Source organism: Campylobacter concisus (genome assembly GCF_003048905.1).
In the GTDB taxonomy this organism is placed as follows: domain Bacteria; phylum Campylobacterota; class Campylobacteria; order Campylobacterales; family Campylobacteraceae; genus Campylobacter_A; species Campylobacter_A concisus_V.
In genome coordinates this window covers 57,672-115,342 of the sequence record NZ_PIRO01000001.1, presented here as the reverse complement: position 1 = coordinate 115,342, position 57,671 = coordinate 57,672, and the positions used below count along the sequence as shown (strand labels likewise).

The window sequence follows — 57,671 nt, the reverse complement described above, 5'->3', positions numbered from 1 at the left end:
CTTAGCAAAAAAGAGGGTGCATTTGAGATAGAAAGCGTGCTAAATCAAAACACTATGCCAGTCATCTCAAATGTGAGATTTAGCGATGTGGCAGGCATTAGTGAGGTTAAAAGCGAGCTTAGCGAGATAGTTGATTTTCTAAAAAATCCACAAAAATATAGAAATTTTGGTATCAAAATGCCAAAAGGCGTGCTAATGATCGGCCCTCCAGGCGTTGGTAAGACGCTTGTAGCAAAGGCAGTTGCTGGCGAGGCAAATGTGCCATTTTTTTATCAAAACGGTGCAAGCTTTGTGCAAATTTATGTCGGCATGGGCGCAAAGAGAGTACGAGAGCTTTTTAGTAGAGCCAAGTCCTATGCGCCCTCAATCATCTTTATCGACGAGATAGACGCCGTTGGCAAGAGCAGGGGTGGGACTAGAAACGACGAGCGAGAAGCTACGCTAAATCAGTTGCTAACTGAGATGGATGGTTTTGAAGATAACTCAGGCGTCATCGTCATAGCTGCTACAAATAGGATTGAGATGATCGATGAGGCGCTACTTAGATCAGGGCGTTTTGATAGGAGAATTTTTCTTTCTATGCCTGATTTTAACGACAGAGTGGCGATCTTAAACACATATCTAAAAGATAAAAACTGCGAAGTGGCCGCTGAGGATATCGCCAAAATGAGCGTTGGCTTTTCAGGTGCAGCACTTAGTACGCTTGTAAATGAAGCTGCGATAAATGCCCTAAGAAACGGTGAGAGCGTGCTTAAGATAAGGGATTTTGAGGCTGTTTTAAACAAGGTCTTGCTCGGCAAGAAAAAGGTGCTAAGCTATAGCGAAAATGAGAAGAAAATTCAAGCTATCTATCAAGGAGCAAAGGCACTAAGTGCTTATTGGTTTGATGTGAAATTTGAAAAAATTTCTCTTATAGAAGATAGGTTTATGGCTACAGAGCAAGAGATCGAGTCAAAGTCACAGATGCTCTCTCGCGTCAAAGTGCTCATTGCTGGTATGTGCAAGCTTGAGATAGATGAAAATGATATCTTTTCAAACTCAAGCAGTGACCTAAATTTAGCCAAAGAGATCGCTTCAAAGATGGTTTATGAATATGGCATGGGAAGCTCTTTTGTGCCAAATCCAAACGATGTAGAAGAAATTTTAAAGCAAGCAAAAGAGGAGATCACATCCTTTTTAAAAGGCACAAATGAGCAAATCGCAAAGATAAGCTCATATCTGCTAGCATACGAGAGCGTAGATAAAGAGACGCTGGCAAAAATTTTAAACGAAAACTATTAAAGGAGAAAAAGTGAAAGCAAAAATAGGCATACTAACACTCTCAGACCGCGCAAGCGAGGGCACATACGAGGACAAGTCGGGTCCTGCGATCAAAGAGGTTCTTGATAGCTGGATCGTGAGTGAGCGAGAGTACTTTTACGAGGTTATACCAGATGAGTTTGAGCTGATAAAAGAGAGACTAGTTCACATGGTAGACGTGCTTGGCTGCGACCTTGTGCTAACTACCGGTGGTACAGGACCGGCGGTGAGAGACGTTACGCCAGAGGCTACTGAGGCGGTTTGCGAGAAGATGATGCCAGGCTTTGGCGAGCTAATGAGAGCTGCGAGCTTAAAATATGTCCCAACAGCGATCCTATCACGCCAAACAGCAGGCATTAGAGGCCACGCGCTTATCATAAATTTACCAGGTCAGCCAAAGGCGATAAAAGAGTGCTTGGAGCCGGTATTTCCAGCGGTGCCATACTGTATTGATCTTATAGAGGGTGCATTTATCGAGACTGATGAAAACGTGATGAAAGTTTTCCGCCCAAAACAAAAGAAAATCTCGTAAATGAGTTTGACAGATAGCCTAAATTTAAAAGCCACTGCCTTTGCAAATAGGTGGCGACTTGTTATTAAAATTTGGCTTGTTTTTTCTTTTTTATCCTATGCGCTGGCCTACTATCTTGGGTTAGAGGTTTTTGGCTTTATCTCTGCCATTTCTATCTTTGGCTGTGTTTGCCTGCTAGCCTTTAGCTCACTTCTTTGGTTTATCGCTAGCCTTGTATTTTTGCAACCCTTGGTATTTTTACTACTTGAAAAATTTGATGAAAGCATTACTGTTTATGCTTTAGCCTGCGCAATTTGGCTGCTTGGATGGATCACTTTGTCGCTTGTGGTCGATGATAAATTTGCAAGACTGGGAAATGACATCTTGCTAAAGGTCTCTCGCATAGTTCTTGTTGGCGACTTTGCCTTGCTATATTTTTTAAACTACAACAACAACCTTGACATAGAGACTTTAATAAAGTCAAATTTGACAAAGTCGCTGCTTTTAGTGCTAAATTCCTATATGCTGCCATCGCTTGTGACGCTACTTATATTTGATATAAAAACATATATCGCTAGCAAAAATGAGTAAAATTTTACGTATTATTTTATGTAATTTATACTAAATTTAGCCGTTTTTGCTCTCTACTATCTTTTTTATAAGCTCTATATCGCCGCTCATTGCTAGGCTCATGAAGCAAATGCCATTTGCGCCAGCTTTTATGGCCTCTTTGTAGTTCCCACTATCTAGTCCGCCAAGTGCGTAAATTTCTTTATCAAAGCTTTTTAGCTCGTTTATAAAATTTACCCCTTTTGGCTCTAGGCCTTCCTTGCAAGAGGTGGCAAATATATGAGAAGCAACGAGCACATCAGCGATAGAGGCTGAAATTTTAGCTTGCTCTAAATCGTGAGCTGGAGCGTAAATTTTTGCTGTTTTTCTAAATTCATCTAAAAAAATGCCATAATTTTTAAAAAAATCAAGTTGTGCTGAAGTGAGCCAAAAGTCACTTTTTAGCTTGCAAGCTACGTCAAAAAATTGGTTAATGATAAATTTCTTGCGGTAGTTTTCACAAATTTGAGCCACAACCCTAGCAAGGTCAAAAAATTGAGCCTCGCTTAGCATCTTTGCACGAAGCAAAATTTCATCCACGCCAGCCTTGCAAAGTAGCTGGATCCTTTTTAAAAAGTCATCGCCCTCATAGCTGTCAAAGTCGGAAATGCAGAGAATTTTAAACATAGACATATTCGCTCATTAAGGGCTCTAGGCCATTTGCTTTTATCATAGCTTTGATCTCGTCCACGCTTCTATCGTCGCTTATCTCAAACTGCTCGTCGCCTTTTTTTTCTTCGCCATGAGCGCCTATGCTTACTTTTACACCAGCGCTTATCTTGTTTGCGGCGATCTTTATGGCGTTATCGCGAAATTTAGCCTTTTCTCTGGTTGAAATGGTGATGCTAGCTGTTGGCATGAAAATTCTATAAGCGCAGATCACTTGCAAAAGCTCGCGCTCACCCACGTCACGCGGATTGATGCGGTCGTTATTTATGATAGGGCGAAGCCTTGGGCATGAAAATGCGATCTCGGCGTGCGGATACTTTTTTTGAACTAAGCTTGCATGAAGTGCCGTAGCAAAGGCATCAAGCCTAAAGTCATCTATGCCAAGAAGTGCTGCAAAGCCAACTCCTCTCATGCCTCCAAGAAGCGCTCGTTCTTGAGCATTTAAGCGGTATGGGAAAATTCTTTTATTGCCGCCAAGGTGGATTTTTTCGTATTTTGTAGGATTATAGGTCTCTTGAAAGACGGTCACGTAGTCTGCGCCGCTTTTGTGAAGTAGGGCGTAGTCCTCAGAGTTTAGCGGGTAAATTTCAACCCCAACAACTTTAAAAAATTTCTTTGCCAAAGCGCAGGCGTTTGCGATGTAAGCGACACTTGAGTTAGTCTCGCTCTCGCCAGTTAGGATCAAAATTTCTTCTAAACCGCTCTTTGAAATTTCTCTTAGCTCTCTTGTGATCTCCTCGTCACTTAGCTTTGCTCTTTTTATATTATTTTTAGCGTTAAAACCGCAATAAACGCAGAGATTATCACAATAATTTGCTATGTAAAGTGGCGTAAAAAGCGTGATGTTTGAGCCAAAATTTGCCCTTGTCTTTGCTTGGGCGAGCTGGGCGATTTGCTCTAAAAATGGCGCTGCTGCAGGCGAGAGTAGGGCTTTTAAATTTTCAAGTGAGCAGTGCTTTGCATTAAGAGCTGCTTTTACGTCCGCTTCGCTATAAATTTCTGGCTTGTAGCTAGCACGCTCTTTTAAAATTTCATCCATTATCTCACTGCCAACATCCTGCATGTGAGGCAATAGCTGCATGTGGTCGGTTCTAGTAAATTTCATCAGTCTAAAAACCCAGTGAGCGGAGATGAGGCGTTTGCGCTTTTGCTCTTTGCACCAAGGCCTGCTAGATAGGCGTTTCGACCAGCGATGATAGCCTCTTTGAAGGCTCTTGCCATGAGCGGGATATTTTTAGATGAGGCGATAGCTGTGTTTGCCATGATCGCAGCCGCTCCCATCTCCATCGCTTCGCACGCTTGTGATGGCCTGCCTATGCCTGCATCTACGATGATCTGCGCGTCAAGCTCGTTTATCAAAATTTCAATGATATCTTTAAAAACTAGTCCTTGGTTTGAGCCAATTGGCGCAGCTAGAGGCATTATGCAGCTAGCTCCTGCACTTAGCATCGCTCTTGCAGCATTTAGATCAGGAAACATATATGGCATCGGCACGAAGCCGTCATTTGCCAAGGCTTCGCACGCTTTTATCGTCTCAGCGTTGTCTGGAAAGAGAAATTTAGAGTCAGTAATGATCTCTATCTTAACAAGCTCGCCACATCCAAGCTCACGTGCGAGCTGGGCGATACGAATAGCCTCTTTGGCGTTTCTAGCGCCACTTGTGTTTGGCAAAAGCGTCACGCCTTTTGGGATAAAGTCAAGTATATTTCGCTCTTTACTTTCGTTTATGCGCCTAAGAGCAAGGGTTAAAATTTGCGCGCCAGCCTCGTTTATGGCTGAGTCGATGAGCTCGTGCGAGTACTTGCCAGAGCCAAGGATAAAGCGGCTTTGAAACTCCTTGCCGCCAAGGATCAAGCTATCACTTTGCACTTACGCCTCCAAGCCCATAAGCAGTCTAATGACCAAATTTGCTTCATGATTTGCACAGATTGCAACGCGTGGTGCCATGAGCCCTTGACCGATCTTCGCCTCGTTTGTGAGGTCGCCGCAAAGGTAGACATTTTTGGCAAATTTTATGGTTTTTATGAGATTTGAGCTAAAGTATCCTGCCATGCCAGAGGCGCCGATGATTTTTTTATCTTTTAGGCTAGCACCAGCTTCATTTAGTATCATCGCCTTGCCAGCAACGTTGTCAAAGGCTTCGCATAAAATTTCGCACTCGCCAAAGACGCTAGCCACGTTTTTTTCATCTAAAAATATATCGTGAGTTTCAACCTCGACAAATGGATTGACGTCATTTATCAGCTCTTTAAGCGCCTGCGTCTTTTTCATGCCGATGTGGCGGACGAAATACTGCTGGCGGTTTAGGTTGCTTGGCTCAACCACGTCAAAGTCGGCAAGCACTAGCTTTTTTACGCCAACTCTTGCAAGGCTTAGCGCGATATTTGAGCCAAGGCCGCCAAGTCCAGCCACGCCGATTACTGCCTTACTTAGGGCTAAATTTAGCTCAGGGCTGTTTCTTGAAGCGATCATCGCGCGTAAAACTTCACGCTCAGGCATCACGCCACGCCTTATAAATACGACATTTGAGCCATCTTTTAGCTCGCTATTTTCTTTTATAGCAAAGCCATCAACGATAAAAATGTCTGGCTTAGTTGCGTTAAATTTCTCTAAAAATTTATAAATTTCACTCTCTTTATCGCCAAGTGCAAGCTCTTTTAGCTCGCTAAGGCTTTTTACTGGCACCTTAAATTTTGTGCCGTTTAATACAATCTCTATCATTTTCTCCTCATCCACCGCCAACTAAAGTGACGATCTCATAAGCTTTGCCCTCGCTCATGAAGCGCTCACGCCAAAGCTTTTTTGGCAAAATTTCTCCGTCTCGCTCAAGGGCTATAAATTTAAGCTCATAGCCATTTTGAGCTAAAAAATCATAAACATTTATATCATTTTCAAGCTCGAAAATTTTGCCATTTACTCTAAATTTGATCATTAAATTTTGTAGCTTTTTACAAAATTTGCGATCCTCTCGATCGCTTTTTTTATGCTCTCGATGTCTGTCGCAAAAGAAATTCTAAAGTATCCCTCCATGCCAAAGCCCACTCCTGGCACCGTTGCTACGTTCGCCTCTTCAAGCATTCTTTGGCAAAATCTAAGTGAGTTGCCGTCTACTTCTTTACACTTCACAAATAGATAAAACGCGCCATCAGGCTTAACTACGCTTAATCCAGGGATAGCATTTATCATTTCAACTGCCACATCGCGTCTTTTTTCATACTCTTTTCTCATGTTTTCGATATCTTCGTCAGTTTCGCCAAGAAGTGACGGGATAGCGCCTATTTGCACGATCGAGCTGATGTTGCTTGTGCTTTGACTTTGAAGCTTTTTGATGCCAGCGATTAGCCAGTCCATTGAGCTTGCTATGTAGCCAAATCTCCAGCCAGGCATCGCTCCACACTTGCTTAGTCCATTTATCGTGACCGTTCTTTTGAAAAGATCCTCGCTAACTGAGGCCACTGCGTGAAATTCTTTGCCGTAGATCACTTTTTCATAAATTTCATCGCTTGTGATGATGATGTCAGTGCCCTTTACAACCTCGCCAAATGCCGCGATCTCCTCTTTTGTATATACAGCTCCAGTTGGGTTTGTCGGGTGATTTAGTGAAAAGACTTTTGTTTTTGGTGTGATCGCTTTTTTTAGCTGCTCGGCTGTGACTTTGAAATTTGTGCTCTCGTCTGCCTCGATAAAGACAGGCACACCACCGCAAAATTTAACGATCTCAGGGTAGCTCACCCAGTATGGAGATGGGATGATGACTTCATCACCTGGGTTTATAAGCGCTTGAAATACGTTAAAAAGTGAGTGTTTTGCGCCGATGTTTGTGACGATTTGGCTTGCTTTATAGTCAAGTCCGTTATCTCTTTTTAGCTTTGCTCTAATGGCGTCTATCACCTCAGGCAGGCCCGGTACCGGCGTATATTTGCCGCTTTTGCTATCGTTATCAAGTGCGTTTTTTACAGCATCTCTTATCTTTTTTGGAGTCATAAAGTCAGGCTCACCAGCTGAAAGCGAGATCACGTCGATGCCAGCAGCCTTCATCTCTTTGGCTTTTGTGCTGATCGCGATTGTGATTGACTCACTTAATGTTTGCATTCTGTTTGCTAGTTGCATTTTCGTCCTTTTTAGTTGATTGTCTTTAAGTAGCTATTATCATTTAAAAATAGATAAAGTTCGCCCAAAATTTGCTTCTTTTGCGTTTCGTTTATCAGAGTTGATTTCTCTAAGCGTTCATTTAAAGTGTCTTGGATCTCATAGATATCGTAGTCCATGTCCTCCATGATATCAAGGATCGACTGGCTCTCTAGTAAATTTGTGACCTTGTAGCCATCACTTGTTATCTCTACCGTAGCTTCTGTTGGATGAGTGAAGAGGTTGTGCTTCATGCCGATCACCTCTTGATATGCGCCAACTAGGAAAAATCCCAAGAAATAATCCTCCTTCTCCACATCCACGTCGTGCAAAAGCAGTGGGTTTTTCTCGTCATCATAGCTGATCTCGCCGTCGCTATCGCAGGTGATGTCCCAGATCGAAGCTGGCAGGGTAGGGCGCTCATCAAGCCTGTCAAGCGGCATGATAGGGAAATTTTGCTTTAGTCCCCAAAAGTCTGGCAAGCTTTGAAAGATCGAGAAATTTAGCAAGTATCTCTCTTGAACCTCTTTTTGAATTTTGGTTAGATCGCTTGAGTTGCTCTTGTTGCCAAGCATCACGACAGCTTTTTTGCTAATTAGCCTTAAAAGCACCTCTGCGTTTGATCTATCTTGCAGATCGACATAGCCTAGATCAAAGAGCGTGAGTATGCTCTCGGTGTGGTGGATGGCGTCATGCAGGTACTCTAGGGCGTTTGAAGGCTTGATTGATTTATAAAGATCAACTAGCTCGGTTATTAAATTTGGATTATTTTTCTTTAAATTTAGCTTCTCTTCGGTGTATTCTTGAGAAAATAGCTCAAGCACAGGAGCGACCAAAAGCGCGTGAGAAGCGGCAATATAGCGACCTGACTCTATAAAAATATCTGGTTCGATCTCCTTTTTTTGCTCACTTATGGTTTTAAGCATATAAACAACGTCGTTTGCGTATTCATTTAGCGTATAGTTTCTGCTGCTCTCCTCTTTAAACTGCGAGTATTCAATCGCTAGACCGCCGCCCAAATTTATCGCTTTTAAATTTGAGGCACCCATTTTTCTAAGCTCAGCGTAGATGTTGCCAGCCTCGATGAGTGCCTTTTTAAGAGGGTGGATCTCGCTTATTTGAGAGCCGATGTGAAAGTGTATCATCGTGAAATTTTCAAGCAAATTTGCCTTTTTTAGCATCTTTACAGCTTCTATCAGTTCAGTTGATGTTAGTCCAAATTTAGAGTGTATGCCACCACTTTTTGCCCAGAGTCCCGATCCTGTCGAGTGCAGTCTTACCCTAAGTCCGATCTTTGGTTTTGGTTTAAAGCGCTCTTTTGCGATGGCGATTATCGCTTCAAGCTCGTTTAAGCCCTCAATCGTTAGCGTGATGTTGTGCCCCATTTCAGCGGCGATAAAGCCTATATTTATCATCTCTTTATCTTTAAAGCCATTTACGGTTATGGGAGCTTTTTCGTTATTGTAAGCCATAGTTAAAAGTAGCTCAGCCTTACTGCCAGCTTCAAGGCCGTAGTTGTAGGGTTTGCCAAGGCGCACTAAATTTTTTACAAAGCCAGGATATTGATTGACTTTAAGTGGAAAAACGGCATTAAAGCTGCCTTTGTAGGCAAATTCTTTCTTTGCTTTTGCAAAGCTTGCGTGGATCTGCTCGATCTGCTTTTGGATAAGGTGCGGAAAGCGAAGCAGTAGTGGCCCTCTATATCCGTCGTCTCTTATCTCTTTTACGATGTCTATGATCGCTGGTTTGCTGGCTGCATTTATACAGACTTTGCCATCTTCTATAACAAAATTTGAATTGCCCCAAATGCTAAGTCCAAAATCATTCATCCCAGCTCCTTTTCAAGCTCATCTAAATTTATCGTTTTTTCATCTTTATTTTCTAAATTTTTATACCAAATTTTATTCTTTTTCATCTCGTTTTCGCCTACGCAAAGGAAAATTTTTACATTTTTATTGTCGGCATTTTGTAGATGTTTTTGAAGTTTTTTGGCTTCATAAGAAATTTCAACCTGATATTTTTTGCGAAGTTTTGAGCCAAGATTATAGATAAAATCAACATTCGCTGCATCAAGCGCGCAAAGATAAACTCCGTCTCGCTCATCCTCGGCCTCACCTAAAATTTCCATTATCCTCTCAACGCCCATCGCAAAGCCAACGCCATAACTTGCTCTACCGCCAAGATACTCAACAAGCCTATCGTATCTGCCTCCGCCTGCTACTGCACTTTGTGAGCCGATCTCATTGCTAATAAACTCAAACGCCGTCTTGCAGTAATAATCAAGCCCACGAACTAGCTTAGTGTCTATCTCAAATTTAACGCCATTTGCCGTTAAAATTTCTTGCAGTTTTTCAAAATCAGCCAGCGCCTCATCGCTTAAGCTATCAGTGATAACTGGGGCATTTTTATAAATTTCTTGGCAGCTCTCTACCTTGCAGTCAAGCACGCGGATAGGATTTAAAAGCTTTCGTCTTTTGCAGTCTTCGCAAATTTTATCGTCATTTTTATCTAAAAATTTGACAAGCTTTGCTTTGTAAGACTTCATCGAGCTCTCGTCGCCAAGGGAGTTTATTTTTAGGGTTGTTTTGATATTTAGCCTGTTAAAAATTTCGCTCACCATCAAGATAATGCTCGCATCCTCATAGACGCTGCCCTCACCAAAACACTCACAGCCAAACTGGTGAAACTCTCTTAAGCGGCCTTTTTGTGGGCGCTCGTAGCGAAACATTGAGCCGTGATAAAAGCAGCGTTTTGTCACATTTGCCCTGTCAAGTTTTGCCTCGATAAACGCTCTAACCACGCCAGCCGTGCCCTCAGGTCGCAAGCAAACGTCGTTACCGCCTTTGTCTTCAAACTGATACATCTCTTTGCCCACAATGTCGCTACTCTCGCCGACACTTCTTTTAAAAAGCGCCGTCTCCTCGAGATGCGGGGTCAAAATTTGCTCATATCCGTAGTTTTTTGCGACTTCCTCGCAGGTTTTTATTATCTGTGCGTAAAGTTTCGCGCGAGCTGGAAGTATATCTTTCATGCCACGAAGTGCCGTTATCATCGCATTATCCTTTTTTTATTTTTTGTGATTTTACTTAAAATTTATAAAATTTTCTATTTCTTTTGAAATTAGCTCTATGCTTTTAGATGCGTCTACAAAAAGCGTCTCAAAGCCATTTTTGATAAGAATTTGCTTCATCAGGCTTTGCACTTTTAAAAGATACTCTAGACCGCGAGCCTCTATCTTATCGCTTGTGCCTCTACTTTTTAGGCGCGAGCTTATAAGCTCATGGCTTGCTTCAAAAAAGATGATCTTGTCTGCAAATTTATCATTTAGTGCAAACTTATTAAGCTCTAAAAGCACGCTTTCATCTAAGTTTTCATCATTTGCCAAAGCGTAGGCGATGCCAGAGATAAAGCCTCTATCGCTAAGTATTAGCCTACTTAAATTTGGAGCGACTAGCTTTTCAAAATGCTCAGCCCTGTCAGCTAAAAAAAGCAAAATTTCAGCCCTTTTGCCGATTTTTATGCTCGAGCTTAGTAAAATTTCTCGTAAATTTTCACCAAGCTGCGTGCCGCCTGGCTCTTTTGTGACGATGGCATCACTAAATTTAGAAGCTAAAATTTCTATCTGTGTGCTCTTGCCAACGCCGTCAATGCCTTCAAACAAAACATACATTTTACGCCTTTAAATTTTTTAGAATTTTTGCTGGCACTAGGTTGCTCACATCGCCGTCGTGGCGCAAGACTGAGCGGACGATCGAGCTTGAGATGAAGGCGTTATTTAAGCTTGGCATAAGATAAACCGTCTCAAATTCATCCCAAAGTGCAGCGTTTGCATAGCCGATTTGTAGCTCGTACTCGAAGTCACTAACCGCGCGAAGCCCCCTGATGACGGTATTTATGCCGTGCGATTTAGCAAAATCAACAAGCAAGTTATCAAAGCCAAGAACGCTTACGTTTTTTAGCTCGCAAACTGCTTCTTTTGCCATTTCGATGCGTTTTTCGTGTGCAAACATCGGCTGTTTGCTGTCACTTTTTGCGACTGCGACGATCACTTTGTCAAAAATTTTCGTAGCTCTTATGATAACGTCCAAATGGCCGTTTGTAATGGGATCAAATGTACCTGGATAGATGCAAGATTTTTTCAAATTTGCCACCTTTTGTAAAGATTATTTTCAATTTTTAAGGCATCAAGCCACTTGCCGATGATGAAATTTTCCATATCAAGAAGGCTCTTTATACCTGTGTAGTAGCCTAAAACTGGGGGTGCGATGATGGCCCCAAGAGATGAGAGTAGCTGCATCTGAGAAAGTGCGATCGCAGAAAACGGCATCTCTCTAACTCCCAAAACTAGCCTTTGCCTCTCCTTTAGCGCGACACTTGCGGCCCTTGTGATGAGCGTGTCGCTTATGCCGTTTGCAACTTTTGCTAAAGTATTAGTAGAGCAGGGTGCTATGATCATGGCATCCGTGCCAAATGAGCCAGAAGCTGGGCCTGCGCTAAGATCTTGGTCGTCATAAATTTTTACGCCAAGATCATCTAAATTTAGCCTCAAATTCTCCTCAGCCTCCAAGACTTTCATGGCATTTTTACTAACTATGACGTGCGCCTCGCAACTATATTTGGCGGCATTTACTAGCTTTAGAAAAAGTCCAGCTCCGCTTGCTCCAGTGGCTGCAAATACTATCTTTTTCATCTTATCACTGCCTCGTCTTTACCTGAAACTGTGGCCTGTAAAATTTTATTATCTTTTGTTCTTATCTTTATCATATCACCTAAATTTCCATCCTCAAGTGCCTTTACTTCAGCTATTATCTTAACCCCATCCTCACTCAAGACTGCATTTAGCATTTGACCTTTTTTTACTAAATTTATGGCATTAAACTGACGCTTGGTTAAAATTTCGCCGCTTTTTATCTGCACTTTTGTTATAAGAGCTAAGCTATTTGAGTTAGAAAGTGCATCTTTTGGCCATTTGCCAAACTCGATCATCGTTGGCTGATAGTCAAGTAGGCTTAAAATATGGTTTGTATTCATTGAATTTATTGCTATGAAGGCTGGCATCTTAGCGTTAAAGCTAAATTTAAAATAGATGCTTTTTAGACTCAGGTCAACATCCTCAAATGATGCTCTAAATGTACCTTTTTGACTATTTTGATCACCTAAAAAGATATTTTTTAGAACGAGTTCTTTGAAATTTACTGGAAGCTTATTTTGTGGGCTAATACTAAGGTCACTTATGCTGATACCAGGATATTCATCGCTAATTGATCTTAAAAATCGCATTTGAATCTCATCCATAATAGAGCAGTTCTTTACAAAAGCAACGCTTCCGCCACTTTTGTCATTATATGTTTTAAAATTTGCTGTTAGAATTTCATAGAGTTTTTTGCTATCTATCTTGGCTGCTCTTTTGCCCTCTAGGTTTAAAATTTCATTGTCTTCGCCATCAAAGCCAAAAGTACTAAGCGAAATTTGATCATTTATAACGCAATACATTGGATAGATGTTGACTTCATTTGCAAAAAGTTTTATGGAAAATAAAAAAATTAGTATAAAAAAGATGGAGCGGGAAACGAGATTCGAACTCGCGACCCCAACCTTGGCAAGGTTGTGCTCTACCCCTGAGCTATTCCCGCAGTTAAAATGAAGTCCGCATTCTATCAGATTGTTTTTCATTTGTCAAGATTTTATGGAAGTTTTATAAGAGAAATTTCACTATTTTGCAAAATTTCGCTTTGATCTGGGCTAGTTAAAAACATAAAAGTGCTTTTTAAAATATGATCTATCATGCCAGAGCCGTATTTTCCACCATTTGTTGCTATAAATTTATCATTTTCAATATTTCCAAAAATGGCATTGATCCTACCTGATTTTACCTTTAAATTTTGCGCATTTGTAGTATTTTGCATCACAAAGCAATCCTCTCTTAAAAGAGGCAAAACAAGCATCATCATGCAAACATAAGCTGCCATTGGATTTCCAGGGAGCACAAAGACTAGTTTGCCATCTTTTTCATAAGCCTTGCAAGGTCTGCCAGGTCTTATGTCAAGGTGTGAGAAAATTTCGTTATATCCAAGCTCACTTAGGGCTATCTTCATAAAGTCAGCCTCACCAGCGCTTGCTCCGCCAGAGCAGACAATGATGTCATAGTTTGTAGTATTTAAAAATGCCTGTTTTACAGCGCTTAGCTCATCTTTTATGATGCCAAGATATGAGCTTTTTTGACCGATTGAGCTTAAAAGTGCGGTGATGCCAAGTGCGTTTGCATTGTAAATTTCATCCTCGCTAGCTCTTTGCCAAGGCTCGATGATCTCGTTTCCGCTTGAGTAAATTCCAACACTAGACTGCTTTTTCACATCTATAAAGCTTATACCCTGAGCTGCTAGCATCATCACGCTTCTTGTGTTTAAAATTTCACCACTTTTTAGTAAAATTTCACCAACTTTTGTCTCTTCGCCTTTAAAGCGGTAAGCTTCGCCTTTTTTAAGCTTAGCTGGCGCTTTTACAAACTCGCCCTCAACTACGCAATCTTCAAACCTCATGACCGTGTCAGCGCCCTTTGGCATCTTTGCACCTGTCATTATCTTCACGCACTCGTTTTTGCCGATAGCTAGCTGCTCTTTATCGCCTGCAAAGGCACTTGCGATGATCTTATAAGGTTTATCTTTCTCGTCAAATTTAACCGCAAAGCCATCAAGCGCTGAGTTATCAAAACATGGCAGATTTTTTACTGCCACTACATCATTTGCTAATGTTCTACCAAGAGCCATGCTGATAGGCAAAATTTCACTATCTATTTTTAGTTTAAATTTGGATTTAAGCGCATCTAATGCATCATTTAGCAGCATTTTTACTCCTCAAGCCTAATAATATTTGCACCAAGGCCTTGAAATTTCTCTTCTAAATTTTCATATCCTCTATCAAGGTGATAAATTCTATGTACCAAGCTTTCGCCATTTGCTATAAGAGCAGCTAGTATCAGCGCTGAGCTTGCTCTAAGATCTGTTGCCATCACATCGGCTGCATTTAGCTTAGCTGGCGCATAAACGCTTGCAATATGCCCATTTAACTTAATATCCGCTCCCATTCTAGCAAGCTCGCTAACGTGCATAAAGCGGTTTTCAAAAAGTCTCTCATCTATCGTACTAACGCCATTTGCTGCAAGGCAAAGTGCCATAAATTGAGCTTGCATATCTGTTGGAAAGCCCGGATACTCAGTGGTTCTTATCTCTACTGGTTTTATCTCTTTTGCTGGCAATATCGTGATCTTGTCACCATCTATCTCAATGCCAAAGCCCATCTCTTCAAATTTGTTTAAGATGGCTGTCATATGCGCAGCATTTGCATTAGTAACTGAAATTTTGCTATTTGTTATGGCACCAGCACAAAGATATGTGCCAGCTTCGATCCTATCAGGAATTACTTCAATATCGCAAATTTCAAGCAATTTTTGGCCGCTTCCAGTTATCTTTAGTTCACTTGTGCCGATGCCTTCTATTTTAACGCCACTCTTAGCCAAAATTTCACAAATTTGCACCACTTCAGGCTCAAGCGCTACGTTAAAAAGTTCTGTCGTACCGTGCGCTAGAGCTGCAGCCATGATGATATTTTCGCTGCCAGTTACGGTGATCTTATCAAAAACAATCTTTGCGCCTTTTAGGCCATTTGGTGCTGTTGCGACGACGTAGCCTTGCTTTATTTCTATATTTGCGCCCATTTTTTCGAGTGCATTTAGATGCAGATCGATAGGTCTTTGTCCGATCGCACATCCTCCAGGTAGGCTCACTTCGCAGTGACCAAAACGTGCAAGAAGCGGTCCAAGTGTCAAGATAGAAGCGCGCATTTTTCTAACGATGTCATAATTTGCAGTCGTCGAGCTTACACTGCTTGTGTCTATGCTTAGTGAGTTTTTATCTTTAAATTCGCACTTTGCTCCTAGGTTAGTTAGCAGTTGGCAAAGCGTTTTTATATCAGCGACATTTGGGATATTTGTTAAATTTACACTTTTTTTTGCAAGTAAGGTTAGGGCGATGATCGGTAGAGCAGCATTTTTGGCACCGCTTATTTTTACTTCGCCACTTAATTTGGCATTTCCTTTTATCTTTAAATAGTGCATCATTGTTTTTTGCCTTAAGAAAATATGTTTTTTGCCGATATTATATTGCTTTTTAACTTAGAATAAAGAAAGCAAAGCACTATTTCCGGTTCATTTACGTTTAAAAGTTAAAATTGCAAACACTAAAATTTTGGATATAAATATGTCAAATTCAATAAATAAAAAAATCTTTTTTATACTTAGCATTATATTTTTTACAGGTTGTTCTTTTACTTCTAATCAACCGACAACTCCGCAAAATGAAACAAATCAAACCGTAACTTCAAGTGTTGATTTTAGTGAGCAAATGATTGGTGAAATCATAGATGAAGATAATGATAGAGAAGATAAAAAATTTGGTTCTTTTTTTAAAAAATACCTAAATACAAGAGCGGGCGGTGATTGCTCAGGATTTGTTTCTATCGTAAATGCAAAGTATCAAAATATGTATTTTGATGAAAAGACAATAAATCGCTACTACGATAATGGCGGTAGAAAGTCAAAAGCGATCTATAATTTTTATGAAAGTAAAAATTTAATTACTCATAAAAATCCAAAAATAGGCGATCTTGTATTTTTCTCAAATACTCTTGGCAAGGGTGTTCAGAAAAATAAAGATAAGAAAAATATTACTCATGTTGGCATAGTTACAGCTGTTCTTGGCGATGAGACAGTAAAATTTATACATAATTCTGGCGGAAAGATAATTCATAGCTATATGAATCTAAAACAAAAAAATGTGCATCTAAAAGGAAACCAAGAGATAAATAGCTACCTTGTAAGGTGTTCAAACTCAAGTTGCTTGGCAGCAAATAGATTTGCTGGATATGGCAAAGCAAAATAAATCAGAAATTTTTACTAAAAACCTTTTAAAACAAACACTAGGCTCAAATTTTAAGCATTATTTATATAAATTTACACTTGTAAATGCAGATTTAAATAAAGAGAAAATATGAATTTTTTTGATGAAATTTGGGAAATTTTAAATGAAGGCGAGATTGGGCTTAAATTTTTAAAATTTGAGCTATTTTATGAGAAATTTAAACGAGATTTTAATATAAATTTTTACCAAAGCTCTAAACCAAACGAGCTAATAACGCCAAGCTACGCAAAATTTTGTGAAGTAGTTAGCATGAAAGAGTTAAACAAAAAAGTAAAGCCAAAGGATAAAAATTTAAATTTTATCCACTCGGTAGCTCATATTGAATTTAGTGCTATTGATATCGCGCTTGATGCTTGTTATAGATTTAGAAATTTGCCAAGAGAATTTTATGAAGACTGGCTAGAAGTAGCTGAAGATGAGATCAGACACTTTTGTATGATAGAAAATTTGCTCTTAAAGCATGGCAGTAGATACGGCGAGCTAAGTGTGCATGATGGGCTTTTTATCGCACTTCAAAAGACTTCAAGTAGTCTAACTAGCCGTATGGCGCTACTGCCAAGATATATGGAGGCAAATGGGCTTGATGCAAACGCTCATATTATAAAAAGGCTTGAAGGCGAGGGTGGAAATGAAGAGCTCATTGAGTGCCTGAAAGTCATCTTAAAAGAAGAAATCTCTCATGTTTATAAGGGCGATAAGTGGTTTAAATTTGCCTGTAAAAAAGAGGGTATTGACGAAAATAGCTACTTTGGCATTATCTTAAGTTTGTATCCAAATTCATTTAAAAATGTTAGAGAGATCAATGAGCAAGATCGCTTAAAAGCTGGATTTAGCAAAGAAGAGCTTTGCTTGATAAAGAATTTCTCAAAGGAGAGATAGTGAGTAAAATTTATTTCATAAGACATTCAAAAGCGGTTGATGAGAATAAGGACGGAGCTAAAGATGCCTTAAGGGAGCTTAGTCAAAAAGGCAAAGAAGACGCTAAATTTATGGCAAATAGGCTAAAAATGTATGATGTGATGCCAAGGGCTATCTTTTCAAGCAGCGCTAAAAGGTGCGAGCAAACAGCAAAGATTATTGCCAAAACTTTAAAATTTAAAGAAGAGACCAGTCTTATAGATGAGCTTTATGATATAAGTTTTGAAGATCTTTTAAAATTTGTCAAAAATATAGATGAGAGTTTGGATGAGATTTTTATCATCACGCACAATCCAAGCATAACTGAAATTTGCGAGTATTTAAGCGATTCATCAATAGACAATATCCCAACTTCTGGAATATTTTGTGTTGAGTTTGGATGTAAATTTAGTGAGTTAAAAGAGGGCGGTGCAAAAGCGTTATTTTTTGACCACCCCAAAAAACATCAAAGATAATTTAATATTTTAGTTTTTATCTTTAAAAATTTCATTATATGAAGTAAAAATTTGCTCGCTTAGATCTTCTATTTTCTTAGACTTATCAACAAAATAATTCAAATTTTGTTCGTTATAGCCAGAGGCTGACTTCTCGAGCAAGAGTTTGATTTCATTATTTAGCGACGTTGTAAGTTCTTTTGACTTATCAAAATTTTTATTTTGCTTGTGTTCGCTTATACTCTCGTTCTCATACCAATCTAGCAGGCTTTGCGCTAAATCACGTATTTCCTCGCTGTATCCTTGCTCGTTTATAAGATCAGAGTACACTTTAGTTTTGTAGGCAATTTGCGAAATTTTTGCGATTATGGCAAAGGTTTTATTTTCGACATATTTTGATGTTTGAGCAGTATTTTGTGCGTTCGCATTAAACTCGCTCAATACCTTTTTGAAATTTTCTACATTTTGTGTCGTTAGTTTAGAAATTTCATCGATTTTTTTAGAATTTTCATCGATATCATTCACCTCTTGCTGAAGTGTTTTTATATTGACCTCTATATCGCTTGTGGCTTTTTGTGTATTTTCAGCTAGTTTTCTTACCTCATCAGCAACTACCGCAAAACCACGTCCGTGCTCTCCTGCGCGAGCAGCTTCAATGGCGGCATTAAGAGCAAGCAGATTTGTTTGATCGGCAATATCTTTTATTAAATTTAAAACAGAGCTTATTTCAGAAGCCCTAGTGCTTAGCATGCCAGTAGCATTCGAGCAGCTTTGTACTAGACCATCAAGCTCTCCCATGTTTTGACTAAGCTCGACGATATTTGACATATTTTCTTTTGCTATTTGTGCAGTTTGTCCAGCATCTGTTGCTGTTTGGCTTAAATTTTTGATACTTTCATTTAGATCATCTCTTACATCATTTATGCCATTTATGCCATTTCCAAGTTTGTCAAGTTCACTTGAGAGAAGACCTCTGATTTTGCTTTTTAGTCCTTCTTTTATGCCAATGACTCCATTGCTCATAGATATAGCATTTCTTTTAAATGCGCCTCTAAACCCTTCTACAAATATATTTCTATATGTTTTCGAGTTTTGTGCAGCTTGGACTGAGGTTGAAATTTCACGTTGAAGCGCTTCAACTTGATCTAATAGATCATTTATACCAAGGGCGACTTCATACATCTCGTCCTTTTCTCCAACATTTACAATGCGAGGCTCTAGTATGCCATTTCTTGCCGATTTGACAACACTTAAAATCTCATTTATTGCATTTGATTTTTTCTTAAACATATCTAGAACCTTTGTAAGTTGTTTATAAATTCATCATAGCTTGTCGATTTTTCTTCTAAGAATTTTAATAAATATTTTTTAGACGCTTCAATACCGCCATCTCGTTCTAGCTCAAGTAGTTTTGCATAAAGTGGTTTTATGGTCTCTATCGCTTTTGCGTTTGGCTTACGTCTAACAGAATAGTATCCAACGATATTATCTTGCTGATCAAGCGAGGCTGTGATATTGCCAAATACCCAGTAAAATCCACCATTGAGAGTTTTATTTTTAATAAAGGCAAAAATTTCCTCTTTATTTTGTATACGTTCCCAAAGTAGCTTGAAAATAACTCTTGGCATATCAGTGTGCCTTATTATATTGTGCGGTTTTCCCAAGAGATCACCTTGTTTTACTCCTACGATATTTAAAAAAGGCTCGTTACAATAAGTAATCCTTCCTTTTGTATCCGTTTTTGAAACTAAAAATGCGTTCTCATCAACGCCATATTCTTTTTCTATAGACATTTTACTCCTTTAAATATAGATTTAATTTTTAACAGCTTTTGCCATATCCCACATTGGCATAAATATACCAAGGGCGAGCAAAAGCACCATAGCTGCGATAAATATTAGTAGTATCGGCTCAATATAGTTTGAAATATTATCAATAATATCATTAAATTTCACTCTATAATAATCAGTAACCTTTTGTGTCATGTCATCTAAGCTACCACTTTGTTCACCAGCTCCTATCATTTGTATAAGCATACCCTCATAAAGTCCCGTTTGCCTAAAAGCCTCTGTTAAACTTATGCCACGACCAACTAGTACTTTTACGGCAGTTAGTTTGTTTCGTATGTCTTGATTTGATACGGTGACGACGGCAGTATCTAGTGCATCAGCGATAGGAAGTCCTGCGCGAACAAGCTCTGTAAAGATTAGATTAAATCTACTCATATTTGCAAAAAATATTATTTTGCCCACAAGATAGACTTTTAGTAGATATTTATCGACCTTATCCCTAAAATTTTCATCATTTGAATATTGCCTTTTTAGCAAAAAAGCAAATGCGACAAGAACAACTATTATATATATGCCATAATTGCTCATTATGTATTCAATGTTTAGTAAAATTTTAGTAGGAAGGGGGAGGTCGGCATTAAGCTGACTAAAAATTTCTCGAAATTGTGGAACAACTGATGTCATAAGCACAATAAAAGCCAAAATTATAGAGCATATTACGGTTATTGGATACCTTATGGCTTTTTTAAATTTTTGCTGGTTATCCCAGACTTCTTGCAAGATAGCAGCTAGCTTTGATAATGCATCAGCCATATTACCAGTACTCTCTCCAAGCCTTACCATAGCAACAGTGACATCGCCTAGCTCTTCTTGAAAATTTTCTATACTTTGAGTTAAGCTAGCACCTTGATTTAGGTCTTCATCTAGTGTTTGAAATATTGTTTTTAGCCTTTTATCCTCGGTAGCATTTGCTGTCTCTTTTATGCCATCATGTATTGATATACCAGCATTAGTCATAACGCTAAGTTGCCTTATGGTAGCAACTAGAGCTGGAATTTTTACTTTTGAAGAAGAGAATATTTTGTTAAATTTTTCTTGCAAGTCCAAAAAATCATTGTTAATATTTGAAACCTGAGTTTCTTTGATCTTTACTATCATGCCTTGAATATTTGCACGATTTTTTACATCATTTTTACTATTGGCCTTTAGGCTCATCTTTTGGCGCTTGCCATCTTTTATATATTCTATTTCATAAAATTTCATATCTTGGCAACTCTATATACTTCTTCGATTGTTGTTACACCATTTGCTGCGCGTATAACGCCATCATGGAACATATCTATAAAGCCTTCGTCATAGGCAGCCTTTTTAAGCTCTTCTTTTGAGGCGTTATTTGCTACGATACTTGCTATATGATCGCTGATAGATAATATTTCACTTATCATTTCACGCCCCAGATATCCAGTTTGTGAGCAGTGCTGGCAACCTACGCTTTTATAAAACTGATAATCTTCAGGGAGAAATTTCTTAATCTCATCAAGAGCTTTTTGAGATAGCGTGACTTTTTGTTTGCAATACGGGCAAAGCTTTCTTACAAGCCTTTGAGCCTCAATGCAAACTAGTGCACCACTTACTAGATATGGCTCAATACCCATATCAACCATACGAGGCAAAGCGCTAATAGCGTCATTTGTATGAAGTGTGGAAAAGACTAAGTGACCAGTTAGCGCCGCTTGAATCGCGATTCTAAGCGTCTCTTGATCTCTGATCTCACCTATCATAATAATATCTGGATCTTGCCTTAAAATAGAGCGAAGAGCCGAGATAAAAGTAAGCCCAGCCTTCTCATTTACATGTACTTGTTGGATCATATTTAGCTGATACTCGACTGGATCTTCAACAGTAATAATCTTAGTTTTTACACTTTTTATATCATTTAATGCACCATAAAGTGTAGTTGTTTTTCCTGATCCTGTCGGGCCAGTAACTAGTATGATGCCATAAGGCGCTTTCATGCTCTTTTTAAATTTAGCAAAGTTATCTGGATGCATACCAAGGTCTTCAATATTTATGATAACTTTTGATTTGTCCAAAATTCTTAAAACTATACTCTCGCCATTTAAGATAGGTAGCGTAGAGATACGAAAATCGTACTCTTTATCTAAAATTTGAGCTGAAAATCTACCATCTTGTGGGCGGCGGCGCTCCGCGATATCCATATTTGAAAGTAGCTTCATACGGCTTACCATCGGCGGATAGATATCTTTATCAAATATAAATGTCTCACTTAACATACCATCTATCCTGCTTCTTACTATGCAGTTTGTCTCGGTTGGCTCGATATGAATATCGCTCGCTCTGCTTTGAATAGATGTTTTTAAAATTATCTCAATTAGCTTTAAAATTCCAGAGCTTTCTGTGCTTTGCCCTTGGCTGCTAGAGCTTGAAAGCTCTTTTCTGATCTCTGTAATAACGTCTTTTATACTTTCATTAAGAGCTATTTTGTTTATATATTTTTCTATCTGGGCTGGATCGGCGCAAGCTACTTTTAATAGCTTTCTGTTAAATAAATTTTGAACTTTATCTTGAATGATCACGTCAAAAGGATTTTTAAAAGCTACATAAACGCTTATCTCATCTTCTTTTACGGGTATGGCGTTATATGATTTTAGCTGTGAGGTGCTTAGCTTTTCACTGATACGGTAGTCGATATCTATATCATCAAGATCAAAAAATGTAATTTTAAATTTATCACATACATATTGAATAAAGCGCTTTTGATCTATCTGAAGACTAGTCGAAATTTCATCAATGTCAGTGTGTCCTCTTCTATAAATATCAGATAGAATTTCAAAAAAAATCTCTTCTTCTAGCATATTTTCTTCAAGCAAAATAGCTAAAAGACTTTTTTCGTTTATCTTTTTTATCTCTATAATCTTTAAAATTTGCTCATCATTTAGTTTATTAAGTTGCTCTAATGTTTTTAGCGTTAAATTTTCTAAATTATTCATCTCTTCTCTTTATCTATACTCAATCTGCGAAGTAAGATCGTCATTTTTAAAAATTTTTAAAATCATTTTTGCAAAATTTGAGCCAGCGATTGCACTAAGCTCATATCTTGTATCTGAATTTGGCTCTTCAAAAATAAATACGCCAAGCTCCTCAACGTATTCTTTTTTGACAAATTTATCAAATATAAATGAAAGAATGTAATCGCTCTTTGGAAGCCTAATATAGCTTATATCAGCCCCATTCAAGATAGCATGAAGCAATAGCTTTTTTTTAAGCAATATATCAGCAAAATATGCTGCATTCTCTCTTGAACTTTGTGTTTTTGATAGTTTGCTTGCTGGAAGAGCGAGCCTATCTATATCATTTGTTTTTAAGCAAGATATGCCAAAGATATTAAGAAATTCTTCATTTTGTGAATCTTTTAAAAGATCTTGTATTTTTTGATTACAAATTTTAGGATATTCAGCCTTTTCAAAATAACTTTTAATGTCAGCCGCTCCAAGCGCAAAGGCATTTAAAGATAAAAATATAATAAGTAAAAATTTCACAAGGTATCACTTTTTATCTTATTTATTAGCTCATTTATTTCTGGCTTATTTTTATTTTTATTATATTCTTCTAATGCACGCAATGCGTCATCTTTTTGTTTTAGCATATATTTTGCCTTAGCAAACATAACCCAAGAATCCTCAATGCTACTATCTAAATTATTTGCCGATAGTGCCCATTTTATAGTGTCGCTATATCTTTTGTCTTGATAGCATTTTCTTGCTATTTTAAGGGCGATTTCTGGATTTTTATTTTTATTAAAATCTTCTTTTAGCATAGAAATTTCATTGTTTTCACTTGAAATTTGAATATCAATTTTTGGCTTTGCCTTTGGTTCTAATTCTATTACCTCTTCATTTGGTAGATGCTGTTCGTTTTGTATATTTTCATTTTCAGTTGGTAAATTTAGCTTTAGCCAACCGCCACCACTTCTTTGTTTTTTATCTGATGCCTGCTCTTTATTATCTTCATTTAGCTTTATGGATTGTTCTAGCTTTTTGGCTATTTTCTCGGCAAGCTCATCTTGCTTCTTATCTGATTCAAATCTCTCTTTTGCCTGCTCACTTTTTTGTTTGCCATCTTCTAAAATATTTTTGCTGACATTAGTTTCAGCAAAGGCTATATTTTTTTCTTTTATATCTGTTTGTATTGTCAAATTTTTCTCAACTAAAGTTGGAGTATTGGTTGTCTCTTTTTTGTTTTTGGTATTTGAGAAAAATAAAAAAATACCAAAGATAAAAGCAATTAGCAAGGTTGTAATTATTAAAAGACCTAGCTTTTTATTTGACAAAAATTTTAAAAAGCTATTTTTATTCTTTTTTTCGTACTCTTCATAGAGCTTTTCTAGTCTTTGAATTTCTTGTAATTCAAGCATGAATTATTCCTGTATCAAGTGCAGACATTGTCAAAATTTTAATATTTGCGTCCTCGCTACTTAATTTTGATGGCTGATTTTGTTCGTAATATTCACAAATTTCATAAAATTTATACATAATTTTATTTAGTGTGCGTAGATTTCCGCAACAAAGTTCATAGGCTTTGTCATAGTCTTTTTTCTGAAAATTTAGGTATTTATCGTAGCCTTTTTGTCCTATTTTTCTTTGTAAATAGACTATGATTTCATTCGTGTTTGCACTTCCAAGCTCTATACTCTCCCAAATTCTGGTTTGAAAATAGTCCTTTGCTAACACATCTTCATTTTCAGTTTTATGAATAGTAAATAGAAATTTAAATAATCTTGTATCGGCCATAAGCCTTATTTTTTCGATCAATTCAGTAGGATAAAGCTGCGCTTCATCCAGGATGACGACTATTTGGTTTTGTAAAATTTCATCTTTATTTTTAAATTCTTTTGAGTAGTGTGTAACAAAACTTTCAAAATTATTTATATTATCAAGTTTATTTCCGTATATATCTTCACAAAGAGCTTCTATAAATGTAGCTTCGCTAAAAAAAGGATGCGGGAAAAAAATTAATTTTTTATCCTTTTGAAGATCAGAGGCTATCTTGTTTAACAAAAAGGTCTTTCCACTGCCAGGCTTGCCATAAAAAAGTATAAGTTTTAATGGCTTTTTTAGAGCCGAGACGATCTTATTGTAACAAGTGATTGAGTTATCTAGATTAACAAAATCAGCTACTTCGTCTTCGTTGATAAAGATATTTTTTATATCTGTATAAATATTCTTGTTATTCATAGATCGTTTTAGAAAAACCTAAGTCTTTTAATGATTGATTAAGTGGCTTTTTTTTGTCAAAATCAACTACATGAGGAGTGATGACAAAGATAAGCTCTGTTGTTTTTATATTGTCTCTTGTGCTTTTAAAGACTCCGCCTATAAGGGGGATATCAGAAAGAAGAGGTACAGAAGTATTATTTTTACCCTTTGTCTGGCCTATTAATCCACCAAGAATAATAGTATCACCGCTATCAACTTGAACAACAGTTGATAGCTTCTTTTGCACCGTATCTGGAGCAATCTCTCTTAACGCATTTTGTCTTGTGTCGTCTTCAGCGTATTTAAAGTTACTAAGTGATGGATTGATTCGAAGCATGATTTTGTTATTATCAGAAACTTCTGGTAATAAATTTAATAATATGCCAATAAAAACAGAGTATTGTTTGTAAGTAGTTGTCAGCCTATCACTATTGCTGTTTCCATTGTCAGTTTTTTGTTGAACACGGTAGTTTATGTTATCGCCAACTGAGATTAGTGCTTGCTGATTATTAAGTGTTGTTACTTTTGGGCTTGATATAACCTTTGTCTTTCCATTTGTTTCAAGAAAATTTATCATTCCATCAAGGCTGAAATTTAAATTAGCTGCGATATTTAATGTGCGTCCAAATCCATCACTTAGGCTATTGCCTTTATTTGTCCAAGTTGCACTTGAACTCGGATTGTTTCTTGAATTGCCAATGTATGTATTAAATCCAAGCTCAAATTTACTCCAGTCAACGCCTTGTTTGTATTCATTATTTAATTCAACTGAAATAATAGAAACATCAATAATTACTTGTTTTTTTAGTCTTTTTTGCATTTCATCTATATATTTTTCGACACGCTTAAGTTGAGAAGGAGTGGCCGTAACAGTGATAAGGCCTGCGTTTTGATTTATGATAGGATCAGGCGCTGTGATATGTTCGCTACTATTATTTAAAATAGCTTTAAGCTCAGCATCTAGTTTTTCCCAAAAGTCAAACCTTTCAGTAGTTTTTATAAGGTTGCTTGAGCCTTGAGAGCTATCATCTTGGGAATTATCGCTACTACTTGAACCACTAGAAATCTCAGATGGAGTAGCATCCACTGAAGCTTGGGTGACAGCAGTTCCTTCTCTAATAGAAGTTATATAATCTAGTTTAAAAATTTGAGTTTTTAAAGATGAAATTTTTAATACATTATTTGAAAACTCGTAGCTTAAATTTTTCTCACTTAAAAGTAGGTCAAAAACTTCACTAAGACTCATATTTCTGATATTAACGCCAAAAACCTTATCTTTTAGCTCTGTTTTACTATAAGTGTCCTTTGCAACAATGCTAAAGTTACACATCTCTGAAAGCTGATTTAACACATCTACTAGCGCAACATCATCTGAAATTTTCATATTAAAATTCTTGCTTAAACAACTACTTTCATTGGCACTAGTATAATTCATATTTAAGCAAATGAGTGCACCTATTATTAATATTTTATTTAATCTTAATCTCAACATTTTTACTTCCATTTTTTAAAATTAGCTCTTGTTTCTCATCGCCTTTTACTAAAAAAACGCTATTTTTAGTAATGTTAGTTATTTTGTAACCATCAACAATATCACCGACAGCATACCATTTGGAATCAATATTTGCTTTGTCTAATAAAGTTGCTTTTAAACTAAGCCCTTTTGAAGCTTGAGTGATAATTGATAAATTTTGATCTGTTATCGCCTTTATAGGTTCTTGTTTAAAAGGATTTTTTATGCTCGAAAGCTCAATATCACTAAGACCGCTTCTTTTTTCCTTTATTTTTTCAAAAATTTTATCATAAGAGTCCATTTCCTCTTGAAGCTGATTAGCAAAAGCAATATTTAAAAATAAAAAAGCCAATAAAATTTTTATTTTCATTAGTATTTCATACCCCAAACAGATATTGATATCTTAGCGCCAAGCTCTTTTTGGGTAGAATTTATATCCATTTTATGAAGATCAACTACTAGCTTTGATTCTTCAAGGCCATTTATATATGAAAGCATATCTTTAAAACCTCCCAAAAATGTCAAGTCAATATTTAAGATTTGCTCAATCTTTTGGAAATTTGGCTCTTTTATATCGCTTTTTAACTCTAAAATTTTTATATTATTTTGCTTTGCTAAAGATACGATGTTGTCTAAAAAATTTGCCCAATTTTGATCGTTAAATAATAAAAATGATAGTTCTTTTAGCTTTGAATCAAAATGAGCATTAAATTTTAAAACGCTAGAATATTTGCCTTTAAGCGTTTCAAGTATTTTTGACTCTTCATTTATTTTAAAATTTTTATCCCCGCTAGGTGAGCTGGTCGATCTTAAATAATCTCTTGTTCTTGAAAGATCATTGCTAATTTTAGTATGCGAATTAAATCTTTCATCATAAAAATCTTGCGACGGATCAAAGCAAAGCATATAAACAATATAAATAATAATTAAGGCTGAACCCAAAAAAATTATATTTGTTTCGCTTTGTTTTTTTGCGTCAAAATACTTATCTATTTTACTTAAAACATCTTGTCTCATTGTCTAATCTCTATACTTATATTACTTTCATACTCGTTGTTTTGCCTATCTTCTTTAATTTTTTTTGTATTTACTGAATATTTAGGCATCTTGCTAATATCTTTTATTAGCTGCGTAATCCTTTTTTCATTATCGCTAACAACCGTTACAGTTAAATTTTTATCGTTATTTTTAATATTTGTTATAAAAATGCTATTGTTATTTATCATATCGGTAATTTCAAAAAGATTTAAGCCTTTCATTACGTAATGATCTTTTTTGTTTTCAATTTCTTGAAGCAACCCTTTTCTAAAATTTAACTTCTCTTCCTCTTTGTCAGTTAATCCTTTTATATCATTTTGATCTTTTTTTAGTCTTTCAAGAGTACTTCTTATTTGTGCCGCTTGTGCATTAAGTACATCAAGCTCATCGTTTAGTCTTTGCGAATCTGTTTCTAAAATACTACCAGCTATATAATTATAAAGTGGATAGGACATGCTTAGGCAAAAAGCAGAGGCACATGTCAGTATAAATTTACCGCTTTTTCTCTTTGTAAACGGATCAGGCCTAAGTAAATTTGAGAAGTTAAAATCGGCATTAAAGGCCTCTTTTTTGTAAAAATTTGCATATAAAGCCATCATGTTATATCGTTCGCTAATGGCCAAATTTTTAGAATTTATTACAGTGCTTGTATTTAATTTCGTAGCATTTGTTCCAAGTTTTGTATTGATAAATTTTTCAAAACGCTCTATTTTATAGTCGCAGTCAATATAGATATTTTTTATATTTATGCTATAGATTCTATTGACAACATTTATCGTGTCATTTACGTAAAATATATAGTCTTCAAAAACAGTATTTAGATCGTAGCTAAAGCATTCTTCATTGCTATCTAAAAGTCCTCTTGTCTTTAGGATATCCAAAAAGCTTTCTAGGCTTACTCTCTCGCCGCTTTGCTCTATAAATTTATCTTTTAGATAATTTAGTGTGTATCTTAAACCCCTTGATGTAAGGTATTCCCCATTTACATAAATGCTTATAAATGCTTCATCGGCCCTAAGTGTCAAAAAACAATCACTCTGAGTACTAGGAAGTAAGCCTTTTTTATATATAGCACTATATAAAAGCGGCTCTACAACGACATAATCTATAAAAGGTACTCTTTTAGAAATATTTTTAAAAATTTTATTTATAGTTTCATTTGTAGCAATAAAAACATTAAAAATTCTGTCTTCTTTTTCAACATTGCTTTCAAAATAAACTATTTTATAGTCAATCGCAGGATCAAGAGAGAGCTCTTCGTAAATTTTGATTGAGATATTATTTTCAATATCCTCATCATCTATTGTTCTTGAGATATTTATGGTAGCTGTTATTATATCTTTGTACTCAATGTAAGATATAAAGAAGTCTCGCTTTAAAATATTCTTTGAAAGACTTAGCGAATCGACATTGCTATTAGAAAATCTAAAACCTTCATATTCATAAGGATCTAGAGTAACGATTGGATTATCGTTAATCTTTCTAAGCTTTAACATAAAAATTTACCTCATAATGCTCTAATTGGGCCGTATTTTAATATTTTTAAAATAAAAAATCAACATCCAATTATTTTATTAAGGCTCTTTTCTTCTTTACTCCAGCCTTTTTTAACGATTACATCGAGTTTCAAAAAGACCTTTGATCCGGTTAAATTTTGTATTAACTTTCTTGCAAAAATTCCTATTCGTTTAATGGTTTCGCCATTTTTTCCGATGATCATACTTTTATGGATTTCACGCTCAGTGATGATGCTTGCAAAAATTTCAGTAATGCCAGGTTTTTCTTTTACGCTTTTTATGATTGCATCACTAAGATAAGGGATCTCATCGCTTAAATTTTCATAGATCGCTTCAAGTATAAATTCTCTAAAAATTTCTTTTTCATTTGTTGAAGTAAGAAATTCCGGATCGTAAAAATACTCATGCTCTGGCAAAAGCTTACAAATTTCATCAAGAAGCGGCTTTTTATAGGTTGGCTGCTTGGTGCTAAAGGTAAGCAAAGCTGTAAATTTATCTTGAAATTTTTGATATTGGGTGATCTTTTCTAATACTTTAGCGTTTGAGCTCTCATCGACTTTTGTTAGTACTAAGATGTGCGGTTTTTCAGGATTTAGAGCTAGAAATTTCTCATAGTCCTCTGTGCCATCATGAATAGGCGCTAAAAATACGATGAGATCGCAGTCTCCCATCGATTTTATTGCTTGGCTAATTAGTAGTTGATTTATCGCCTTGTTGCTCTCGTGAAGTCCTGGCGTGTCGGTGAAGATGATCTGATCTTCACCGTTCATTACGATGCCATTTATCTTTCTGCGAGTTGCGTTTTGCTTGTGCGAGACAATGGCGATTTTTTCGTTTAATAAGGCATTTAAAAACGAGCTTTTGCCAGCATTTGTGCGTCCTATGATGCTAACAAAGCCTGATTTCAAAGTATATACCTCGCTAGGTCTTGATCCTCAACCACGTCTTTTAGGCGCTCTTTTACGAGCTCTTTTGTCACGTTTATCTTTTCGCCACTCTTTTCGCTAGCCTCAAAGCTGATATCTTCTATCACGCGCTCGATCACCGTGTGAAGGCGTCTAGCACCGATGTCTTCCATCTTTTCATTTGCTGCGTGAGCGATCCTAGCTATCTCTTTTATCGCTTCATCGTCAAATTCTAGCTCAACATTTTCAGTTGAAAGAAGTGCGATATATTGTTTTAAAAGCGAATTTTTTGGCTGAGTTAAAATTTGATAAAGCGCATCCTCATCAAGGCTATCTAGCTCGACTCTTAGTGGAAAACGGCCTTGAAGCTCAGGGATGAGATCGCTTGGTTTGCTTATATGAAAGGCACCAGCAGCGATAAATAAAATATGATCTGTCTTTAAATTTCCAAATTTGGTATTTACATTTGAGCCTTCAACGATAGGCAGCAAGTCTCTTTGCACGCCTTCTTTGCTAGGATCTTGTCTATTTGAGCTACCTGAGCCAACGGCTACTTTGTCGATCTCGTCTATAAAGATGATACCTTCGTTTTCAGCTCTTCTTAAAGCCTCAGTTTTTATGCTCTCAAGGTCTAAAATTTTATCATTTGCTTCGCTTTGAAGGGCTTTTTTGGCATCTTTTACCTTCATCTCTTTTTTGATATTTTTACCGCCGATGCCAATTATCTTTATAAAGCTCTCTTGCATCTGCGCCATATCAGGTGGTACGTTTGAGCCAGCTTCAAGCGGATTTTGCTGTACCTCGATCTCGATACTTAGCTCGTCAAGCTCGCCGTTTCTTAGCCTATTTAGCATCTTTTCATAGCTCTTAGCGTACTCTGCTTGCTTTTCTTCGCTAGCACCTTTTGGAAGTGGTGGAAGTAGCTTTGAGACAATCTTTTCTTCGATGTAGGCGTTGATTTTGTCTTGGTTTTTCTCGCTTTGCTCGTTTTTTACGAGATTATATGATGCCGTAGCAAGGTCTCTTACCATACTCTCAACATCACGGCCGACAAAACCAACCTCAGTATATTTACTAGCCTCGACCTTGATAAATGGTAGTCCCATCATCTTTGAAAGACGCCTTGCGATCTCAGTTTTACCAACGCCAGTTGAGCCGATCATCAAAATGTTTTTTGGCATGATGTCATCTTGCAGGCTTTTTTCAAGCTTCATGCGGCGATATCTGTTGCGAAGCGCGATCGCTATGATCTTTTTGGCGTCCTTTTGACCGATCACATAGTCATCTAAAAATTTAACAATTTCTCTTGGTGTTAAGTTCATTTTCTCTCTTATTCTAAAACATAAGTTTTGATGTTTGTATTTGTATAGATGCAAATTTCGCCGGCGATCTTGAGACTCTCTTTGACTAGCTCTTCTTCGTCGATATCGGCAAATTTATCTAAGGCACGAGCCGCTGAAAGTGCGTAGTTGCCACCACTTCCGATAGCTGCTATCTTGCCATCTTCTGGCTCGACAACATCTCCAGTGCCACTAAGTAAGAAAATTTTATCCCTATCAAGCACAAGCATCATCGCCTCAAGCTTTCTTAGATACTTGTCTTTGCGCCACTCTTTGCTAAATTCTATAACTGCTTTTAGCAAATCACCCTTCGTATGCTCTAAATTTTTCTCAAACATATCAAAAAGATTAAACGCATCAGCAGTGCTACCAGCAAAACCAGCTAGGACTTTACCGTTATGAATTTTGCGAATTTTTACGGCATTTCCTTTTAAGACGGTGTTGCCAAAGCTCACTTGTCCGTCGCCGCCGATGACAGCTTTATTTTTGCCTTTGTAGGCTAAGATGGTTGTCGCATGAAACATCTACTCTCCTTGCACATCAACCTTCAAGCTCGCATTTATCGAGTGTCCAAGCTTTACATGAACGTCATAAAGGCCGACTGCTTTTAGATGTGTATCCATGTCAATCGCTTTTTTCTCGACAACTAAATGATGAGTTTTTTCAAGCTCTGCTGCGATCTCCTCTTTTGAGACTGAGCCAAAAAGTGAGCCATTTGCACCAAGAGTTTTTTTGATAACAACTGTTACTTTTTCAAGCTCTTCTTTAAGCTTTTCTAAATTTGCGATCTCATATTTTAGCTCTTCGGCCTTTCTTTTTTGAGCTACTTCATATTGGCGAAGAACGTCTGGAGTAGCTGCTTTTGCAAAGCCTTTGCCGATTAAGAAGTTGTTGCCGTAGCCGTCTTTTACCTCTTTTATCTCGCCAGCTTTGCCAAGTGCCTTTACATCTTTTATTAATAATACTTTCATTTTTATCCTTTTTAAATTTTATTTCTTAGTCAAATTTTCGCCCATTTTTGCGTGCGATTATAAAGCGAAGTGCGTTTAGTTTGATAAATCCAGCTGCATCTTTTTGGTCATAAACGCTATCTTCCTCAAATGTGCAGTATGCCTCACTAAATAGATTATCATCTTTGCTGTTTCTGCCAAGGATGATCACATTGCCTTTATAAAGCTCAACTTTTACAGAGCCATTTACGTGTTCTTGGCTCTTGTCGATGAGCGCTTGGAGCATATTTCGCTCAGGAGACCACCAGTAGCCGTTGTAAACTAGCTCGGCGTATTTTGGCATGATCTCATCTTTTAAGTGAGCTGCACCGCGATCAAGCGTGATGCTCTCGATCGCGCGGTGAGCTTTTAGCATTATCGTACCACCAGGTGTTTCGTAGCAACCACGACTCTTCATACCAACTGAGCGGTTCTCTACGATGTCAAGTCTGCCGATGCCGTGTTTTGCGCCAAGGCGGTTTAGCTCGGTTAAAATTTCAGCTGGGCTCATTTTTTTGCCGTTTATGCTTACTGGATCGCCTTTTTCATAGCCGATCTCGATGATCTCGCTCTTATCTGGAGCATCTTTTGGGCTTACTGTCCATCTCCACATATCATCTTCTGGTGCGTGACTTGGGTCTTCAAGCACTAGACCTTCATAGCTTATGTGAAGTAAATTTGCGTCCATTGAGTATGGGCTTTTGCCTGGTTTTTTAGTGATATCTATGCCGTTTTTCTCAGCGTATGCCAAAAGTTTTTCACGGCTGTTTAGATCCCACTCACGCCAAGGAGCTATGATAGTTAGATTGTCGCCAAGCGCGTAGTATCCAAGCTCAAAGCGAACTTGGTCGTTGCCTTTGCCTGTTGCTCCGTGGCTCACACCATCAGCACCAACAAGTCTTGCGATCTCACTTTGGCGTTTTGCTATTAGTGGGCGCGCTATCGATGTGCCAAGCAGATACTCACCCTCGTAGACCGCATTGGCTCTAAACATTGGAAATACATAATCACGTACAAATTCTTCTCTTAAATCTTCTATAAAAATATTTTCAGGCTTCACGCCAAGTGCTAGGGCTTTTTTGCGTGCAGGCTCTAGCTCTTCGCCTTGGCCAATGTCAGCTGTAAATGTGACTACTTCGCAGTTATATTCATCTTGAAGCCATTTTAAAATGATACTTGTGTCAAGTCCGCCAGAGTATGCTAAAACCACTTTTTTTACGTCTTTTTTCATAGCTCTTCCTTTTGTTAAAATGGTCGTATTTTAGCCTAAATTGATTAATTTTTAATAAACTAATTTAATAAATAATGTAAGTTTTTTCTTAGAAAATTTTATAAAAAATAATACTATTTAAAATTATGATAATTAATATTGTTTTAAAAGATACTTTGTTAAATTTCAAACTTTTTCAAATTAAATTTTTAAAAGGATAGTCGTGAGAAAAACAAAATTTATTGCCATCTGCCTTAGCGCTTGCGTGGCAAATTCGCTCTTTGGAGCAGAGCATAAAGACAATAACGAAACAAGGCTTGATGGCGTTGTAATAAGTGCGAGTGGCTTTTCGCAGCAGATCAAAGAAGCACCTGCGAGCATAAGCGTGATAGGTGGTGATGAGCTTACAAAAGATAGCTTTACTTCACTTCATTCAATCGCCCAGAAAGTGCCAGGCGTAAATGTCGTCGGTGGCGAGGATGGTCCAGCTAGCGGTATCTCGATACGCGGTATGGAAAGCTCTCAAACGCTAGTTTTAATTGATGGCAAAAGGGTAAATTCAAGTAGCGCAAACCCAAAGGGTGGAGCAGGGGATATGAACTCAAATTTCATCCCACCAGCCGAGGCGATCGAGCGTATAGAGGTCATCCGTGGTCCTATGAGCTCGCTTTATGGTAGCGACGCAGTTGGTGGCGTGATAAATATCATCACTAAAAAAGATTTTTCAAAATTTAGTGGCAATGTCGGCATCTCAACCACTATAAACACGCATAAAGGCATAGGTGATGGCAGGCAAGGTGACTTTTATCTAAATCTACCTCTTTATAAAGACCTTTTTGCACTCCAGCTTTGGGGCTATAAAAAGCTAAGAGATGAGGACAACTATAAAGGCGGATATCAAAAGAGCGATAAGAGAAATTTAAGTGCAAAACTTTGGATCACACCAGATGAGCACAATAAATTTTTTATCTTTGGCTCAAATGAAAGGCATGATTACTCAAGAACTGTTGGAAAGTCAGCCACTACTAGAACAAATAGACTTCTAAACGCCTATGACTATGAGAAAAAGAGCTATGGCGTGGGCTATCTTGGCGAATTTGATAATCTAAATGCCGATCTTAGCTACATTTATGATGAGACACAAAGAACGAGTCTTTTTGACAGCCTCATACCTGCAAAAGCCAAAAATCACAACTTTAATTCAAAATTTACAACCTTTCTTGGTGCTCACGCACTAACTTTTGGCTATGACTTTAGCAAGCAAAATGTTGGTACGACCTTCATCGTCTCAAACGCCTCAAGGAATGGTCTTAAAAATCCAAAAAGCTACTCGATGAGTGAGCATGCGGGATTTATCGAGGATGAGTGGCAAATTTTAGATGAGAAGCTATTTTTAACGCTTGGCTCAAGACTCACGCACAACGAATTCTTTGGCAATCACCTCTCGCCAAGAGCCTACCTAGTCTATAATGCCACAGATACGCTAAGCTTAAAAGGCGGCGTAGCAACTGGCTATAAAACGCCAAATGTTAATCAAATTTCTCCAGAAGTAGGCACTATCCAAAATGCTTGGAAAATAGTTGATTTTGGTAACAAAGATCTAAAACCAGAAAAGAGCATGACTTATGAAGTTGGGGCATATTATGACAATCAGGCTGATTTTAGAGGCTCGGTAACGCTTTTTAAAAATGAATTTAAAGACAAGATCCTAGACACCGACAACAGTAATGTAAATAAAATTCCAGCCTTTGGCACTTGCTCAGGTGCGCCAAGTGTTAATTGTCCTGGCTGGGGAACTTACTTTAACATAGAAGGTGTGACTGTTTGGGGCGTTGAGTTAAGCGGCGACTATGACATCCTTTCAAATCTAAATCTAAGCTCAAACTATACCTATAATAAGTCAAAGATAAAAACTGGCAACCCAACTATAAATACGCCAAGAGGCCCTATGAAATTTAGTGAGACAAATCTAGCCAGACTTGACGGCAAAAGCCTAACAGCAACCCCAGAGCATGCATTTCATGCAACACTTGCTTATAAACCAATTAAGAGTGTAAAAACATTCTTCACCACAAACTATGAGAGTAAGCTTACTAGTGTGAAATTTGGCCCTGGCAATAAGGTGAGTGAAAATAATAAAAATTTACTCACATTTGATACAGGCGTAAGCTGGGATGCAAACAAGCATCTAACGCTTAGCCTAAATGCTTATAATATCTTTGATAAAGTAAGATACGATGAGGCGCTTGCAGACGACGGCAACTACTACTGGTATCCACAAGAGGGCAGGAGATTTTGGTTTAAGGTCGCTGCAAAATGGTAAGAGCGTTTAAATTTTTGCTTTTTACGCTTGGTGTAACGCAGGCTTTGCATGCAGGACCTAGCCAAACGCCTGAGCCACTTAGCCAGAAAGCTGCTAGTAAATTTGAAATTTCAACCTTTAAAATGAGTGCAAATGATGAAATTTATAAAATTTTCACAGCCAAGCTAAAGGGGCAAAATGAGTTTAAGAACGTGCTTTTCTTGCTTGATGCAAATGCCCAGTTTAATATGCTTTTAAATGAATTTGACGGCTCATCTGCCCCACTAATAATAGGCATAGGATATGATACAGACAAAAGTTACGATGTAGAAAAACGCACAAGAGATCTCACGACAAAGGCAGATGGTGAGGAGTTTAGCAAAGGTGGTGGCGCAGATGTGTTTTACCACTTTTTAACTAAAAATTTAGTCCCACTAATCGATGAGAAATTTAACGTGCAAAATAGCCAAAAAAGCCTTTATGGCCACTCTTTTGGTGGTCTTTTCACGCTTTATGCCATGCTTAAAAATGAGTGTATTTTTCAAAATTTCTTTATCGCTTCACCATCTCTTTGGTGGGGCGAGTCTGAAATTTTAAAGCAAAACGTGAGCGAGGGTAAATTTAAAGAGAAACTAAAGGCTAAATTCGTCTTTCTTAGCGTTGGCGAGCTTGAAAAGAGAAAGGGCAAGACTGACAAAGCTGACATTTTAAAGGCGAGCGATCTAGCCCAAATTTTAAAGCAAAGTGGCGTAAATTCTCACTTTGAGCTTTTTAAAAATGAGACGCACGGCAGCGTCATACCTCTAAATTTAAAAGAGCTTTTAAAATATCTGAAGGATTAAAAATTTAAGGCTATTTTTGTTAAAATCCGCCGCATGAGAGTAGATAAATTTTTAAACGTAGTAAATATCACCAAAAGGCGTGCCGTTAGCGAAGATATGTGCAAAAGCGGCGTTGTGAGCATCAACGGCGTGCAGGCAAAAGCGGCAAAAGATGTTAAGGTTGGCGATGTGGTTAGCATCAAATTTCTAACGCGCGAGGCGAGATATGAGGTGCTAGCGATCCCAACTACAAAAAGCATACCAAAAAGCGCTCAAAGCGAATATGTAAAAGAGCTTTGATGGTTTTTGAGCTTTTAGAAAATGAGCTTGATAGGCTTGTGCGGGTGCTGCCAAAAAGTGGCGTGGTGCTACTAAGTGGCGATCTAGCAAGTGGCAAAACGACGCTTGTAAAGGCGATCATCAAGGCTCATGGCATAGATGAGAGCGTGACGTCGCCGACATTTTCTTTGATGCAAATTTATGGTAAAGATATCTACCACTACGACATTTACCAGATCGGATTTGACGGGATGGCAAAAAATGGTCTTTTTGAAAATTTATTTGAAGATGGGCTTCATCTAGTAGAGTGGGGCGATGAAAATTTAGAAAAAGCTCTAAAGAAAAACGGCGAGAGCTATACATTAGTAAAAATTTCTCCTAGCAAAAATGGCAGAAAATACGAGGTTATAAGTGCATAAACTAGAAGTAAAAGATCTAAAAAAGACGATTAAGAAAAGTGAGATCATAAAAGGTATATCTTTAGAGGTAAATAGCGGCGAAGTCGTGGGGCTTCTTGGGCCAAATGGCGCTGGAAAGACTACCACTTTTTATATGATTTGCGGGCTCATCTCGCCAACTAGCGGAGATGTCTTTTTAAATGATGAAAAGATCACAAATGTCCCGCTTCACAAAAGAGCGCACCTTGGTATTGGCTATTTGCCGCAAGAGTCAAGCATCTTTAAAGAGCTAAGTGTAGAAGAAAATTTACTTCTTGGAGCTGAAATTTTAGACCAAAATACGGAAGAGATCTCTAAAAAAGTAAATGAGATGCTAAATATGCTAAACATTGAGCCTATTCGTCTAAGAAAGGGCGTTAGCCTAAGTGGTGGCGAGCGCAGACGCTGTGAGATCGCTAGAAGTCTCATCATAAAGCCAAAATTTTTACTGCTCGATGAGCCATTTGCAGGCGTCGATCCTATCGCAGTTAGCGACATCCAAAGTATCGTTAGAGACCTTAAAAAGCTAGGCATCGGCGTTTTGATAACTGACCACAACGTCCGTGAGACACTAGCTATTTGTGACAGGGCCTACGTCATCAAAGATGGCTCACTTCTAGCAAGTGGCAGTGCGAGTGAAGTAGCAAACAACAAGCTCGTTAGAACGCACTATCTTGGCGAAGAATTTAAGCTGCTTGAGTAGATGATGCTAAGGCAAAAGCAAACTTTAGCACCAAAGATCAAACTAAACCAAACGCTAAGAAGCTGGCTTCCTATCCTTCAAAGCGGGCTTGATGAGCTAAAAGAGACGCTTGAGCCTTTTATAAAAGACAATCCATTTGCCACGATCGAACATAAAAATTTAGAAAAAAGCGAAAAAAAACGAAATTTTTTCGAGCAGGTCAGTAGAAATTCTGTTACTGAGAGTATCGAGGCTTTAAGCATCTACAAAGAAAGCCTCTATGAAAAGCTCGTTAGCCAGATAAATCCACCACTTTTCCCCACGCAAAAGTCACAAGATATCGCATATAAGATTATCGAGTGCTTAGATGATGAGGGATATTTTTCTTATGATGATGAAATTTTTGCTGGCTTTAATGAGGACGAAGTGGAGCGGGTTAGGGCAAGATTTGCCTACCTTGAGCCCTGTGGCGTTGGCGCAAAGGATGTAAAAGAGAGCTTTTTGTTTCAGCTAAATGAGATAGAGGCGAGTGATGAGATCATAGAGTGCGCAAGAAAGATCATCTTAAATTTTGAAAACATAGAAAAGCTTAGAAAGCTAAAATTTTACGACGACGCGCTAAAGATCATAAAAAAATTTAAAAATCCCCCAGCCATTGAGTATCTCGAAGATGAAAAAGAGGCGGTGCCTGATATCTTCGTGCTAAGCACAAGCAGTGGCATAAGTGTGCAGATAAATGATGAGTACTATCCAGAAATTTTGGTTGATACCGAGGGATTAGACGAGAAAGAGGCCTTTGTAAGCTCACGTATAAAAGAGGCGAGCGAGCTCATAGACGCACTTGAGATGAGAAAAGCGACGCTTTATAAGATAGGGCTTATGATAGTTGAGTATCAGTATGACTACTTCTTGGGCGGCGACATAAAGCCAATGAAGCTAAAAGACCTAGCAGACGAGCTTGGGCGCAACCCATCAACCATATCAAGAGCGATCGCAAACAAATATCTAAGCTGTTCAAGAGGCATGGTCGCACTTAAAAATTTCTTTTCAACTGGCTTTGACGAGGAGATCTCAAACGCTGCGATAAAGGAATTTTTACTAGAGCTCATTAAAGGCGAAGACCACAAAAAGCCACTTTCTGATCTAAAAATCCAAAAGCTCATACAAGCTAAATTTAACATCCAAATCGTTCGCCGAACTATCACAAAATACCGCAAAATTCTAAACATTGGCAGCTCAAGCCAGCGAAAAAGAGTCTATCAGATAAACGGCTAACTACCACTCATTTACAGCAAAAAGTATGACCTTTCGCATCTGCGCAAAAAGCTCGTTGCTAAGCTCTTCGTACTCTTTGCCACGTTTTTTATATTGTGCCATGCCCGCTGCATCGTCGTTCCAATAGCCCATACCACCAAAGACATCAGCCAAGCTTGCCGCAGCAAAAAGGGCTAAATTTTTCTTTGGCATAAGCGGTGCATTAAATATCTTTTGATCATCATTGCTTGAAGATCTAAGTGATTTTAATGCCCTGCGAAAACACTCACCAAAATTCTCACACTCTATCTCATCTGCAAAGGCCGCTATCTTGGTAAGTATGGCCATAAAAGCCTCTGTGTTGTCGCTAAAATTTTCTAAATTTATATCTTTTTCAAGACCAAATTCTTTATATGTTATGTCCCAGCCTCTTTGATCTTTGTTGTATTTCCAGTAGGGCACGAAGCAGCTCATGTTCTCTTTAAAAATACAAATGATCGATTTTGCGGTAGAGTTTGAAAAGCTAAGCAATAAACGTTCATCTGATGAGCCAGTTAAATTTGCAGTAAGTCTTACATCGCTTAATCCAAGTTTTAATGCGTGCTCAAACCACTCATTTACGCCATTTGTCCTATGGCCTGAGAGAAAGTGAAAATTTATACTATTTTCGTAGTTAGTGCCATTATATAGGATAGAAGAATTTGACTTTATGGCCTGCTTTGTGGCAACTATAATGGCGCATATATTAAACATTTCACCATTCATTTTTGCTCTCTTTAATAGCTCTCGTGGTAAGCTGTGCTCTAGCCAACCATCACAAAATTTTCTTGATTTTTAAAGTATGGTTTTAGGCTCTCATAAGCAGATTGAATATTTTTAAATTTCTTTGCGTATTCTTCTTGTATGAGAGGATTTTTGTTGGCGTGCCTGTCTGGATGATAGATATTTACGAGTGAAAGATAGCTTTGTCTGATAGTTTCAAAGTCATCATCTTTTTTGCAACCCAAAATCCCAAAATTTTCCTCAAGTAAATTTGCAAGCACAGAAAATCTGCTTACAAATTTAGATGAGCTTTTTATTTTTATGCCTTGTTTAAAGGCTTTGTAGTCTTTTTCATCATAGATAAAATTTACGCTAAATTTTGGGTAGCTTCTTTTGTAGAATAGTTTGTTTAATGTGTTTATGTCGTTGTCGTTTGAGATGGTGATGTTTAAAAAATCATCATTTTTGCCAAAAGCAACATTGCTTTTTACTAGACTCTCGCTGATATAGCTAGCAAAATCTCTGCAAAGTGTATCTTTTAGTTCAAATTTGACTTCATTTTTTACAAAATTTACGTTTAGACTAATGACTGGAGTTAGGGTATTTTTTTGAACAAAGCCAAGCTTTATGGTTTTATAGTTTGCAAAACGAATATCAAGCTTATCATCACTTTGCTTTTCATAAAGTTTTTTTATAAATTTTAAAAAGCACTTGCGTTGTGGGATCTCGCTCTCTTCGTAAAACGAAATAACCTTATTTTTATTAGATAAAATTTTTGTAAAATTTCTGCTTATCATATCTCTAAGCTCACGAAACAAAGTGTCATTATCAGTTAAAATGCTTAGAGATTCTAATGTTTGCGTAACTTTCATTGCTTACTCCACATAAAATATGACATGTTTTAGCAATAAGCATTCCAAATTTATATTTTTCTTATATCTTGGCCTTTAATGTACTCTGCAAATTCGTTTTTTAGCTTATTTTCTTTATACAAGATCGCCTCTTCTTTTGTATGAGAAACGGCTTCTTTTTGAGTTTTTTTGATCTCACCTTGTTCTTTAGTAAGTTCTTTTTTTATCTCTTTTAAACTATCGAAAAAATCATTCATTTTTACTCCTTTTGTTTTTATCGGATTTTACTAAAACAGTTATAAAATTAAAATGAATACAATTTTTCTTTAAGGAAAGTTTGGCTAATATCTCGACTTAACTTTCTTGTGCGCTCGTAGCTCAGCTGGATAGAGCATTTGATTGCGGTTCAAAAGGTCAGAGATTCGAATTCTCTCGGGCGCACCATCTTTTTAATTCTTAATGACAAACTTCATAATTTTTATAGTAAAATAAGCAAAAAAATTAAAAGAGAAAAAATGGATTTTCAAAATATTCAAAAACAAATTTCGGTACTAAAAGAAAGTTTGACGGCATTAGAACAAAATAGTGAACATGAGATCGGCTTGGCAGTTGGGGTTGTTGAGTTTAATAAAAACGCTGATGAACTTAAAAAAAAGCTTACAAATTTAAAAGGTGAAAGCGATTTCTTTAAAAGTGTCTTCAACACAGAGGACTATTATGAAAACATTAGTACTTATTTGGAGCAGATAAAGAGAAGCTTAAATTATAAAATTGAGAAAAACGGTGTGAGCTTTAAGGCAAATGAAAATTTACAAGAAAGCTATGTCGCCATTTTAAATATAATAGAGATTTTAGTAGCAGAGTATCAAATACAAAACAAAAATAAAGCAAAAAATCTCTTTTCTAGGACAACAGACACTACTCAAATAAAATTACTACTTGAAGAGCTAAATACTCTACAAGAGCGTATACATAATGTTTTGCATATTCATTCTAGGATAGTTTCAAATGTTATTTTGCAAAATTTTAAGATAATTTATACGTTCTTTTATAATTGTATTAAGGCTGCAAAGCAACGCAAAGATGAGCTTTTGCTAGTGGAGATCGCGGGCATAACTGACAAGATAATAACTATGATAAAACCAGTCTTTAGTGCAAAAATTTTAAATACAAATGAGCTTATTTATCACTACTTAATCTTTGAGCTAAAAGAACTAAAAGCTTGTGCGATAGGCGAGGAGCTAGTTTAAAATTTTATCAATTATCTCTTTTGCTCCATTTGGCAAAAGGATCTCTTTTAGAGCTTTGCTGCTTTTGTTTAGATCAAAATTTTCTATCATTCTTATAACTTCGTCTTTGTCTAAAATTTCTCCATTTTGCAAACAAATTTCAGCAATGCCCTTATCTTTTAAAAATTTAGCGTTATAAAACTGATGATTACTAGCAGCATAAGGAAATGGCGCAAAGATAGATGGCAAAGCATTTGCACAAAGCTCCCAAAGCGAGCTAGCTCCTGCTCTTGATATGGCAAGGTCAGCCTTGCTCATCTTATTTTCTATCTCTTTACTAAATTCAAAAATTTCTAAATTCGTTTCATTAAAGCCAAGTTCATCATATCTTTTTTTAAGTTCATCAAAGCCGTTTTTACCACATTGATGAATTATATTTATGCCTTTTTCTTTAAGATATGGAGCTAAATTTATAGCTAGCTCGTTTATCGCTTTTGCACCTTGCGAGCCTCCTAAAAACAAAATAGTCTTTAGCTCATCTCTCACTCTTGCACTATCAAAAAATTTCTTTGCTACGGGATAAGGGTAGGGCGAAGCTTCATCATAAGAGCTAAAAAAGCCTTTCGCGTAGGGCTTTAAAATTTTATTTAATTTGCCCATTACAGCATTTTGTTCGTGGATAAAAAGTGGTACTTTTGAGATGATTGCCGCAATGGCTGCTGGAGCTGCTGAATAGCCACCAACGCTAATGACTGCATTAACGCCATTTTCTTTAAAAATTTGCTTGCATTTTAGCGCTAGGCTTATGATATTTGTTAGTGATTTTAGCTTAGCAAAGCCTCTCTTATTTACCACACCACTACTTGGTAAGAAAAATTTTTGTAAAAAATTCTCGTCATTTTCAAACCAAAATTTATCTTGACCGCTAGTTGAACCAATAAAAATGGGCTTAATATCCCGTCTATTTAGCTCCTCGCAAAAGCTCCTTGCGATCGCTAAATGCCCACCAGTGCCTCCACCGCAAATAACAATCATAATTTTGCCCTTTTACTAACCATCAAAACCATGCCAATACCAATACAAATCGCGAGTACTGAGCTACCACCATAGCTTAAAAATGGCACCGCGATACCCTTTATCGGCGTGATCGATGTTATGCCATAGCTATTCATTAAAAATGAAAACGATAAGATAAGCCCGACGCCAAGCGTAAATAGATGATAGACCTTATTTTCGCTTCTGGCTGAAATTCTAAAAATTCTATAAAGTAGTGTTATAAATATAGCTACGATACACAAAATACCAAATACACCGACCTCTTCAGCGATACCAGCTAATACAAAGTCAGTATGGACCTCACTTAAAAAGCCGAGCTTAAAGATACCAGCGCCAAGCCCTTCGCCGAAAAATTCGCCATGCTTTATAGCGTTTAATGAGTGAGAAATTTGATATGGCTCTGGCGCATCAGCCACTCTTAATACATCTGCAACGCTGTCAGGCAAGAAAGAAAGTACCATATTTTGTATCGTTCCCCACCATGACTTTATACGTAAAATTCTATGTTCAGAGCTGACTATCGCTACTGTCATAACAAAAGCAGCTCCTAAGATACCGATACTAAAAAGTCTCGCACTTGCTCCTGCAAAAAGCGCCATCGTCACAAATGTAAGCGCCAGCACGACCACTTGACCAAGGTCATTTTGCATAACAGCGATAAGAAAGATTGCAACACCAAAAAGAATAATATAAGGCATAAGTATCTTAATCTCATCTAGCAGGGTCCTTTTGCCCTCACTAAATTTTCTAGTAAAACTCCAAGCTAAGAAGTAGACAAAACCGATTTTAAAAAACTCAACTGGAGCTAGCGAAAAGCCAGGTAGCCTAATCCAACGTCTAGCACCACCAGCGTCAGTTACCATTGAAGCTGGCAATGCATGCATTAGCCCCATGGCGATACCGCAAGATATAAGAAGGCCAAACCCTATCCAAACAAGCGTTTTTTCGGGATTGAGCCTAGAAAGCCACCACATAATGAAAATTCCGATACAACCAACAATAAACTGGCGGATGAAAAAGTGAAATTCGTCGTAATTAAAAAATAAAACCGTAAAAACTGGCAAAGATAGTGAAAAAATAATGCTTATAGCGATCAAAGTCGAACAAAGATAGAAAATGATCTTATCAACTGCCAAAATTTAACTCCAAGTTTAAAAAGTGCCAAAGTATAATAAAAAACGGCTTACAAAGATATTATTTGCTATAATTGCAGGCTTTAAGGATGGGCATGAAGATAGGTATATTTGACTCAGGACTTGGTGGGCTAAGCGTCTTAAACGAAGCTTTATGCAAGCTTAGAGAACATGAATTTTTATATTACGCAGACGTGAAAAATGTCCCATACGGACAAAAGAGCAGGGATGAGATCTTAAAATTTAGCTTTGATGCGGTGAAATTTCTCATAGAAAATGGCGCAAACGCCGTTGTAGTAGCTTGTAACACCGCAACAAGCGTAGCGATAAAAGAGCTTAGAGCAAATTTAAATGTACCTATAATCGGCATGGAGCCAGCCGTAAAAAAGGCTCATGACTTAAGCCATAATGATGCCTTAAAAACGCTTGTCATAGCCACTCCAGTCACCGTAAATGGTGCAAAATTAAAAGAGCTGATCGCAAATTTACACGCAAAAGATAAGACTGAGCTACTTGCACTGCCGCGCCTTGTAAATTTTGCTGAAAATGGGGAATTTGATACCGAGAATGTGAAATCATATTTAAAAGAAGAGTTAGCCAAATTTGATCTAAGTAAATTTGGTTTTTTAGTGCTTGGCTGCACGCACTTTAACTATTTTAAAGATAGCCTAAGAGAAATTTTGCCGTCAAATATAAGTATAATTGATGGCAACGAAGGGACAATAAATCGCCTTATAAGTGAACTTGGACTAAAAATTTCTACTTTAGATCAGGCCCCAAAAATTAGATTTTTCTATTCTGGCAATGAAGTATTCAGTAAATTTGAGCTAGATAAAATTTCAAGAAATTTAACTCATTTAGAAAAGATGAGGGCGATCTGCTAGGTTAAATCTAACTAAATACCACAAATAAAAATTTTATAAAATACACTAAATTTTACATATTTTTATATGTATTTAGGCTTTTCTTTGCCTTATTATATAAACCACACTTATTACAGTAACTACAGCTAAAAGAGCGATCGTGATTATTAAAAGTGTTTGTTTGCTAGGATTTGAACCTAGAAAATAGCCAACTCCAAGCAAAACAGCACACCAAATCCCAGCTCCAAGTGTGGTAAATAGACAAAATCTAAAAATGTTCATCTTAGCAAGCCCAGCTGGTAGGCTGATGTATTGGCGAATGCCAGGAATCAGACGTGAGTTAAATGTAGAAATTTCGCCGTGTTTATTGAAAAATGCTTCAAATTTATCCATTTTTTCGTGAGTGATTCCCACAAATTTGCCGTATTTTAAAACGATCTCGCGACCAAAAAAGTAGCAAAGATAATAGTTAAAAATAGCTCCAAGTAAGCTACCAAGCGTGCCTGCAAGAAAGGCCAAAATTAAACTCATTTCACCTTTATGCGCCAAATAGCCAGCCGGTATCATCGCGACCTCGCTTGGAAATGGAAAAAATGAGCTTTCTAAAAACATCATCACAAATATGCCAGCATAACCCCAGCTACTTACACTCGCAACTATAAAATCAATAACATCATGCAGCATTTAAATTCCTGAAAAATTTTAAAGTGAGCCATTTTAGCAAAGTGTAGCTTAAGCTTTTTGACAAAAATAAAGAGAGTTTATAGCTTATTAAAACCAGATAAAAGTAGAAGCAAAATAGGGCGAAAGCTCGCCCCATTTTTAAAATGCAGGTATAACTTCGCCTTTGTAGCGAGTAATGATGAAATTTTTAGTATCAGGGCTAAGTACCGCATCAACTAAAGCTTTGATTTTAGGGTTATTTTCGTTGCCAGCCTTTGTGACGATGATGTTAGCATAAGGACTGTTGGCGTCTTCAAGCAAAAGTGCGTCTTTTGCCACGCTCATGCCAAGATCAAGGACAAAATTTGTACTAATGGCAGCGATATCGACATCATCAAGCGTTCTTGGTATCTGAGCGCCCTCAAGCTCTACAAACTGTAAATTTTTAGAATTTTTAGTTATGTCATTTATAGTTGCAACTTTTACGTTTTTATCGATCTCGATAAGACCAGCTTTTTCTAAAATTCTAAGTGCTCTATTACCATTTGATGGATCGTAAGCGATCGCTACTTTTGCACCATCTTTTAACTCTTTTATGTTTTTTATCTTTTTAGAGTAAAAGCCAAGTGGCTCGACATGGACATTTGCAACACTTACAAGATGCAAGCCTCTAGCCTTGTTTTGCTCCTCAAGATATGGCAAATGCTGAAAGAAATTTGCATCCAAGCTGCCATCTTCTGTGGCGACATTTGGGATAGAGTAGTCTGAAATTTCAGAGATAACAAGGTCGTAGCCTTTATCTTTTAGTTTTGGCTTTACAAATTCTAAAATTTCAGCGTGTGGTACTGGTGAAACGCCAACTACGATAGTGTGGTCCTTGTCGGCTGCGTGAAGGCTTAGAGCAACTAAAGATGCGGTTAAAAGTTTGATAAATTTCATTGTTTTTCCTTTTTTGTTTGATTTAAGCGACGCTAAAAAGGTAAAAGCTTTTACGTCGCTTATTTAAAATTTTAATTAAAATGCTGGAAGGATAGCGCCGTTGTATTTGATCTCGATAAATTTTTTAACTTCTGATGAGTTTATAGCTTTATCAAGAGCCTTTATTTTAGGGCTATTTTCGTTGCCAGACTTTACTACAACGTAGTTTACATATGGGCTATTTTTGCTTTCAAGCACAAGTGCGTCTTTTACCGGATTGAGATTAGCATTTAGAGCATAGTTTGTGTTGATAACCGCGATAGTAACGTCATCAAGTGTTCTTGGTACTTGAGCAGTCTCTATCTCTTCAAATTTAAGCTTTTTAGGGTTATCAACTATATCAAGCGGAGTTTTTAGCGGATTATCGTTTAGCTTAATAAGTCCAGCATTTGCAAGAATATCTAAAGCACGGCTTTCATTTGTCGGATCATTTGGGATAGATACAGTCGAACCATCTTTTAGATCTTTGATATCTTTTATCTTTTTAGAATAAACTCCCATTGGCTCAAGATGAACGCCAACTGTTTTTATAAGATGAGTACCTTTGTTTTTGTTAAATTCGTCCAAATATGGAAGGTGTTGAAAGAAATTTGCATCTAAATCGCCATCTTCTGTTGCAAGATTTGGCGTGGTGTAGTCGTTAAATTCTTTGATCTCAAGCGTATAGCCATCTTTTGCCAAAATAGGCTTTACAACCTCTAAAATTTCAGCATGTGGAATAGGTGTAGCACCAACGATTATTGTTTTTGATTTATCAGCTGCATTTGCACTTACACTAAGACCAAGAGCAACTAAAGAAGTAAGAAGTAGTTTTTTCATTTATTATCCTTTTAAAATTTGCCAAGCGCCAAAAAAGGATAAATTTAAGCTAGAGGGTTAAATTTCTTTTTAAGCGCTTAAGCTAGTTCTAAGCACTTAAAAAGAAATTCTATGCTTAGAGATCAGTCTTTCGACAACGCGTTTTTTACTAGGCTGCACATGTGGCACATATCTGATTTCATCTTTTATCCTTTCAGCTAAAAATTAATTCGGGCAATTTTAAGGAAAAAAGCTTAAAATCAGATAAAAACAAAGGCCTATTTTTTAGAAATTTTATATAAGTAGTTACCTAAAACTTGAAAAATTTGAACCATAATGATAAGAATAATCACGGTGTAGAGCATGATATCTGGGCGAAATCTTTGATAACCATAGTTTATAGCGACAGATCCTAGTCCACCACCGCCAACTGCACCAGCCATCGCTGAAAAGCCAATATTTACAATAAGCGTTAGCGTAAATGCCGAGATAATGCCAGGAAGTGCCTCTACAAACATCACTCTAAAGATGATCTGAAATTTCGAGCTTCCAAAGCTTTGAGCAGCTTCGATGATGCCTTTATCAACCTCTTTTAGGGCATTTTCAATGAGCCTTGCTACAAATGGAGCCGCTCCGATAGTTAGCGGAACGATCGCAGCCGTGGTGCCAATACTTGTGCCCACGATCATTTTTGTGACCGGAAAGAGCACAATAATGAGGATAATAAATGGAAAGCTTCTAAGCACGTTTATAACGATATCAAGTACAAAATAAAGCTGCTTGTTTGGCTTTAGTCCATCTTTGTCTGAAAGGATGAGCAAAACCGCAGGTATGAGGCCTATGGCAAAGGCGAGCAGGGTGGAGACTATGCTCATATATAGCGTCTCGCCGATAGCTGGCAGCAGTATCCTAGAAAATACATCTGGAAATTTAGAAAAGTCAATACCAAACATCAAGCAACCTCCCATAAAACGCCACTTTGCTTGATGTAGTTAAGTACGTTTTCTTTATCTTTTTCATCTATGTTTATGACAAGCGAGCCAAGAACATTTTCGTTTAGCTTCTCAAGCTTGCCCCAAACTATGTTAAAGTCGATATTTAGGCTTCTAGCCATGTGTGTAATCACGCTGTTTTGAGCCACTTCTTTTGGAAAAAATAGCCTGATATTTGTGCCACTGCTTGGCAGAATTTCCACTTCACCCAAAAACTCTTTCATCTTCTCATCTGGCTTTAAAAATAGCTCTTCAATGCTTCCAGAGCCTATTATCTTGCCGCCTTCAAGTAAAATCGCGCGTTTTGCGATCGATTTTACTACCTCCATCTCGTGCGTGACGATGACGACGCTGATGTCTAGCTCTTTGTTTATCTTTTCAAGCAATTCTAAAATTTGATTTGTCGTGTTTGGATCAAGAGCCGAAGTAGCCTCGTCGCTTAGTAAAATTTTAGGATTTAAAGCAAGCGCTCTAGCTATAGCGACACGCTGTTTTTGTCCGCCACTTAGCTCGCTTGGATAGCTATTTGCCTTGTTTTCAAGACCGACTAAATTTAAAAGTTCTCTCACTCTTTTCTCGGTCTCGTCGCTTTTATAACCCCAAAATTTAAGCGGAGTAGCGACGTTTTCAAAGACATTTTTTCTAGCCATCAAGGCAAAATGCTGAAATATCATTCCGACATCTCGCCTTAAATTTCTTTGTTGCATCTCATCTAAATTTTTTATCTCTTGATCAAAGACTTTTAAGCTCCCACCTTGATAGCTCTCCAGGCCGTTTATGCACCTTAAAAGCGTTGATTTACCAGCACCACTGTGTCCTACAATAGCAAAAATTTCACCCTTTTCAACCTCTAAATTTATATCAAAAAGGATCTGCGTATCACCATAAAATTTGCTTAAATTTTCTATCTTTATCACTATTTTTCTCCAAGAGCTTCTAATTCTTCACATACTTTTTTAATTTTAGCCTCAGCGCTCTCTAGCGCCTCTTTATTCGTCTCTATAACTTCTTTTGGTGCGTTTGCCACGAAATTTTGGTTATTTAGCATACCTGAGAGTTTGGCTATCTCTTTTTCAAGCTTTGTCTTTTGAGACCTTAGCCTTGTGATGATACCGCTCATATCAAGCCCTTCAAGTGGGACAAATGCCTCTAAATTTTCGCTCACATCTCTTATTGAGTTTTCTATTTTCTCATCTACAAAGCCGATCTCTTCGCATTTTGCAAGCAGTTTGATATACTCTTTTACCTCGTCAAGGTCTATTTTTTCATTAAATTTAACAAAGGCTTTTGCGATCTTTGAGTTGCCAAGATCGATAGTAGCTTTTGCACGGCGAATAGCCACGATCGCCTCGATAACTAGTTCAAATTTCTTCTCAACCTCTAAATTTCGCTCTTTTACCTCTGGATAGCTCATCACCATTATTGATTTTGCGTTTTCAAGCTGTGTGCCGCTAAGCTCTTGGAATAGATACTCTGAGAGAAACGGCATAAAAGGATTTAGCAGCTTCATCGCCTCTTTAAATATACTACCAAGCTCTTTTACGCTCGCTTTATCAGCCTTGCTAAGCTCGATACCCCAATCGCAAAACTCATCCCAAAAGAATTTATAAAGTGTGTTTGCTGCGTCATTGAAGCGGTAAGCGTCGATGTTTTCGCGTACCTCTCTCACGCACTCGTTAAAGCGGCTATTCATATAAATTCCAAGCTTTGTTTGAAGCTTGATGGCTTCTAAATTTTCAAATTTGCTCTCATTTAGCATGAGATATTTGCTCGCATTATAAAGCTTGTTGGTGAAATTTCTTACTTGCTTCATCTTGGCGTCGCTTAGTTTGATGTCGCGTCCTTGAACGGCTAGAAGTGTTAGCGTAAAGCGCAATATATCGGCGCTATATTCATTTATGCTATCAAGCGGATCGATGACGTTACCAAGACTCTTGCTCATCTTTCTGCCGAATTCATCCTTTACAAGCGCGTGCAGATAGATATCGTCAAATGGCAACTTACCAAGGGCATTTTCACCCTGAAACATCATCCTAGCAACCCAGAAAAATAATATATCAAAGCCAGTTATAAGAAGGTTGTTTGGATAAAATTCAGCCAAGTCGCCTTCGAACCATTTTTCATTTTTTAGCTCATTATCATTGCCCCAGCCAAGCGTACTAAATGGCCAAAGACCAGAGCTAAACCACGTATCTAGCACGTCTGGATCTTGGTGAAAATTTTTACTTTTACACTTTTTGCACTCGCATGGCTCTCCCTCGTCAGCCCATATATGACCGCAATCATCGCAGTAAAATACTGGAATTTGATGTCCCCACCAAAGCTGGCGTGAGATACACCAATCTCTTAGCTCTCTCATCCATGCGTTAAAGCTGTTTATCCAGTGCGGTGGATAAAATTTAGCAAGACCCTCTGAGACCTTTTGTATCGCCTCATCTGCGATCTCTTTTTTGACAAACCACTGCTTTGAGATGTATGGCTCGACGACGTTTTTGCAGCGATAGCAGTATCCTACTTGGTTTTCATAGTCCTCGATCTTTTCGACATTGCCAAGTTTTTCAAGCTCAGCTACTACGATATCTCTAGCCTCAAGCCTCTCAAGACCTGCAAATTTATCGCACTTGTCGTTTAAAATGCCTTTTTCATCAAAGACAGTGATAAACTCAAGGTCGTGCCTTTTGCCAACCTCGTAGTCGTTTTGATCGTGTGCAGGTGTGACCTTAACAAGGCCCGTTCCAAACTCCATATTAACATGCTCATCTGCGATGATCTCGATCTCTCTATTTATGATAGGTAGCACCACTTTTTTGCCGATTAAATTTTTATAGCGCTCATCGTTTGGATTTACCATTACGGCGGTATCGCCAAAATATGTTTCTGGACGAGTTGTCGCCACTACAACAAATTCACTTGGCTTATCTGCAAAATAATATCTCAAATGATAAAGCTTGCCTTTGTTTTCCTTGTGTTCGACCTCGATGTCAGAAAGCGCCCCATCATGCGTACACCAGTTTATCATATAGTTTTTCTGAACGATCAGTCCTTTGTCGTATAAATTTACAAAGGCTTTTTTTACAGCTTTTCTTAGGCCCTCATCCATGGTAAATCTCTGGCGAGACCAAGCCGGAGTGATGCCAAGCTTGCGCATCTGATGGACGATCATGCCGCCGCTTTTCTCCTTCCACTCCCACACTTTTTCTACAAATTTCTCACGTCCGAGCTCTTCTTTTTTGATGCCTTGGGCTAAAAGCTGCTTTTCAACGACATTTTGAGTAGCGATGCCAGCGTGATCAAGTCCTGGCTGCCAAAGTGTCTTGTAGCCATCCATTCTTTTGTAGCGCGTCATGATGTCTTGGAGTGTGAAGGTTAGGGCGTGTCCGATGTGAAGCGAGCCAGTCACGTTTGGAGGTGGCATCATAATGCAAAATTTACGTCCATCTTTTTGGATATCTTTGTTCGCGTCTATCTCGAAGTATCCGCGTTCTTCCCAAATTTTATAAAATTTATCTTCTATCTCTTTTGCATTGTAAAATTCTGCCACTTTTGTGTCCTCTTTCGTTTAAAAAATGCTTAATGTTATCTAAAAATTGTTTAAAAAAATCTTTGCAAAAGTGGGGAAATATGGGCTTGGGGCGGTTAAATGCCCCAAAATTTATATGGCTTATTTGACAGTAAAGCTTCGCTGAGCTAGGTCGTAATCGTTTTGTCTTTCGTTATACATATTTTCAGTTGTGACCGCGCCAAGCGAGCATTTGCCACCAAGTCTTACACGATAAGGTGTATAAAGCACAGCCTCTCTTTTGTCGCTATCTAGTGCATAAAAACTTAAAACGCGATCATCTTTTATGCTTTGATATTCAAGCTCAATGCTATCTTTAAGGCTCTTATTAAAACCACTTAGATTTTCATTTATTGGCTCAAAGCAGCTACTTACTATCTCGTTTATTACACCATTTTTAACCATAGCTTTAGAATTTATCACTATTTTTGAATAGACAACATCATTTACTCTTAGGCTGTCAAGACCTAGCTCTTTGCCTTTTTCATCGACAAACGTTCTATAAATATCAAGCTCTTTTGGCTCTATTTTATGCTTAATCTCAAGTGGCACATAAGCGTAGCTTAAGATGGAGGCATATAGCTTGTTTTCGCCAAGTGGCGTGATGGTAAAATTTCCATCTTTTGCTGTAAATGATACACTTAAAAGGCCGTCAAATTCTTTGCTTTCGCCATTGTAGCTAAGCTTAAATTTATTATTTTTCTCACCAACATCTTTGCCAAAGTAGGCATTTAGCGCTCTAAGGGTAAATGCACGCTCTTGCGTAGAGCTTAGCTCATTTAAATTTGTGATCAAGAAATTTGCAAGATCATCTGAGTAGTCGTTTTTCTCAAAATATTTTGCGTGCAGATACAAGATAAATGCATTGTCTCTCATCTTTGAGCCAAAGCTAGAATAATCCCTGCTATAATCAGCCGCCTGAGCTTTTTTAATATCTTTTAGCGCCACCTTTGCTTCGTCATTTAAGCCGTTTAGCTTTAGAGCCGCTGCCATTAGATACTTATTAAGTGCGGTCGTATTGTAAGCTTTGTGGTCATAAATTTTATTTAGCACCGATTTATCAGCAACATTTGCGCGGGAGCTTACATAAATAGCATATAGAGCTTCAATGTCTGTGTTTGTATACTTTAAGAGCGAATTTAATGCTCTTTGCTTTACATTTTTATTTAGCTCATATCCAGCCTCTTCAAGATCAAGTAGCACATCAGTTGCATAGATCGAAGCAAATGCATTTGTGCTACCCAGATCGCTCCAGTAACCAAAGCTACCATCTGGTTTTTGCATCTTAATTAGCTCACTCATACCGCTTACAATAAATCTCTTTTGGTCATTTTTTTCAAGCTCATCTTTTGGCTTTAAATTTAAAAGCGCAAGCAACCTTGAGCTCCTTTGCTCCGCACATCCGTAAGGGTACTCGACTAAATTTTTAGAAGCTGCTAATAGTACGCTTGAGACCGAGCTTGACGCATCTATACTAACATTGTGAAAGCCTTTTGGAAGCGAGATCATGCTCTCTTTGTCAAAGACGCTACTTTTTGCATAGGTGCTTATCGTATAAGGATTAACCACATCAAGTAAATTTTGAGCCGTTTTTGAGCTGTTTTTGTCGCTTATTGTTATATTGTATTCGCCAGCTCCAGCTTCAAGAGCTGAAATTTTAAATGTAAAGGCTTTATTTTCAAGCGGCTTTAAAGTCACATTTTCTTTTGTTTTAATGCTTAAATTTTTACTGCTAGCCACTTTTATGGTTAAATTTTTATCCTCATTTGTTGTGTTTATAAGCCTTAAGTTTGCATTTAGCTCATCGCCTTTTAGCAGATAAACTAACGCGCTTGGCTTAATAATCACATCATCTTTTACTAAAATTTCTTTATTTACAGCGTTCATACTATTTTCATTATTTGCCACGACATCTACTCTAATGGCAGAGTTAAAGCCATTTGGCGTTTTAAACTCGTATGAAATTTCACCATTATCGTCAGCTTGAAGGCTTACTAAATTTGCGTATGTTTTTACTTTTTTGCTATCGACTGGGCTAGCATGTTTAGCCATCTTTGCCTCCATAGCAAGTGCCGCCATATCGCCACCAAAGCTTAAAGTTTTGCCCTCGACCTTATAGTTTGTGAGCATATTATAAATGTCATAGTCAAAGACGCCATCTGGTAAAATTTTGTCAAAAAATTTAAGTGGATCGGCTGGTCTTTGTGACGTTATATCAAGCACGCCAACATCTGTGATAAATAAATTCACATAAGCTTTTGGCTTTGTTTTTAGAGAAATTTTTATATTTTCATCACTTTTTACCGTATTTGGTGCGTCAAGACTTAGATCGAGTATCCTTGACGACTTATCAGCTTTAGCATAAACCTTACCGTAAGTTCTAAACGGAGTTAATCCACCGTCTGTCATGCGGTAGATATTTGCACTCACGTAAAGTCCGCTAAAATCAAAATCAAGTTTAAATTTCACATTTGCTGAGTTATTTTTTATCTTAACAACCTTGTAGGCTTTCACGCCACCATCTTCAAGCGTAACAAGGGCGATGCCTTCTTTTATAGCTGAGCTTATATCAGCACTTAGTTCATCGCCTTTTTTGTAGATATTTTTATTTAGTTTGATTTGAGATTTACTAAGCTCTTTTGTAGGCGCTAGAGTCGAGTAATTGTAGCCACTTACGTCCATATCAAGGCTTGTGCTTGCTCCACTTACTAGATTTGTAGCGATGATCACATATGAGCCACTTTGTGTAAATTTATAGCTAAACTCGCCATTGTCTTTATAAAAATTATCCACATCTTCTAGCGTTTGAAACCACTTTATATAGCCATTTGCATCTCTTTGGTATTGCCAAGTGACACGTTTTATATCAAATTTTAAATTTGATTTTACGGCCTTTTGACTTGACATATCTACCACAACCGTTCTTATTTTTACATCTTCGTTTGGCTCAGCAAATGTCGTGCTTGCTGCGATACCGACCATATCCTTGTAAGGATAGAGCGTAAAGCTTTTTGTATCGCTTACGTTTTTGCCATCATCATTTACATTGAAATTTATCACACCTGTTATGATAGAAGAGGCATTTTTAGTGCTAAAGCTAAGATCTATCATTTGGCTTGATTTGCCCTCTTTTGAAAGAGTGAGATCGTTTTCAAAAGATGGATAAGCGCTTGGTTTTAGCGTATTGTTTTTAAATTTATACTCTTTAAACTCGCTATTTTTATATTCATCATCAAAAAAGCTAACCTGCATGCTGCCATCAAGCTCGCTAGCAGCGCCACCAAAGAGATAGTTACTAGCTAGATTGGCTCTAACAAGCTCATTTGCAAAAAATTTATCTCTCTCAAGCGTTATCTCATTTTTTATCCTATTTGGCATAAAACTCTCAACAAAAAATGGCACATTTGAGATCACTTTGCTTGCGTAAATTACTTGCATATTAAATCTACCGCTAAGATCGCTTAGTATCTCTTTTTCAAAATTTACCATGCCAACGTCATTTGTATTTTTTGAAATTTCAGCACTACTTTTGCCTTGTGGATCGAAAAATTTTATCTTTACAGGCATATTTTTTAAAGGATTAAAATCTCTATCCCTTAGATAGATTGCACCCTTTAAACTCTCATTTGGTCTTATGATATTTGAAGTAAAATGAACGTATGCATCGATGCTCTCACTGGCATTTTGGCTCATAAATTTCGCTTCATTTAGCGCTTCATCTTCTTTTAAAATAAGAAAATTTTGCTCTTTTCCAAGAGAGACAACCACCGAAGAAATATCTTTGTAAATATCTTTTTTGTTAAATTTAAAAACACCTATATCATTTGTCGCACCAACTGCGATCTCTTCGTTCTTCTTGCCATAAATTTTCACATTTGCGTTTGGAAGCATTGTATTTTCGCCAAGACGATTTGCAAATACGAAAATTTCATCCTTGCCAAGCTTTGCATTTACGGCGATATCACTTAGATAGACTACTTTTGAGACGCTCTTATCTTTGCCGTAGTTTAAATTGATCTTATAAACGCCGTCTCCAGCTCCAGCAAAGTCAAGTTTGATTTTATTTAGAGAAATTTCATTTAATGCGCCATCAAGTTTATAGCTTTTGCTTGCCACTTTTGTGCTAAAGTTACTTAACTCTTCATTATTGTCATTAAAATTTAAGAAATATCTAAAATTTTGATCACTTAGCTTTTCAATGCTTACATTTAACTCAGGCAAATTTGCACTTCTGATACCGATTTCACCGACACTTGAGATATATGGTTCATTATTTATAAAATTTGCAAACGGAGTGAAATTGCCAGCTACTACTTCATAGCTACTTTCTTCTCTTACTACATTTCTATCATCGCCAAAACCGGGCTTAATGGTGATTTCATAACTATTTTGTGGTTTAAAATCGTCACTTGTAATATCAATGTAGTAATAATATTCGCTAAGCTCTGAGTTTTCTTCGTAGTTGTCACTATATTTAACGTCACTAATGCTAAAGTTTTTTACACCTTTAATATTTATAAATTTTTTTAAGTTAATGTCGTCATCAAGCCAATTTTTTAGATAAATTCTAAAGCCCAAGATGCCATTATCAAGGCTTACTGGATAAATTTCTGATATCTCAAGACTCTTTGCATTATCATTTATATTTACGCTTTCTTCGCTTATTTCATCGGCAAAATTTACTATCGTTTCACCTGAAAGCGTTGCTCCAAATTTGCTCTCAAATTTTTCACCAAAATCAAAAACTGGATTGCTTAAATTTTTATCAAGATTAAGCTCAAAGCTATTGTTAGAAAGCTCAATTACTTTAAATTTCGCATCTTTTACGGCAATATTTTTGATCGTATCAATATTTACTTCATTATTAAATTTAAGTATATATTTGCTATCGCTTATTTTTTCTATCTTTGTTAGCTCAAATTCTTTCGTAGCAAAACTAGCAGTGCTTCCATTTTCAAGCTTGCAGCTATAATCCAAACCAGCATGCATATCTTTTGTAAAAAGCAGCAAGCTTTGATTATTAAATCTAACCGTACCATTTAATGCTGGTTGGCACAAAAGTAGCTTTTTATCGCTTAGCATACCAACAAAATTTTTATCTACTTTATCTTCTAGTCCAAACTCTACGCTTAGGGGTGATTTTATCTGTGCTGTACCATTTAGGCTCAAAGCATATAAATTTGTCATTCCCAAAAGTGCTAGAAGCGCTACTTTTTGCCACATTTTATCTCCTTATTTTTATTGTTATTTCACTTTGATTTGAGTTTTGATCAAGGCATTTTATGCTGTGCTCGCCAAGATTTAGATCAAACTTTTTTTCGCTTGCATTTTCTATCTTAGAAAAGTTCAAATCATCTATTTTTAGGTAAATTTCATCGCCTAAAAACGCGTAGCATTTTACCATAACTTGTGTAATATTTTCATCTGTCACTATCTCTTCATTGTCATACGGATAGGCAAAAACTGGTTTTTTATCTTTAAAAATTTCAGCACAAGGACTTTTTTGTATCTCATCTTTATCCAAAAGCTCATTTTTAACCAAAAAATCAAGCTCTTCGCCTCTTAAACTTTCGCATTTATCTTTTAAATCTACACCCTTTATCCTATCATCAAGCGCCATTTTTTTACACGTTTCATAGCTAAAAGCATCAAGGCAGGTTGGCAGCTTTTCTATACCATCTGGCTCACTCATAAATCTTAACTTCTCTTTTTGAGCAATTATCTTAAACATATCAAAAAGGCTCTTTGATACGTCATTTAGTCCTGTTAATTTATCAGTTTTACCGGCATTAAAATTTCCAATCCAAATAGCGATTGTGTAATTTTCATCAACGCCTATGGCGTAAAGATCGCGTGAGTTTGCGCTTGTGCCAGTTTTAAAAGCGATCTTT

The 57,671-nt window shown here is 37.3% G+C and carries 57 protein-coding genes and 2 tRNA genes (2 of these 59 cut by a window edge); 15 read left to right on the top strand and 44 right to left on the bottom strand.

The features are described 5' to 3' along the window. The 3 genes in view from CVS95_RS00520 to CVS95_RS00510 are tightly spaced (at most 10 nt apart) and all read left to right on the top strand, a layout consistent with a single transcriptional unit that may run on beyond the window. Positions 1-1,281 carry the 3' portion of an ATP-dependent metallopeptidase FtsH/Yme1/Tma family protein gene (locus CVS95_RS00520; protein ID WP_107695916.1) on the top strand. It extends 372 nt beyond the left edge of the window, so only the last 1,281 of its 1,653 coding nucleotides appear in the window; the start codon falls outside the window, past its left edge; it ends in the stop codon at positions 1,279-1,281. A gap of 10 nt (positions 1,282-1,291) precedes the next feature. Further along, positions 1,292-1,831 (top strand): molybdopterin adenylyltransferase, encoded by a 540-nt coding sequence (gene mog, locus CVS95_RS00515; RefSeq protein WP_107695190.1) that lies wholly within the window; start codon positions 1,292-1,294, stop codon positions 1,829-1,831. Then, the gene (locus CVS95_RS00510; RefSeq protein WP_107695189.1) at positions 1,832-2,401 is read left to right on the top strand and encodes a nitrogen fixation protein NifR; all 570 of its coding nucleotides are present in this window, start codon (positions 1,832-1,834) and stop codon (positions 2,399-2,401) included. A gap of 36 nt (positions 2,402-2,437) precedes the next feature. Here the strand turns inward: CVS95_RS00510 and CVS95_RS00505 are convergent, their stop codons facing one another. From CVS95_RS00505 to murA, 15 genes are all read right to left on the bottom strand, one after another. Next, positions 2,438-3,052 (bottom strand): thiamine phosphate synthase, encoded by a 615-nt coding sequence (locus tag CVS95_RS00505; RefSeq protein ID WP_234399980.1) that lies wholly within the window; start codon positions 3,050-3,052, stop codon positions 2,438-2,440. Further along, positions 3,039-4,193, bottom strand: coding sequence for a 2-iminoacetate synthase ThiH (gene thiH / locus CVS95_RS00500; protein WP_107695188.1), 1,155 nt, complete (start codon positions 4,191-4,193; stop codon positions 3,039-3,041). Before thiH ends, CVS95_RS00505 begins: the two co-directional genes overlap by 14 nt. Then, a complete protein-coding gene (locus tag CVS95_RS00495) occupies positions 4,193-4,957 on the bottom strand; it encodes a thiazole synthase (RefSeq protein WP_107695187.1) in 765 nt (254 codons plus the stop codon). Before CVS95_RS00495 ends, thiH begins: the two co-directional genes overlap by 1 nt. After that, complete coding sequence (gene thiF, locus CVS95_RS00490) at positions 4,958-5,809, bottom strand: sulfur carrier protein ThiS adenylyltransferase ThiF (RefSeq protein WP_107695186.1); 852 nt, start codon at positions 5,807-5,809, stop codon at positions 4,958-4,960. Between the two features lie 7 nt (positions 5,810-5,816). Next, positions 5,817-6,020, bottom strand: coding sequence for a sulfur carrier protein ThiS (gene thiS / locus CVS95_RS00485; RefSeq protein ID WP_021092363.1), 204 nt, complete (start codon positions 6,018-6,020; stop codon positions 5,817-5,819). Further along, positions 6,020-7,198 carry a pyridoxal phosphate-dependent aminotransferase gene (locus CVS95_RS00480; RefSeq protein WP_107695185.1) on the bottom strand — a complete coding sequence of 393 codons (1,179 nt, stop codon included), beginning with the start codon at positions 7,196-7,198 and terminating at the stop codon, positions 6,020-6,022. The genes thiS and CVS95_RS00480 overlap by 1 nt, the downstream gene beginning before the upstream one ends. Positions 7,199-7,209: 11 nt before the next feature. After that, complete coding sequence (speA, locus tag CVS95_RS00475; RefSeq protein ID WP_107695184.1) at positions 7,210-9,045, bottom strand: biosynthetic arginine decarboxylase; 1,836 nt, start codon at positions 9,043-9,045, stop codon at positions 7,210-7,212. Beyond that, positions 9,042-10,268, bottom strand: a complete 1,227-nt coding sequence (gene hisS / locus CVS95_RS00470; RefSeq protein ID WP_107695183.1) for a histidine--tRNA ligase — start codon at positions 10,266-10,268, stop codon at positions 9,042-9,044. Before hisS ends, speA begins: the two co-directional genes overlap by 4 nt. A gap of 30 nt (positions 10,269-10,298) precedes the next feature. Beyond that, a complete protein-coding gene (tmk, locus tag CVS95_RS00465) occupies positions 10,299-10,886 on the bottom strand; it encodes a dTMP kinase (protein ID WP_107695182.1) in 588 nt (195 codons plus the stop codon). 1 nt (position 10,887) lies between these two features. Beyond that, positions 10,888-11,358 (bottom strand): pantetheine-phosphate adenylyltransferase, encoded by a 471-nt coding sequence (coaD, locus tag CVS95_RS00460; protein ID WP_012001782.1) that lies wholly within the window; start codon positions 11,356-11,358, stop codon positions 10,888-10,890. Continuing rightward, on the bottom strand, positions 11,355-11,906 hold the full coding sequence (locus tag CVS95_RS00455; protein WP_107695181.1) for a UbiX family flavin prenyltransferase: 552 nt from the start codon (positions 11,904-11,906) through the stop codon (positions 11,355-11,357). Before CVS95_RS00455 ends, coaD begins: the two co-directional genes overlap by 4 nt. Continuing rightward, positions 11,903-12,709 (bottom strand): flagellar basal body P-ring formation chaperone FlgA, encoded by an 807-nt coding sequence (gene flgA / locus CVS95_RS00450; RefSeq protein ID WP_107695180.1) that lies wholly within the window; start codon positions 12,707-12,709, stop codon positions 11,903-11,905. Before flgA ends, CVS95_RS00455 begins: the two co-directional genes overlap by 4 nt. Before the next feature lie 65 nt (positions 12,710-12,774). Continuing rightward, a tRNA-Gly gene (locus tag CVS95_RS00445) sits at positions 12,775-12,849 on the bottom strand. Positions 12,850-12,900: 51 nt separating this feature from the next. Beyond that, positions 12,901-14,061: a molybdopterin molybdotransferase MoeA gene (locus CVS95_RS00440; protein WP_107686371.1), complete on the bottom strand. Its 1,161-nt coding sequence runs from the start codon at positions 14,059-14,061 to the stop codon at positions 12,901-12,903. A 2-nt stretch (positions 14,062-14,063) separates the two neighbouring features. Then, positions 14,064-15,332 carry a UDP-N-acetylglucosamine 1-carboxyvinyltransferase gene (gene murA, locus CVS95_RS00435; protein WP_107695179.1) on the bottom strand — a complete coding sequence of 423 codons (1,269 nt, stop codon included), beginning with the start codon at positions 15,330-15,332 and terminating at the stop codon, positions 14,064-14,066. 139 nt (positions 15,333-15,471) lie between these two features. Here murA and CVS95_RS00430 point away from each other — a divergent pair, with 139 nt between their 5' ends. The 3 genes from CVS95_RS00430 (at position 15,472) to CVS95_RS00420 (ending at position 17,564) form a co-directional block, all read left to right on the top strand. Next, on the top strand, positions 15,472-16,152 hold the full coding sequence (locus CVS95_RS00430; RefSeq protein WP_072594208.1) for an NlpC/P60 family protein: 681 nt from the start codon (positions 15,472-15,474) through the stop codon (positions 16,150-16,152). Positions 16,153-16,260: 108 nt separating this feature from the next. Further along, positions 16,261-17,070, top strand: a complete 810-nt coding sequence (locus CVS95_RS00425; protein WP_107695178.1) for a ferritin-like domain-containing protein — start codon at positions 16,261-16,263, stop codon at positions 17,068-17,070. Then, entirely contained in the window at positions 17,070-17,564 is a 495-nt protein-coding gene (locus tag CVS95_RS00420; RefSeq protein ID WP_107695177.1) for a SixA phosphatase family protein, read from the top strand. The genes CVS95_RS00425 and CVS95_RS00420 overlap by 1 nt, the downstream gene beginning before the upstream one ends. Before the next feature lie 9 nt (positions 17,565-17,573). Here CVS95_RS00420 and CVS95_RS09930 read toward each other — a convergent pair whose 3' ends face one another. From CVS95_RS09930 to CVS95_RS00340, 16 genes are all read right to left on the bottom strand, one after another. Beyond that, positions 17,574-18,341 carry a methyl-accepting chemotaxis protein gene (locus CVS95_RS09930; protein WP_413784121.1) on the bottom strand — a complete coding sequence of 256 codons (768 nt, stop codon included), beginning with the start codon at positions 18,339-18,341 and terminating at the stop codon, positions 17,574-17,576. Between the two features lie 494 nt (positions 18,342-18,835). Beyond that, the gene (locus CVS95_RS00410; RefSeq protein ID WP_085657368.1) at positions 18,836-19,336 is read right to left on the bottom strand and encodes a PAS domain-containing protein; all 501 of its coding nucleotides are present in this window, start codon (positions 19,334-19,336) and stop codon (positions 18,836-18,838) included. 21 nt (positions 19,337-19,357) lie between these two features. Then, positions 19,358-20,596 (bottom strand): type II secretion system F family protein, encoded by a 1,239-nt coding sequence (locus CVS95_RS00405; protein ID WP_107695175.1) that lies wholly within the window; start codon positions 20,594-20,596, stop codon positions 19,358-19,360. Next, a complete protein-coding gene (locus tag CVS95_RS00400; RefSeq protein ID WP_054196613.1) occupies positions 20,593-22,344 on the bottom strand; it encodes a GspE/PulE family protein in 1,752 nt (583 codons plus the stop codon). Before CVS95_RS00400 ends, CVS95_RS00405 begins: the two co-directional genes overlap by 4 nt. Positions 22,345-22,353: 9 nt before the next feature. Further along, positions 22,354-22,893, bottom strand: a complete 540-nt coding sequence (locus CVS95_RS00395; RefSeq protein WP_107695174.1) for a hypothetical protein — start codon at positions 22,891-22,893, stop codon at positions 22,354-22,356. Next, positions 22,890-23,768: a transformation system protein gene (locus CVS95_RS00390; protein WP_107695173.1), complete on the bottom strand. Its 879-nt coding sequence runs from the start codon at positions 23,766-23,768 to the stop codon at positions 22,890-22,892. Before CVS95_RS00390 ends, CVS95_RS00395 begins: the two co-directional genes overlap by 4 nt. Beyond that, positions 23,761-24,588 (bottom strand): ATP-binding protein, encoded by an 828-nt coding sequence (locus tag CVS95_RS00385; RefSeq protein ID WP_103582781.1) that lies wholly within the window; start codon positions 24,586-24,588, stop codon positions 23,761-23,763. Before CVS95_RS00385 ends, CVS95_RS00390 begins: the two co-directional genes overlap by 8 nt. After that, entirely contained in the window at positions 24,581-26,101 is a 1,521-nt protein-coding gene (gene mshL, locus CVS95_RS00380; protein WP_107695172.1) for a pilus (MSHA type) biogenesis protein MshL, read from the bottom strand. The genes CVS95_RS00385 and mshL overlap by 8 nt, the downstream gene beginning before the upstream one ends. Then, positions 26,079-26,492: a hypothetical protein gene (locus CVS95_RS00375; RefSeq protein WP_107695171.1), complete on the bottom strand. Its 414-nt coding sequence runs from the start codon at positions 26,490-26,492 to the stop codon at positions 26,079-26,081. Before CVS95_RS00375 ends, mshL begins: the two co-directional genes overlap by 23 nt. Further along, positions 26,492-27,139, bottom strand: coding sequence for a pilus assembly protein PilO (locus tag CVS95_RS00370; RefSeq protein ID WP_107695170.1), 648 nt, complete (start codon positions 27,137-27,139; stop codon positions 26,492-26,494). The genes CVS95_RS00375 and CVS95_RS00370 overlap by 1 nt, the downstream gene beginning before the upstream one ends. Continuing rightward, on the bottom strand, positions 27,136-28,656 hold the full coding sequence (locus CVS95_RS00365) for a C4-dicarboxylate ABC transporter (RefSeq protein WP_107695169.1): 1,521 nt from the start codon (positions 28,654-28,656) through the stop codon (positions 27,136-27,138). Before CVS95_RS00365 ends, CVS95_RS00370 begins: the two co-directional genes overlap by 4 nt. Positions 28,657-28,715: 59 nt before the next feature. Then, positions 28,716-29,585 carry a GTPase Era gene (gene era, locus CVS95_RS00360; protein ID WP_107695168.1) on the bottom strand — a complete coding sequence of 290 codons (870 nt, stop codon included), beginning with the start codon at positions 29,583-29,585 and terminating at the stop codon, positions 28,716-28,718. After that, on the bottom strand, positions 29,582-30,904 hold the full coding sequence (gene hslU / locus CVS95_RS00355; RefSeq protein ID WP_107686360.1) for an HslU--HslV peptidase ATPase subunit: 1,323 nt from the start codon (positions 30,902-30,904) through the stop codon (positions 29,582-29,584). The genes era and hslU overlap by 4 nt, the downstream gene beginning before the upstream one ends. Positions 30,905-30,912: 8 nt before the next feature. Then, positions 30,913-31,446: an ATP-dependent protease subunit HslV gene (gene hslV / locus CVS95_RS00350; protein ID WP_002940451.1), complete on the bottom strand. Its 534-nt coding sequence runs from the start codon at positions 31,444-31,446 to the stop codon at positions 30,913-30,915. After that, positions 31,447-31,893: a 50S ribosomal protein L9 gene (gene rplI / locus CVS95_RS00345; RefSeq protein ID WP_107695167.1), complete on the bottom strand. Its 447-nt coding sequence runs from the start codon at positions 31,891-31,893 to the stop codon at positions 31,447-31,449. It lies immediately after the preceding gene. Positions 31,894-31,918: 25 nt separating this feature from the next. Further along, positions 31,919-33,142 carry an argininosuccinate synthase gene (locus CVS95_RS00340; RefSeq protein ID WP_107695166.1) on the bottom strand — a complete coding sequence of 408 codons (1,224 nt, stop codon included), beginning with the start codon at positions 33,140-33,142 and terminating at the stop codon, positions 31,919-31,921. 202 nt (positions 33,143-33,344) lie between these two features. Between CVS95_RS00340 and CVS95_RS00335 the strand changes: the two genes are divergently transcribed. From CVS95_RS00335 to CVS95_RS00310, 6 genes are read left to right on the top strand one after another with little or no spacing between them, the layout of a single operon-like run. Beyond that, the gene (locus CVS95_RS00335; RefSeq protein WP_159071249.1) at positions 33,345-35,444 is read left to right on the top strand and encodes a TonB-dependent receptor domain-containing protein; all 2,100 of its coding nucleotides are present in this window, start codon (positions 33,345-33,347) and stop codon (positions 35,442-35,444) included. Then, complete coding sequence (locus CVS95_RS00330) at positions 35,438-36,265, top strand: alpha/beta hydrolase (RefSeq protein ID WP_107695165.1); 828 nt, start codon at positions 35,438-35,440, stop codon at positions 36,263-36,265. Before CVS95_RS00335 ends, CVS95_RS00330 begins: the two co-directional genes overlap by 7 nt. A 33-nt stretch (positions 36,266-36,298) precedes the next feature. Further along, positions 36,299-36,544: an RNA-binding S4 domain-containing protein gene (locus tag CVS95_RS00325; RefSeq protein ID WP_072594226.1), complete on the top strand. Its 246-nt coding sequence runs from the start codon at positions 36,299-36,301 to the stop codon at positions 36,542-36,544. Further along, complete coding sequence (tsaE, locus tag CVS95_RS00320) at positions 36,544-36,942, top strand: tRNA (adenosine(37)-N6)-threonylcarbamoyltransferase complex ATPase subunit type 1 TsaE (RefSeq protein ID WP_107695164.1); 399 nt, start codon at positions 36,544-36,546, stop codon at positions 36,940-36,942. The genes CVS95_RS00325 and tsaE overlap by 1 nt, the downstream gene beginning before the upstream one ends. Further along, positions 36,935-37,663: an LPS export ABC transporter ATP-binding protein gene (gene lptB, locus CVS95_RS00315; protein ID WP_107695163.1), complete on the top strand. Its 729-nt coding sequence runs from the start codon at positions 36,935-36,937 to the stop codon at positions 37,661-37,663. Before tsaE ends, lptB begins: the two co-directional genes overlap by 8 nt. A gap of 3 nt (positions 37,664-37,666) precedes the next feature. Next, entirely contained in the window at positions 37,667-38,917 is a 1,251-nt protein-coding gene (locus CVS95_RS00310; protein ID WP_234400023.1) for an RNA polymerase factor sigma-54, read from the top strand. Here the strand turns inward: CVS95_RS00310 and CVS95_RS00305 are convergent, their stop codons facing one another. Genes CVS95_RS00305 through CVS95_RS00295 form a run of 3 tightly spaced genes read right to left on the bottom strand, consistent with a single transcriptional unit; the run spans position 38,918 to position 40,766 of the window. Beyond that, complete coding sequence (locus tag CVS95_RS00305) at positions 38,918-39,661, bottom strand: hypothetical protein (RefSeq protein ID WP_107695161.1); 744 nt, start codon at positions 39,659-39,661, stop codon at positions 38,918-38,920. It lies immediately after the preceding gene. 38 nt (positions 39,662-39,699) lie between these two features. Continuing rightward, a complete protein-coding gene (locus CVS95_RS00300) occupies positions 39,700-40,530 on the bottom strand; it encodes an adenylosuccinate lyase (RefSeq protein WP_107695160.1) in 831 nt (276 codons plus the stop codon). 50 nt (positions 40,531-40,580) lie between these two features. Beyond that, positions 40,581-40,766, bottom strand: coding sequence for a hypothetical protein (locus tag CVS95_RS00295; protein WP_021091395.1), 186 nt, complete (start codon positions 40,764-40,766; stop codon positions 40,581-40,583). 110 nt (positions 40,767-40,876) lie between these two features. Between CVS95_RS00295 and CVS95_RS00290 the strand changes: the two genes are divergently transcribed. Both CVS95_RS00290 and CVS95_RS00285 read left to right on the top strand, forming a co-directional pair. Continuing rightward, positions 40,877-40,953: transfer RNA gene (locus CVS95_RS00290), tRNA-Arg, on the top strand. 71 nt (positions 40,954-41,024) lie between these two features. Next, positions 41,025-41,759 (top strand): imidazole glycerol phosphate synthase, encoded by a 735-nt coding sequence (locus CVS95_RS00285; protein ID WP_107695159.1) that lies wholly within the window; start codon positions 41,025-41,027, stop codon positions 41,757-41,759. Here the strand turns inward: CVS95_RS00285 and murG are convergent. Together murG and CVS95_RS00275 are read right to left on the bottom strand one after the other, a co-directional pair. Continuing rightward, positions 41,751-42,773 carry an undecaprenyldiphospho-muramoylpentapeptide beta-N-acetylglucosaminyltransferase gene (murG, locus tag CVS95_RS00280; protein ID WP_107695158.1) on the bottom strand — a complete coding sequence of 341 codons (1,023 nt, stop codon included), beginning with the start codon at positions 42,771-42,773 and terminating at the stop codon, positions 41,751-41,753. The genes CVS95_RS00285 and murG overlap by 9 nt on opposite strands. Continuing rightward, positions 42,770-43,930, bottom strand: a complete 1,161-nt coding sequence (locus tag CVS95_RS00275; protein ID WP_084041320.1) for an FtsW/RodA/SpoVE family cell cycle protein — start codon at positions 43,928-43,930, stop codon at positions 42,770-42,772. The genes murG and CVS95_RS00275 overlap by 4 nt, the downstream gene beginning before the upstream one ends. A gap of 92 nt (positions 43,931-44,022) precedes the next feature. On the opposite strand from CVS95_RS00275, the gene murI reads away from it, so the two are divergent. Then, complete coding sequence (murI, locus tag CVS95_RS00270) at positions 44,023-44,811, top strand: glutamate racemase (protein ID WP_107695157.1); 789 nt, start codon at positions 44,023-44,025, stop codon at positions 44,809-44,811. Positions 44,812-44,883: 72 nt separating this feature from the next. Here murI and CVS95_RS00265 read toward each other — a convergent pair whose 3' ends face one another. The 8 genes from CVS95_RS00265 to pbpC all read right to left on the bottom strand — a co-directional run. After that, the gene (locus CVS95_RS00265) at positions 44,884-45,474 is read right to left on the bottom strand and encodes a DedA family protein (RefSeq protein ID WP_107695156.1); all 591 of its coding nucleotides are present in this window, start codon (positions 45,472-45,474) and stop codon (positions 44,884-44,886) included. A gap of 138 nt (positions 45,475-45,612) precedes the next feature. Further along, on the bottom strand, positions 45,613-46,392 hold the full coding sequence (locus CVS95_RS00260) for a MetQ/NlpA family ABC transporter substrate-binding protein (protein ID WP_087585897.1): 780 nt from the start codon (positions 46,390-46,392) through the stop codon (positions 45,613-45,615). Between the two features lie 75 nt (positions 46,393-46,467). Next, positions 46,468-47,250: a MetQ/NlpA family ABC transporter substrate-binding protein gene (locus CVS95_RS00255; RefSeq protein ID WP_084107932.1), complete on the bottom strand. Its 783-nt coding sequence runs from the start codon at positions 47,248-47,250 to the stop codon at positions 46,468-46,470. A gap of 257 nt (positions 47,251-47,507) precedes the next feature. After that, positions 47,508-48,182 carry a methionine ABC transporter permease gene (locus CVS95_RS00250; RefSeq protein ID WP_021091339.1) on the bottom strand — a complete coding sequence of 225 codons (675 nt, stop codon included), beginning with the start codon at positions 48,180-48,182 and terminating at the stop codon, positions 47,508-47,510. Next, entirely contained in the window at positions 48,182-49,138 is a 957-nt protein-coding gene (locus CVS95_RS00245; protein WP_107695155.1) for a methionine ABC transporter ATP-binding protein, read from the bottom strand. The genes CVS95_RS00250 and CVS95_RS00245 overlap by 1 nt, the downstream gene beginning before the upstream one ends. Then, positions 49,138-51,762 carry a valine--tRNA ligase gene (locus CVS95_RS00240; RefSeq protein WP_107695154.1) on the bottom strand — a complete coding sequence of 875 codons (2,625 nt, stop codon included), beginning with the start codon at positions 51,760-51,762 and terminating at the stop codon, positions 49,138-49,140. The genes CVS95_RS00245 and CVS95_RS00240 overlap by 1 nt, the downstream gene beginning before the upstream one ends. Before the next feature lie 120 nt (positions 51,763-51,882). Continuing rightward, positions 51,883-57,003, bottom strand: coding sequence for an alpha-2-macroglobulin family protein (locus CVS95_RS00235; RefSeq protein ID WP_107695153.1), 5,121 nt, complete (start codon positions 57,001-57,003; stop codon positions 51,883-51,885). A gap of 1 nt (position 57,004) precedes the next feature. Further along, positions 57,005-57,671, bottom strand: the final stretch of a protein-coding gene (gene pbpC, locus CVS95_RS00230) for a penicillin-binding protein 1C (protein ID WP_107695152.1). It continues 1,502 nt past the right edge of the window; the window shows 667 of its 2,169 coding nt (coding positions 1,503-2,169); its start codon lies off the right edge, out of view; it ends in the stop codon at positions 57,005-57,007.

Excerpts from the sequence above, each read along its gene's own strand:
- CVS95_RS00510 (WP_107695189.1), top strand. The coding sequence starts at position 1,832 with ATGAGTTTGACAGATAGCCTAAATTTAAAAGCCACTGCCTTTGCAAAT.
- CVS95_RS00505 (WP_234399980.1), bottom strand. The coding sequence starts at position 3,052 with ATGTCTATGTTTAAAATTCTCTGCATTTCCGACTTTGACAGCTATGAG.
- thiH (WP_107695188.1), bottom strand. The coding sequence starts at position 4,193 with ATGAAATTTACTAGAACCGACCACATGCAGCTATTGCCTCACATGCAG.
- thiF (WP_107695186.1), bottom strand. The coding sequence starts at position 5,809 with ATGATAGAGATTGTATTAAACGGCACAAAATTTAAGGTGCCAGTAAAA.
- thiS (WP_021092363.1), bottom strand. The coding sequence starts at position 6,020 with ATGATCAAATTTAGAGTAAATGGCAAAATTTTCGAGCTTGAAAATGAT.
- CVS95_RS00480 (WP_107695185.1), bottom strand. The coding sequence starts at position 7,198 with ATGCAACTAGCAAACAGAATGCAAACATTAAGTGAGTCAATCACAATC.
- speA (WP_107695184.1), bottom strand. The coding sequence starts at position 9,045 with ATGAATGATTTTGGACTTAGCATTTGGGGCAATTCAAATTTTGTTATA.
- hisS (WP_107695183.1), bottom strand. The coding sequence starts at position 10,268 with ATGATAACGGCACTTCGTGGCATGAAAGATATACTTCCAGCTCGCGCG.
- tmk (WP_107695182.1), bottom strand. The coding sequence starts at position 10,886 with ATGTATGTTTTGTTTGAAGGCATTGACGGCGTTGGCAAGAGCACACAG.
- CVS95_RS00455 (WP_107695181.1), bottom strand. The coding sequence starts at position 11,906 with ATGAAAAAGATAGTATTTGCAGCCACTGGAGCAAGCGGAGCTGGACTT.
- flgA (WP_107695180.1), bottom strand. The coding sequence starts at position 12,709 with ATGTATTGCGTTATAAATGATCAAATTTCGCTTAGTACTTTTGGCTTT.
- CVS95_RS00440 (WP_107686371.1), bottom strand. The coding sequence starts at position 14,061 with ATGCTGCTAAATGATGCATTAGATGCGCTTAAATCCAAATTTAAACTA.
- murA (WP_107695179.1), bottom strand. The coding sequence starts at position 15,332 with ATGATGCACTATTTAAAGATAAAAGGAAATGCCAAATTAAGTGGCGAA.
- CVS95_RS00430 (WP_072594208.1), top strand. The coding sequence starts at position 15,472 with ATGTCAAATTCAATAAATAAAAAAATCTTTTTTATACTTAGCATTATA.
- CVS95_RS00425 (WP_107695178.1), top strand. The coding sequence starts at position 16,261 with ATGAATTTTTTTGATGAAATTTGGGAAATTTTAAATGAAGGCGAGATT.
- CVS95_RS09930 (WP_413784121.1), bottom strand. The coding sequence starts at position 18,341 with ATGGGAGAGCTTGATGGTCTAGTACAAAGCTGCTCGAATGCTACTGGC.
- CVS95_RS00410 (WP_085657368.1), bottom strand. The coding sequence starts at position 19,336 with ATGTCTATAGAAAAAGAATATGGCGTTGATGAGAACGCATTTTTAGTT.
- CVS95_RS00405 (WP_107695175.1), bottom strand. The coding sequence starts at position 20,596 with ATGAAATTTTATGAAATAGAATATATAAAAGATGGCAAGCGCCAAAAG.
- CVS95_RS00400 (WP_054196613.1), bottom strand. The coding sequence starts at position 22,344 with ATGAATAATTTAGAAAATTTAACGCTAAAAACATTAGAGCAACTTAAT.
- CVS95_RS00390 (WP_107695173.1), bottom strand. The coding sequence starts at position 23,768 with ATGCTTGAATTACAAGAAATTCAAAGACTAGAAAAGCTCTATGAAGAG.
- CVS95_RS00385 (WP_103582781.1), bottom strand. The coding sequence starts at position 24,588 with ATGAATAACAAGAATATTTATACAGATATAAAAAATATCTTTATCAAC.
- mshL (WP_107695172.1), bottom strand. The coding sequence starts at position 26,101 with ATGTTGAGATTAAGATTAAATAAAATATTAATAATAGGTGCACTCATT.
- CVS95_RS00375 (WP_107695171.1), bottom strand. The coding sequence starts at position 26,492 with ATGAAAATAAAAATTTTATTGGCTTTTTTATTTTTAAATATTGCTTTT.
- CVS95_RS00370 (WP_107695170.1), bottom strand. The coding sequence starts at position 27,139 with ATGAGACAAGATGTTTTAAGTAAAATAGATAAGTATTTTGACGCAAAA.
- CVS95_RS00365 (WP_107695169.1), bottom strand. The coding sequence starts at position 28,656 with ATGTTAAAGCTTAGAAAGATTAACGATAATCCAATCGTTACTCTAGAT.
- hslU (WP_107686360.1), bottom strand. The coding sequence starts at position 30,904 with ATGAACTTAACACCAAGAGAAATTGTTAAATTTTTAGATGACTATGTG.
- hslV (WP_002940451.1), bottom strand. The coding sequence starts at position 31,446 with ATGTTTCATGCGACAACCATCTTAGCCTACAAAGGCAAAAATAAAGCT.
- rplI (WP_107695167.1), bottom strand. The coding sequence starts at position 31,893 with ATGAAAGTATTATTAATAAAAGATGTAAAGGCACTTGGCAAAGCTGGC.
- CVS95_RS00340 (WP_107695166.1), bottom strand. The coding sequence starts at position 33,142 with ATGAAAAAAGACGTAAAAAAAGTGGTTTTAGCATACTCTGGCGGACTT.
- CVS95_RS00330 (WP_107695165.1), top strand. The coding sequence starts at position 35,438 with ATGGTAAGAGCGTTTAAATTTTTGCTTTTTACGCTTGGTGTAACGCAG.
- CVS95_RS00325 (WP_072594226.1), top strand. The coding sequence starts at position 36,299 with ATGAGAGTAGATAAATTTTTAAACGTAGTAAATATCACCAAAAGGCGT.
- tsaE (WP_107695164.1), top strand. The coding sequence starts at position 36,544 with ATGGTTTTTGAGCTTTTAGAAAATGAGCTTGATAGGCTTGTGCGGGTG.
- CVS95_RS00310 (WP_234400023.1), top strand. The coding sequence starts at position 37,667 with ATGCTAAGGCAAAAGCAAACTTTAGCACCAAAGATCAAACTAAACCAA.
- CVS95_RS00305 (WP_107695161.1), bottom strand. The coding sequence starts at position 39,661 with ATGAATGGTGAAATGTTTAATATATGCGCCATTATAGTTGCCACAAAG.
- CVS95_RS00300 (WP_107695160.1), bottom strand. The coding sequence starts at position 40,530 with ATGAAAGTTACGCAAACATTAGAATCTCTAAGCATTTTAACTGATAAT.
- CVS95_RS00295 (WP_021091395.1), bottom strand. The coding sequence starts at position 40,766 with ATGAATGATTTTTTCGATAGTTTAAAAGAGATAAAAAAAGAACTTACT.
- CVS95_RS00285 (WP_107695159.1), top strand. The coding sequence starts at position 41,025 with ATGGATTTTCAAAATATTCAAAAACAAATTTCGGTACTAAAAGAAAGT.
- murG (WP_107695158.1), bottom strand. The coding sequence starts at position 42,773 with ATGATTGTTATTTGCGGTGGAGGCACTGGTGGGCATTTAGCGATCGCA.
- murI (WP_107695157.1), top strand. The coding sequence starts at position 44,023 with ATGAAGATAGGTATATTTGACTCAGGACTTGGTGGGCTAAGCGTCTTA.
- CVS95_RS00265 (WP_107695156.1), bottom strand. The coding sequence starts at position 45,474 with ATGCTGCATGATGTTATTGATTTTATAGTTGCGAGTGTAAGTAGCTGG.
- CVS95_RS00260 (WP_087585897.1), bottom strand. The coding sequence starts at position 46,392 with ATGAAATTTATCAAACTTTTAACCGCATCTTTAGTTGCTCTAAGCCTT.
- CVS95_RS00255 (WP_084107932.1), bottom strand. The coding sequence starts at position 47,250 with ATGAAAAAACTACTTCTTACTTCTTTAGTTGCTCTTGGTCTTAGTGTA.
- CVS95_RS00250 (WP_021091339.1), bottom strand. The coding sequence starts at position 48,182 with ATGTTTGGTATTGACTTTTCTAAATTTCCAGATGTATTTTCTAGGATA.
- CVS95_RS00235 (WP_107695153.1), bottom strand. The coding sequence starts at position 57,003 with ATGTGGCAAAAAGTAGCGCTTCTAGCACTTTTGGGAATGACAAATTTA.